The sequence below is a fragment of the Acidovorax sp. GW835-FHT14B10 genome (assembly GCF_058793725.1).
In genome coordinates, this window is sequence record NZ_JBXAGC010000035.1 from 1 (window position 1) to 41611 (window position 41611).

The 41611-nt window shown below is 57.9% G+C and carries 27 protein-coding genes and 3 pseudogenes; 11 read left to right on the forward strand and 19 right to left on the reverse strand.

Going from position 1 to position 41611, the window contains the following annotated elements:
- Window positions 1-398: 398 nt before the first annotated feature.
- From AC1Q5S_RS19695 to AC1Q5S_RS19705, 3 genes are all read right to left on the reverse strand, one after another.
- Window positions 399-2519 (reverse strand): TonB-dependent receptor family protein, encoded by a 2121-nt coding sequence (locus tag AC1Q5S_RS19695; protein WP_082136990.1) that lies wholly within the window; start codon window positions 2517-2519, stop codon window positions 399-401.
- Window positions 2520-2745: 226 nt separating this feature from the next.
- Window positions 2746-4197: an aldehyde dehydrogenase family protein gene (locus tag AC1Q5S_RS19700; RefSeq protein WP_008903176.1), complete on the reverse strand. Its 1452-nt coding sequence runs from the start codon at window positions 4195-4197 to the stop codon at window positions 2746-2748.
- Window positions 4198-4222: 25 nt separating this feature from the next.
- Window positions 4223-6307, reverse strand: a complete 2085-nt coding sequence (locus AC1Q5S_RS19705; RefSeq protein WP_492239289.1) for a PQQ-dependent dehydrogenase, methanol/ethanol family — start codon at window positions 6305-6307, stop codon at window positions 4223-4225.
- A 142-nt stretch (window positions 6308-6449) separates the two neighbouring features.
- On the opposite strand from AC1Q5S_RS19705, the gene AC1Q5S_RS19710 reads away from it, so the two are divergent.
- Entirely contained in the window at window positions 6450-7643 is a 1194-nt protein-coding gene (locus AC1Q5S_RS19710; protein WP_008903174.1) for a helix-turn-helix domain-containing protein, read from the forward strand.
- Between the two features lie 9 nt (window positions 7644-7652).
- Window positions 7653-8003, forward strand: a pseudogene (locus tag AC1Q5S_RS19715) (NADPH-dependent FMN reductase family protein); the annotation flags it as partial.
- On the opposite strand, the gene AC1Q5S_RS19720 reads toward AC1Q5S_RS19715, so the two are convergent.
- Window positions 7988-8161 (reverse strand): hypothetical protein, encoded by a 174-nt coding sequence (locus AC1Q5S_RS19720; protein ID WP_172739585.1) that lies wholly within the window; start codon window positions 8159-8161, stop codon window positions 7988-7990. The pseudogene AC1Q5S_RS19715 and the gene AC1Q5S_RS19720 sit on opposite strands and share 16 nt — an antisense overlap.
- A gap of 33 nt (window positions 8162-8194) precedes the next feature.
- On the opposite strand from AC1Q5S_RS19720, the gene AC1Q5S_RS19725 reads away from it, so the two are divergent.
- The 4 genes from AC1Q5S_RS19725 to AC1Q5S_RS19740 all read left to right on the forward strand — a co-directional run bounded on the left by AC1Q5S_RS19725 (window position 8195) and on the right by AC1Q5S_RS19740 (window position 11190).
- Window positions 8195-8818 carry a tyrosine-type recombinase/integrase gene (locus AC1Q5S_RS19725; protein WP_003052404.1) on the forward strand — a complete coding sequence of 208 codons (624 nt, stop codon included), beginning with the start codon at window positions 8195-8197 and terminating at the stop codon, window positions 8816-8818.
- Between the two features lie 287 nt (window positions 8819-9105).
- The gene (locus AC1Q5S_RS19730) at window positions 9106-9327 is read left to right on the forward strand and encodes an HTH-like domain-containing protein (protein WP_008903172.1); all 222 of its coding nucleotides are present in this window, start codon (window positions 9106-9108) and stop codon (window positions 9325-9327) included.
- 67 nt (window positions 9328-9394) lie between these two features.
- Window positions 9395-10003, forward strand: a complete 609-nt coding sequence (locus AC1Q5S_RS19735) for a DUF4145 domain-containing protein (protein ID WP_034692732.1) — start codon at window positions 9395-9397, stop codon at window positions 10001-10003.
- Window positions 10004-10152: 149 nt separating this feature from the next.
- Complete coding sequence (locus tag AC1Q5S_RS19740; RefSeq protein ID WP_227328282.1) at window positions 10153-11190, forward strand: IS30 family transposase; 1038 nt, start codon at window positions 10153-10155, stop codon at window positions 11188-11190.
- An 874-nt stretch (window positions 11191-12064) separates the two neighbouring features.
- Here AC1Q5S_RS19740 and AC1Q5S_RS19745 read toward each other — a convergent pair.
- From AC1Q5S_RS19745 to msuE, 4 genes are all read right to left on the reverse strand, one after another.
- Window positions 12065-13215, reverse strand: a protein-coding gene (locus AC1Q5S_RS19745) for an IS3 family transposase (RefSeq protein WP_085942474.1) whose coding sequence is annotated in 2 segments (ribosomal slippage) — window positions 12065-12969 and window positions 12969-13215 — 1152 coding nt in all. Because the reading frame shifts where the segments join, the coding sequence is not laid out codon by codon here.
- A 266-nt stretch (window positions 13216-13481) separates the two neighbouring features.
- Complete coding sequence (locus AC1Q5S_RS19750) at window positions 13482-14507, reverse strand: methionine synthase (RefSeq protein ID WP_008903183.1); 1026 nt, start codon at window positions 14505-14507, stop codon at window positions 13482-13484.
- 31 nt (window positions 14508-14538) lie between these two features.
- Window positions 14539-15522 carry a DUF1852 domain-containing protein gene (locus tag AC1Q5S_RS19755; RefSeq protein ID WP_008903184.1) on the reverse strand — a complete coding sequence of 328 codons (984 nt, stop codon included), beginning with the start codon at window positions 15520-15522 and terminating at the stop codon, window positions 14539-14541.
- Window positions 15523-15565: 43 nt separating this feature from the next.
- Complete coding sequence (gene msuE, locus AC1Q5S_RS19760; RefSeq protein ID WP_034692759.1) at window positions 15566-16159, reverse strand: FMN reductase; 594 nt, start codon at window positions 16157-16159, stop codon at window positions 15566-15568.
- A 103-nt stretch (window positions 16160-16262) separates the two neighbouring features.
- Here msuE and AC1Q5S_RS19765 point away from each other — a divergent pair, with 103 nt between their 5' ends.
- Complete coding sequence (locus AC1Q5S_RS19765) at window positions 16263-17150, forward strand: LysR family transcriptional regulator (RefSeq protein ID WP_008903186.1); 888 nt, start codon at window positions 16263-16265, stop codon at window positions 17148-17150.
- Here the strand turns inward: AC1Q5S_RS19765 and AC1Q5S_RS19770 are convergent.
- The 5 genes from AC1Q5S_RS19770 to AC1Q5S_RS19790 form a co-directional block, all read right to left on the reverse strand.
- Entirely contained in the window at window positions 17141-18001 is an 861-nt protein-coding gene (locus AC1Q5S_RS19770) for an isocitrate lyase/PEP mutase family protein (RefSeq protein WP_008903187.1), read from the reverse strand. The two genes, AC1Q5S_RS19765 and AC1Q5S_RS19770, sit on opposite strands and share 10 nt — an antisense overlap.
- 74 nt (window positions 18002-18075) lie before the next feature.
- On the reverse strand, window positions 18076-19272 hold the full coding sequence (gene prpF / locus AC1Q5S_RS19775; protein ID WP_008903188.1) for a 2-methylaconitate cis-trans isomerase PrpF: 1197 nt from the start codon (window positions 19270-19272) through the stop codon (window positions 18076-18078).
- A gap of 33 nt (window positions 19273-19305) precedes the next feature.
- Window positions 19306-21930 (reverse strand): Fe/S-dependent 2-methylisocitrate dehydratase AcnD, encoded by a 2625-nt coding sequence (gene acnD / locus AC1Q5S_RS19780; RefSeq protein WP_008903189.1) that lies wholly within the window; start codon window positions 21928-21930, stop codon window positions 19306-19308.
- Between the two features lie 112 nt (window positions 21931-22042).
- On the reverse strand, window positions 22043-23212 hold the full coding sequence (prpC, locus tag AC1Q5S_RS19785) for a bifunctional 2-methylcitrate synthase/citrate synthase (RefSeq protein ID WP_008903190.1): 1170 nt from the start codon (window positions 23210-23212) through the stop codon (window positions 22043-22045).
- On the reverse strand, window positions 23193-23606 hold the full coding sequence (locus tag AC1Q5S_RS19790) for an acyl-CoA thioesterase (RefSeq protein WP_034692764.1): 414 nt from the start codon (window positions 23604-23606) through the stop codon (window positions 23193-23195). The genes prpC and AC1Q5S_RS19790 overlap by 20 nt, the downstream gene beginning before the upstream one ends.
- Before the next feature lie 128 nt (window positions 23607-23734).
- Here AC1Q5S_RS19790 and AC1Q5S_RS19795 point away from each other — a divergent pair, with 128 nt between their 5' ends.
- Window positions 23735-25159, forward strand: coding sequence for a short-chain fatty acyl-CoA regulator family protein (locus AC1Q5S_RS19795; RefSeq protein WP_034692766.1), 1425 nt, complete (start codon window positions 23735-23737; stop codon window positions 25157-25159).
- Between the two features lie 433 nt (window positions 25160-25592).
- Here AC1Q5S_RS19795 and AC1Q5S_RS19800 read toward each other — a convergent pair whose 3' ends face one another.
- The 4 genes and pseudogenes from AC1Q5S_RS19800 to AC1Q5S_RS19815 form a co-directional block, all read right to left on the reverse strand.
- Window positions 25593-28586: a TerB N-terminal domain-containing protein gene (locus AC1Q5S_RS19800; protein WP_492239290.1), complete on the reverse strand. Its 2994-nt coding sequence runs from the start codon at window positions 28584-28586 to the stop codon at window positions 25593-25595.
- Entirely contained in the window at window positions 28555-30852 is a 2298-nt protein-coding gene (locus AC1Q5S_RS19805) for a DEAD/DEAH box helicase (RefSeq protein WP_008906511.1), read from the reverse strand. The genes AC1Q5S_RS19800 and AC1Q5S_RS19805 overlap by 32 nt, the downstream gene beginning before the upstream one ends.
- Window positions 30853-30862: 10 nt before the next feature.
- Window positions 30863-32161 carry an ATP-binding protein gene (locus AC1Q5S_RS19810; protein WP_008906512.1) on the reverse strand — a complete coding sequence of 433 codons (1299 nt, stop codon included), beginning with the start codon at window positions 32159-32161 and terminating at the stop codon, window positions 30863-30865.
- Between the two features lie 1132 nt (window positions 32162-33293).
- Window positions 33294-33413: pseudogene (locus AC1Q5S_RS19815) on the reverse strand (AAA family ATPase); the annotation flags it as partial.
- Between the two features lie 492 nt (window positions 33414-33905).
- On the opposite strand from AC1Q5S_RS19815, the gene AC1Q5S_RS19820 reads away from it, so the two are divergent.
- On the forward strand, window positions 33906-38894 hold the full coding sequence (locus AC1Q5S_RS19820; RefSeq protein ID WP_492239291.1) for a hypothetical protein: 4989 nt from the start codon (window positions 33906-33908) through the stop codon (window positions 38892-38894).
- Window positions 38887-39798 carry a hypothetical protein gene (locus AC1Q5S_RS19825; RefSeq protein ID WP_492239292.1) on the forward strand — a complete coding sequence of 304 codons (912 nt, stop codon included), beginning with the start codon at window positions 38887-38889 and terminating at the stop codon, window positions 39796-39798. Before AC1Q5S_RS19820 ends, AC1Q5S_RS19825 begins: the two co-directional genes overlap by 8 nt.
- Before the next feature lie 441 nt (window positions 39799-40239).
- Here AC1Q5S_RS19825 and AC1Q5S_RS19830 read toward each other — a convergent pair.
- Window positions 40240-40538 (reverse strand): annotated as a pseudogene (locus AC1Q5S_RS19830) (transposase); the annotation flags it as partial.
- On the opposite strand from AC1Q5S_RS19830, the gene AC1Q5S_RS19835 reads away from it, so the two are divergent.
- The gene (locus AC1Q5S_RS19835) at window positions 40534-40806 is read left to right on the forward strand and encodes a hypothetical protein (protein WP_492239293.1); all 273 of its coding nucleotides are present in this window, start codon (window positions 40534-40536) and stop codon (window positions 40804-40806) included. The pseudogene AC1Q5S_RS19830 and the gene AC1Q5S_RS19835 sit on opposite strands and share 5 nt — an antisense overlap.
- Window positions 40807-40853: 47 nt before the next feature.
- On the opposite strand, the gene AC1Q5S_RS19840 is transcribed toward AC1Q5S_RS19835, so the two are convergent.
- The coding region (locus tag AC1Q5S_RS19840) for a DUF3387 domain-containing protein (RefSeq protein ID WP_492239294.1) at window positions 40854-41611 on the reverse strand (758 nt) is incomplete at its 5' end.

A 41611-nucleotide genomic window follows, 5' to 3' on the forward strand; every position in this document is an offset into this window, starting at 1 on the left:
GTGAGCATCGAGTTCACGCAAAAGGGTGGGTCAGATCGAGATGGAAATAGTGGGTTAGGTTTGCGTGGAAATCAACACTGTGCATAACGCTGCTTATGGAGAGCTCTCCATAAGTGCCGATTGCTGTCTCCCGTTGCCTCCTTGCGAGCATCCGGTCATAACCACATAGCAGTCATCTAGGCAAAGACGATTGCCGCCTGACATGTTTGCAAGTCGGAGTACTGGTTTCAGCCGAATAGAAGTCATGCCCAGTATGTCGTCAGCCAAACCTCAATGACAGGTTTCAGATAAAAGCAAAATGCCCGCGAGGCGCAGGCATTTTGAGGGTCTGACATAGAAGAACTTTAAACTTCTAAAGCACTATTGCACTCGATATCGTTTTGTGCAGAGACTTCTTCTTAGTAGTTATATCGGATGTTCACGCCCGTTGCCCAAGTGCGGCCAGGCGCTGATTCATAGAAACGGCCGTTGCTGTCGCCTACGATCACAGAGCCCACATACTTGCGGTCAAACAAGTTATCAAAGCGTGCAAAGGCATTCAGTGTCCAAGCACCCAAGTCCTTGGTGTAGCCCACGCTGGCACCAGCCACGGTAAACGAAGGTGCTGCTTCTGCGTTGGCATCGTTCACAAACACTTTGCTGGCGTGCTGTGCAGAAATACCAGCGCGCCATTCAGGTGTGATTTGGTAGTTGGCAGCTACAAACAGGTTTTGCTTGGAAATGCCAGGCAACTGGTTGCCCTTGGCCGCGCTGCCTGTTTGCTCACGGAAAGTGGCATCCAGATAGGTGTAAGCCGCTTGCACAGTCCACTTGGGGCTCAGGCGCACATCGGCTTGCAGTTCTGCACCCATGCGGCGTGTTTTGCCCGCGTTGCGATACACGGTGCGGCCATCGCCAGAGTTGGCACTGTCAGAGATCAGCTCGTTGTCAGTTGATGAATGGAACACAGCCGCGCTCCACATGCCCTTGACGGAACCTGTCAGGCGCTGGCGGAAACCCAGTTCCACTTGGTCACTGACGCTAGGCTGCAGTGCCAGGTTTAAACCGCCTTCAGACTTGGAGCGGTACGACAGTTCAGCGAACGTAGGCGTTTCGTAGCCACGACCAATGCTGATATACGCGGTGTCATTGGGCGTGAGTGCGTGTGACAGCGACACCACTGGCAGTGCCTTGTGGTGAGACGCATTGCCGGAGTCATCAGGATTGTCTGCGTTGATGAACTTATCGTTAGCCTCAAACTTCACATGGCTGTAACGCAGGCCGGTATCCAGCGTCCAGGTAGGGGCCAGCTTCCACGAAGCTTGGACATAAGGGTCCACATTGGTGATGGTGTTTTCTTCATTACGGCTGAGAGCACCACGCACACCCAGTTGCTCGCCCTTGAAGTTGTAATAGCCTTGGCGGTCTTCCACCACACGATCCAACGCCAAGCCGGCAGTCACAGTCACGGGCACGGGGGCATCGGTGAACTTACCGGTCCAATGTGCATCCAGACCTGCATAGTCACGCGACATATCGATCATGCCGCCTGCATGGCGCACATTTTTTTGCTGCGTTGCTTTGGGGATCGACTGGTATTGCTCCATGGAGCGGTGGCCGGCATAAGCCGTCAAAGCCACACTGTGCATGCCACTGAGCTTGCGCTCATAAGTAGCGCCCAATTGGGTTTGCTCCAGAGATTTGCGGGTGTTGTATTGCAAAGTACCGCTGGACACGCCACGCGGGTTGTTTTGCCAATCGGTGAAAGACACACCTTGGGGGTCTTGGGCATCTGACTTCATCGTATTGGCCGTGATCGTCAAGCGCGCATCGTTGCCAATAGCGGTGCTCAGCTTCACATTGGCGGTGTTACGATCGGCTGCGCTGTGGTCGCGGTAGCCATCGGTCATAAAACGGCTGGCGCTGACCAAATAGCTCAAGCCTTGTGCAGTTTGACCGCCAGCCTTGGCTGCCAAGCGCTTTTGGCCATCGCTGCCAAAGTTCACGCCGCCTTCGACAAAAGGCTTGCCTTCAGGCGTTTCGGTAAACACGCTGACTACACCACCCGCAGAATTACCGTACAGGACCGAGTAGGGGCCACGTAGGACTTCGATGCGTTCAATACTCGCAATGTCGATGTGGGACAGCGAGCCTTGGCCATCAGGCATGGTGGCGGGAATACTATCTACATACAGACGCACGCCGCGCACGCCAAACGTCGAGCGCGCGCCATATCCGCGCATAGACAGTTGCAAATCCTGCGCATAGTTCTGGCGATTCTTGATTTGTAAGCCAGGTACGCCGCTCAGGCTCTCAGAGAGGTTGACCTGCATTTGGCGGTCATGGATTTGCTCACCATCCACCACAGTTGCAGAGGTTGGCAGAGTCTGCAAGCTAGAAACGCCTGTGGCAGAGCGAATCTCAATGCTTTGCAGAATGGGCAAGTTATCAGTAACGGTTTGGGCAGAAGCAGCCATGTAGAGGCTGCCAAGGAATAAGAAAACGGCGTGACTTAATACCGTACGAGAAAAAGAATGCATGCTAAAACAGGGGTTGTGCTGCTTGGAGTCAAGCAGAAAGTCATCTCTAAGATCTATGATTTCTAAGGCAGTGCAAGATGCACTACCTATAGGTTCGCTAAGAACGCGTGGACGATCTCTGTTCAAGCAAAAGCAGATTGTTTGCACGCGTTCTTAGAGCGATTTACTAGCAACAGCCTTCCCAGGGCTCAACTGCTGTAGAGCTCTAGCTGCGCTATCTAAAACTTCATGTAGATGCTTGCTGCACCGCACCCATGACGGACTTGACTTCCAAATATTCACGGAAGCCGTGTTCCCCCCATTCACGGCCGTTGCCTGACTGCTTGTAGCCGCCAAAAGGCGCAGTAAAGTCCGGCCCTGCACCATTAATGTGAACCATACCGGTGCGTAACCGAGCGGCTACCCTGCGTGCCCGCTCTATGCTCCCTGACTGCACATAGCCCGAGAGGCCATAAGCTGTTTCATTGGCCATGCGTATGGCATCCTCAACTGTGTCATAGGGAATCATCACCAGCACTGGACCAAAGATCTCTTCACGGGCGATAGTCATATTGTTGGTCACGTCAGCGAATACTGTCGGTTTAACAAAGAATCCTTTTTCTCTGCCGCCTGCACGGCCTGTACCGCCTGCTACCAATGTGGCTCCCTCTTCAATACCTCGCTGAATCAGACCCTGAATTTTTTCGAATTGCGTGGCGTTGACTACAGGCCCAATAGGCATGCCCGTTACGTCTGCCAGTGCTTCACTAACTTCAACAGATTCAGCGGCAGCTTTGGCGGCAACCTTGGCACGCTCTTGCATTGTGCGTGGGATAAACATTCGCGTAGGCGCATTACAACTTTGGCCTGAGTTGGTGAAGCAGCCGATCACACCTTGTGTTACTGCTATTTCCAAATCGGCGTCATCAAGGATGATGTTGGCGGACTTGCCTCCCAGCTCCTGCGTTACACGTTTAATGGTGTCAGCCGATGCCTTTGCCACAGCGGCACCAGCCCGGGTGCTACCTGTAAAGGTCATCATGTCAATGCCAGGGTGGCGCGACATAGCCTCGCCTACATTTAGACCATCGCCATTAACCAGATTGAAAACGCCAGGTGGTACGCCTGCTGCATCCATCACCTCTGCCATGATAAGAGCGTCGAGCGGGGATACTTCAGATGGCTTAATCACCATGGTGCAGCCTGCAGCCAATGCGGGTGCCACTTTGCACATGAACTGGTTGATGGGCCAGTTCCATGGTGTGATCATGCCAACTACGCCGACTGGTTCGTGCAAAATGGCTGTGGTGCCCTGAATACGCTCGAACTGGAAGTCTTTGAGCACAGCCATCGCCACCTGCAGATGCGCCACGCCGACAGCAGCCTGTGCAGCACGTGAAAGCCACAGCGGGGCTCCCATTTCGGTAGAAATAGCACGCGCAATGTCTTCGTAGCGACTCTGATAGATCTCTAGTACTTTGCCCAGCAACGCCAAGCGCTCTTCACGGGTTGTTTGTGAATATGTCTCAAAGGCGCGGCGTGCAGCGACTACGGCCTTGTCTACATCGGCTGCGCTGCCCATGCTAATTTGTGCGCAAACCTCTTCATTGGAGGGATTAATGACATCGCGCGTAGCGGGCACTACTGGGTCTACCCACTGGCCATTGATATAGAACTTGAGATGTTTTTGTATGGTCATACTTTGTCTCCTAGAGAAATAGGTTTTATTGCGCGGCTTGCGGGCGAATAGAGTCTGCTACGCCCTGAATGAAGGCTTTGATTGCGTCGACTTGGTCATCTGTTAACTTGCCTGTGAAGTCAGGCATGCCACGCGAAGTCGCTGGACCATTGAAGATGAAAGTAGACAAATTTTCGATGTAGCCTGGATCTAGGTAAGCCAAGTTAGGGAGCGCTCCGCCTTTTTGTACGCCGGGCATGCCATGGCAGGCATAGCAATTGGCCACGTATAAAGCTGTGCCTTCGGGTACTTTGGCAGGGTCATACTTCACGCCCTGTATTAGCTTGCCCATACGGTACTCCACGAACTCTGGCAACTTGGCTGTTCCACCCAGTGCAAAGGTGTAAACAGTGCCAGGCATTTGCTTATCCGAGGCGCGTCCTGACAAGCCGTAGGCACCACCCCAGCCCACAGCGATTGAGACATACTGCTTACCATCCACCATATAAGTACTGGGCGCAGCCACAACACCAGTACCTACGGGACTTTCCCACAGCTTCTTTCCACTAGCTGCGTCATAGGCCACGAAACGCCCGTCGGCTGTGCCCTGAAATACGAGATTGCCAGCAGTGGTCAGCGTACCGCCATTCCATGGGGAGACGTGCTCTACACGCCAAGCTTCCTTTTGTTTGACCGGATCCCACGCCAGCAGACGTCCCATAGGCTGGCTTTTAGGCGGTTCTGCTGGGATGGTTATGGCTGTATTCCAGCCAGTGCCGGAGCCATATCCCATAGGGCGTGGTTCATTGAACTTCCATTTAGGGTCATCCACCATGGCTACGGGAATGTGCTGCGCAGGCAGGTATACCAGTCCAGTGTTTGGGTTGTATGACATGGGATGCCAGTTGTGAGCACCATTGGGCCCAGGTACAGCATCCGGGTCACGACCGTCACGCGCTGCTGCTACGCCGATGGGTCTGCCTTTCTTGTCATAGCCCTTAGCCCAAGTCACGTCCACAAAATTCTTGGCAGAGATGAACTGGCCATTCGTACGATCCACAACGAAAAAGAAGCCGTTCTTAGGAGCGTGCAAAATCACTTTGCGCGTCTTACCTGCCAGCTTGATATCTGCCAAGATCATTGGCTGTGTGGAGGTGTAATCCCAGTTATCTGCTGGCGTTTGTTGGTAATGCCACTTGTACTTACCAGTATCTGGATCTAGCGCCACGATAGAGCCTAAATACAAGTTATCGCCCCCTTTGGGGCTACGCGCTTTGGCTGACCATGGCGAACCGTTGCCGACACCCACATACATAGTGTTTAGCTCAGGGTCAAAAACCATGCTGTCCCACATAGTCCCGCCACCGCCTGCTTCCCAGTATTTGCCACTTGGGTCCCATGTTTTGGCAGCCAAGCGCATTGAATCATCTTCGTAGGGCTTGGCTGGATCTCCAGGAACGCTGTACCAGCGCCACTTTTGCTCTCCCGTCTCAGCATCGTAGGCAGTGATAAAGCCTCGAACACCGTATTCAGCGCCGCCGTTGCCTATGATGACCTTGCCCTTGTAAACACGCGGTGCACCAGTGATGGTGTAGGGACCTGTGTGGCCTTCAATAGTGTTTTTCTCCCACACTACTTTGCCAGTGGCTGCATCTAATGCGATCAGTCGGCCATCGAATGCACCTATGTAGACTTTGCCTTTCCAGAGCGCTACGCCGCGGTTAACCACATCACAGCAGGCATCTTTCGCGCGTTTGGGATCAACTTTGGGATCGTAAGTCCAGATTTTCTGCCCAGTGCGTGCGTCAATGGCATGCACCACACTCCAAGACGCAGTCTGGTACATCACCCCATCAACAACTACAGGCGTAGCTTCTACACCACGCGTAGATTCGAGGTTGTATGACCATACTAAGCCAAGTTGGTTGGCGTTATCAGCATTGATCTGGTTCAGACGGCTATATCGTGTTTCTGCATAGTCCACGCCAATAGTGGGCCAGTCAAGCGTTTTTTGGGCATTAGCGCGAATGAAAGCTTCGTCCACATGCTGTACAGGATTAGTGCCGTTTTGCGCGAACGCGGACAGTGAAACCAAGGCAGCAAGCGTGATGGGAAGGGTACGAAAAAGCATGTTGTGTCATCTCCTTAATTTTTTGCATATCAGTACCGGGCAGTGCACCCGGGCGCTACAAGCATCTCGCAGCACCTGCGTCTGGACATCTCAGGGATTTCACTAACGCATTTGTGTTCCGTAATGGAACACATTGGCGGCTATGTCCATTTCCAGTGCACCTCGCCAGCTTTTTGCAACGACGCCATCTGAGCGCATCGCTATGGCTCGCCGTAAATTTTTCGAGGAAGGACAACGTCCCTCCGGATTAGTGAGCGAAGCGGTGTTTCAGTCTTGGATGCGTTGCTATCGCCAACACCCTGATCGTTTGCGTGATGTGGCCTTTGATCCAGTTACCCCTAGTCGGGTACACAGTACGCTGGCACACAACCGTGGATTGCTACAAGCAGCTCAGCCAGAACTTGAAACGCTGGAACGATCGTTAGCTGGCACAGGTGTCAATCTGCTGTTGACTGATGGCGACGGCGTAATGCTGTATGTCAGTGCCATGCAACACGAAGTAGACATACCTACACGCCACATGGGTCGACCAGGCTCTAACCTGGCCGAGCGTGCATCAGGGACGACAGCGCCCGGTATTGTTGTTGCCACAGGCCAAGCTTGCGCGGTGATGGGCGGCGAGCACTATTTTGATGACTTGCAAGCTCTGCATTGCGCGGCAGCCCCTATTCGTGATGTACAGGGCAATTTGGCTGGTGTATTGGATCTGACAGCGATGACTCAGCCGTTTGGCTTTGATGCCCTGCAACTCGCTATTCAGTACGCAACCAGCATTGAAAATACTTTGTTGCAAGCCCAATCACATGAGTTGCTGATATTGAGCTTCCAGACGACCCCTACTTTAATAAACACACCGTTGCAAGGCCTAGCGGGCGTAGCATCTGATGGCACAGTAGTCTGGATCAATGCTTCTGGGGCGCGTCTGGCAGGTCGAGTGTCTAACGCTGAAACAATGCCCTGCCATGTCGAAGATCTTTTCGGACATGGGGTAGAGACACTACTGCATTTGAGTCGCCATCATGGCCCACACAGCCTACGGTTAGCCAATGGATTACTCGCTTGGCTAGAGGTACGGCTGCAGTCCCACGACGAGCAAGCTCAACGTTTTATTTCACCACCTGCTAGGACACTCTCTGAATTGTGTAGCGATCAAGTCCAAACGGAAGATCCTGCGCAGCAACAAACGCCAGCGACGCTGCGTGAATGTAGTCGTAAACTTATTGAGAGCACATTAGCTGCGCACAATGGCAATATTGCCAAGACAGCCCAAAAATTGGGCATTTCTCGTGGCACCTTATACCGTCGCATACGCAAGTATGGATTATCTTCAGGCTGAATTGAGCCGCCGTTTTCAATAGCTGTTCGACCCACGCAGGGAAAAACGCTGGCTGTGATGCAAGTCTGTGGTGGCTCGCAGTCCTTCAATGCGGTGAACCAAATGCGTATCTTGGGCCGCTGGATGCGTATGCTGACCATTCCCAACCAGTCTTCCGTTGCCAAAGCCTTTATGGAGTTTGGGGATGACAACCGCATGAAGCCTTCCGGCTACTACGACCGTATCGTCGATGTGATGGAAGAACTGGTGAAGTTCACGCTACTCACACGCGATGTGTCACCTTATTTGGTGGACCGCTACAGCGAGCGCAAAGAGACCGCAGCGGAGCTATCGAAACGCGTGAATCAAGCATCTATTTGATAGTTGAGCTGGAAGCAGACGAACAAATATGTTTCATGGATGGCTGCTTCTCGCCGGCTACGGCACTTTAAAGATAAGCCAGTTAGCAGTCGTTCGCCAGCGAATTCATTGAGCTGATGCTCTGCCAGTGCATCGACTTTCTGGCCAATCAAGCGCATTGTGGTACTCCCTCAACTCAATGGGAGACCATCATGGAATCCGTCACCAGCGCTATCCATCGCGAGCCGTGGAACAAGGGGAAAATCGTGGGCCAAAAGTCCCCGTTCAAGGTCAAAGACATCTGGGCACTGCGTGTGCGACTACAGATGGAGCACCGAATCCGGGAGCTTGCACTTTTCAACCTGGGTATCGACAGCAAATTGCGGGGCTGTGACCTCGTGGCGTTGAAGGTCAGAGACGTTTGCCACGGCGATCAGATGGCGACACGCGCCATCGTTATGCAACACAAAACGCAGCGGCCTGTGCAATTTGAAATCACATCAACGACACGAGATGCCCTGCAGGCATGGATCAAGCATGCGGAGCTGAAATCCGATAGCTTTTTGTTCCCAAGCAGGATCCACAGATCCCCTCATCTGGGAACACGTCAGTACGCCCGTATCCTAGCCCACTGGGTGGATGAGCTAGGGCTGGAGCGCGCAAGCTATGGTACCCATTCGATACGAAGAACCAAGCCCACGCTGATCTATCGACGAACCAAAAACCTGCGTGCCGTTCAGTTGCTGCTTGGGCACTCCAAGCTGGAGTCGACCATCCGGTATCTCGGCATAGAGGTTGACGATGCGTTGGAGATTTCCGAGCAAACCGAAATTTGAAGCAAGCTTACGGTCGTGCTGCCCTTGTCATGAACTAGGCTGCACGACTTGAGCGGCTGCTTTACGGCAAAGGCGCGGAATGACACTCCCGGCCAAAAGCAGCCATTTCATCATTGGTCTTTGGAGTAGTTGCAACAAGCTCCAATCTAGAAAATTTTAGGTTTTCCTAAAAAATTTTCTTGTGATTGCTCACTCTCAAAATCGAGGATAGATTAAGTTTTATAAGAACGATGGGCGTATTTTCCTGTCGTCTAAATGTAGTTAGTCATACCAATGAAACCCAAGCCATGATTGAAGAGATAAGAAAAGCAGTTCACGACGCAGCGCAGGGCAATCAGAAAATTGCCATGTTTCATTTTCAGGTACTAAAAAATGCCGCAGCTTTGGAAAGTGTTGACCCCGAGTCTTTCTGCCGAGAGATAGGCGTTCCAGCCACCTATAAAACTGAGTTCAGAAAAATGCTTAGTCTCGCTCGCATCATCCGCCAACAAGGTGCGCGGCTTGTCTAACTGTTCGTCGCATCCGAACGCCTACGGCGGCGGCTGAACTCAGGGCGTTAGCCATCTGAATACACGTATGTCGAACACCACAGTTATAGATTGCACGCAATGCTCGGTTCGAGTGAAGGCCGATATCAAATTCTGGGTAGGAGACGCGCAGGAAGAGGCTTACTTCGTCGTCGAATGCCCAGCGTGTAAAAAACCGCTCTTCGGAAAGTCATTTGTTTACCAAGACGATCACAACAACTACGAGTGGGACAACGCTGAGAGGCTTTGGCCAGTGCCATCCGCAACTGAAGTTTCATCATCAATACCAGAGGCGGCGCGACGCGATATCAAGGATGCTCAAAAATGCCTGTCCCATGGCATTAACTCAGCAGCCACAGTTCTATGCGGGAAGGCCCTAGAGCGTCTCATCAAAGAGAAATCTGGCGCGAACATGATCGCTAAGGGACTCGCTGATTTAAAAGCAAAAGGGGTGATTGATGAGCGTCTGTTCAATTGGGCAGAAGCTCTACGAAGAGAGCGCAATATCGGCGCTCACGCTTCAGACCAAGAAACGACCAAAGAAAATGCTCAAGATGTCATCGACTTCACGATTGCGATTTTTGATTATGTCTACACGCTCAGTGAGAAGTACGAAAAATACGTCGCCCGCAAAGCTTCACCTTCAACAGATGGCTAACCCGTCATTGCAGCCGACTGCCTTCGGCAGCCGCTGAACTGCAACGTCTGTGGATGTCTGTTCTGGGTCGATAACACCAATTCAGCTCATGCAATAGCTGGGCGGATTCAAATGTGAAGTGCAACACCTGCAACCGTTAAGGTCAGCAGATGTCAGCAAGTCGTTCGTCCTATCGCCAACTTCAACCAGAAGACAGAGTCACCATAGCCAGTTTGCTGCTGCAGCGTCATAGCGTACGCAGCATTGCGCGTTTGCTAGGGCGCAGTGCCAGCACCGTCAGCCGTGAGATTGCTCGCAACTCAGTATCCAGCGATGGATATGCCAGCAGGCAAGCGCAACAGCAGTGGCTTTACAGAAGACGCAGCACAAGATCTGATCCCAAGCTTCATTCACAAGGGATCTTGTGGTTCTTGGTATTGCATTTCTTGCGTTTGCGTTGGTCACCAGAGCAAATTGCGCTGACACTTGCACGCCTGTACCCCAAAGGCCATGAGCTACGCGTGTCGCACGAAACCATCTACAACTGCATCTATGCCCAGCCCGTGGGTGAGTTGCGCAAGGAATTGATTGCCACTTTGCGCCATGCTCACAACAAACGGCTGCCCCGTAGCAAAGGACAGGATCGTCGTGGACAGATCCCAGACATGCTCAGCATCCACGTACGTCCGCCTGAAGTTGAGGATCGGCAGTTCCCAGGGCATTGGGAAGGTGACCTCATCAAGGGTGCTGGCAATGCAAGTGCCGTAGGCACCTTGGTCGAGCGCACCAGCCGACTGCTCATGCTGGTCAAGTTGCCTGCGTTCAAACCAGCCAGTGCAGCCAATGTCATGCAAGCCTTTACAGATAAGCTGCTGGGCATTGCGCAGCCCATGCGCCAAAGCATGACGTACGACCAGGGCAAGGAGATGGCGCTACACAAGCAATTGACCGCCAACACGGGCGTGGCGGTGTACTTCTGTGACCCACACAGCCCGTGGCAGCGTGGCTCCAACGAGAACATGAATGGCTTGGTGCGCCAGTACCTGCCCAAAGGCACGGATCTGAGCATCTACAGCCAAGAGCAACTCGATGCGATTGCTGATGAAATCAACAACCGCCCTCGCAAGGGCCTTGGGGTACGATCACCGCTGTCGGTTTATCGAGAGCTACTGATCAACTCTCCCCAGCACTCCACCCTCATCCATTGAATTCAAGGGTGTTGCACTTCACATTTGAATCCGCCCTGTCACTTGGAGTGGGGCAAATTTCTGCGACTACTTTGAGGTGCAGTGCGGACCTACAAGAATGAAGCTGTGGAATGACTGCTTTGGTTGGCAGCAGTCATTCACTCTGTTGAGTTGAACGGCAGCAACCAGCCTAAACCTGTCCGATCGCGACTCGTCCACTGGCACGCACTGTCACTCCTTTGCCACACGAACGAGCAACCCGTAGGAAACGGGTAGGGGCGCCGTTGCTCCCAGTTCTTGGACCGGCAACGAAAGGGGAAATTTCTCACCAATTTCCTCCCAATGACCGAACAGAGAAAGCAAGCACTCACAAGCAATGTGCATTCAACTGGTGGCTAGGCCGCATTGCGGAGCAATCAACGCGCGATTCGCGGCTCTAAGGGGTGGGGCAAAATTTCTGAAAATTGCTTAAAAAGAAGGCTGAGAAGATAGGCGAAACGTCACCAGTAAGAAAATTCCCATTGAAAATCAAATAGTTACGCGATATTTTCGCGCCCCAAAAGTACAAAACTCAATGAGAAAAATACAAAACTCGAGTGGAATCGACAGTTTTCGCTCCTGTCGAGCGAGATGTCGATATGCGCTGAGTGTTGTACTGCCGAATTCGAGAAATCAACGACTTGGAACAACACCAAGGGCCTACCTTTGTACTTTTTATTCCTTCAGTGTTGTACTTTCCCGGGCGTTTCTCACTGAGTCTTGTATTTTTTCCAGTCGGGCCGTTCGGTACGCAGTCAGCTCGGGATCTTTCTACTCGGCGCCGCGCCTAAACGCTTGACGCGAAGGGCAGCGATTTGGCCATGCGGCGGCTTCAGGGTGAATCGACCCGGCTTTCCTAGACACAGTTGAGCCGTTGGAAATGGCGTCTCTCGAACTCTACCGGTGAAGTATCTCCGGCAGTGCCGTGGCGCCGTTTGGGGTTGTAGAACATTTCAATGTAGTTGAATACATCGGCTCTGGCGTCATCGCGGGTGGGGTAGATCTGTCGGCGGATGCGTTCGCGCTTGAGCAACTGAAAGAAGCTCTCGGCCACAGCGTTGTCGTGGCAGTTGCCCCGGCGGCTCATGCTGCAGATCAGGTTGTGATCGCGCAGAAAGTCCTGCCAGTCATGACCGGTGAACTGACTTCCCTGATCGGAATGAACCGTGACCGGCCCCGTGGGCTGGCGACGCCACAAGGCCATCAGCAACGCGCCGAGCACCAAGCCGGTATCGATGCGGCTGTCCATGGACCAGCCAACGACCTGGCGCGAGAACAGATCGACCACCACAGCCAGGTACAGCCAGCCCTCATGGGTGCGGATGTACGTGATGTCGGTCACCCAGGATTCATTGGGCTTGGCCACAGTGAACTGGCGCTGCAGGTGGTTGGGTGCCACGACGGCAGGTTTGCCACCACGCACGCCAGGGCGGCGCCGGTAGCCGGTCTGCGAGCGCAGTCCTTCGAGCTTGAGCAAGCGGGCTACACGGTGCTTGCCGCAGCTCTCGCCCAGATCGCGCATGTCCAGCGTGAGCTTGCGGTAGCCGTACACGCCGCCGCTCTCCAGCCAGGCTTGCTTGAGCAGACCCAGCAATCGCTGATCGTCCTTGGCGCGAGGGCTGGCAGGCTCGGTCTTCCAGGCGTAATAACCGCTGGGGTGCACCTGCAGACACACGCACATGCGCCGCACGCTGTGCTCACGTTCGTGCCGCTCGATAAATGCGTACTTCACCCGGACTGCCTGGCAAAGTACGCTGCGGCCTTTTTTAAGATGTCGCGCTCCTCGGTCACGCGCTTGAGTTCGACCTTCAATTTGCGCAACTCGTCGGCTTGCGACATCTGCATCTGCCGATCACTGGCCGGCGATGTATAGGTCTTGATCCACTGGTACAGGCTGTGCTGGCTCACGCCAAGCCTGACGGACACGTCGGCCACCTTGTGACCTCGCTCAGTGATCTGCTTGACCGCTTCGGTCTTGAATTCTTCAGGGTATCTCTGTTTACTCATGGCACCTCCTATTGGGCATCAGGTTTGAGGCTCAGAGGTGTCTAGCAAACCCGGGGCGACTCAGGCTGGTTGCGGTCGTTTAACTCTGAGCTATCAATGACTGCTCATGGAGACGGCAGACATTGGCTTCTGAGCAGCGATGAGAAATCCAACAATTGACAGTTACCAGAGATACCTGAAGACGGTTGGTCGATTCACTTGGCTCGGAACATGTCGCGCCACCGACGGCGCGGCCGGGATGAGCAGGCGCCATGGCTGAGCGATTGTCATGTCGTGGTGAGTCGCTCCTTTGCGAGTCTCGTGCCCGCTGCAAGTGCTTCCAATTTACGCCAAGCCACGTGCCGTGCCATCGGAGCCATGCCGCAATTCGTACAGGGGAACAAGCGCTCTTTGGGCACAAACTCCAGCGCCCGACCGATGGTGTCTGCCACCTCCTCGGGTGTCTCGACCACATCGCTGGCCACATCGATCACACCGACCAAAACGTCCTTGCCGACCAGCAGTTTCATCAGCTCTGGCGGAACATGGGAGTGGATGCACTCCAGGCTCACCTGGTCGATGCTGCTCTTGGCGAGGGCCGGAAACACGGCCTCGTACTGGCGCCATTCGTCACCCAGGGTGCTCTTCCAATCGGTATTGGCCTTGATGCCATAGCCGTAGCAGATGTGCACGGCGGTCGTGCAGGTCAGTCCCTGCGCTGCGCGCTCAAGCGCCTTCACGCCCCAGTCAGCGGCGTCCTTCATGTAGACATTGAAGGCGGGTTCATCAAACTGGATGATGTCCACGCCGTCGGCCTGAAGTGCCAGGGCCTCTTGGTTCAGCAACTCGGCAAACGCGAAGGCCATCTTGACGCGGTCGCCGTAGAAGCGGTCTGCGACGGTATCGATGATGGTCATCGGACCGGGAAGCGTGAACTTCAGCTTCTTCTTCGTGTGCGCACGCGCCAGCTGGGCTTCAAAGGCATGTACCCGGCCCTTCAGGCGCAGGCTCGAAACGACCTGCGGGACCATCGCGTCGTACCGGTTGTCGCGAATGCCCATCTTCACCTTGTTTTCGAAGTCGATGCCATCGACTTGTTCGAGGAATCCATGCACGAAGTGCTGCCGGGATTGTTCGCCGTCGCACACGATGTCCAGACCTGCGTCCTCCTGGGCCTTGATCCAGAGCAGGGTCGCGTCCGCCTTGGCCTGACGCAATGCATCGCCTTCCGCCTTCCACTGGGGCCAGAGCTTGTGGGTTTCAGCAAGCCAGGCGGGTTTGGGCAGGCTGCCGGCGATGGAGGTTTCAAACATCAGGGGGTCCTTTCAAGAAAGAGGGAGAGGGTCACAGCGCGCAATGGCGGGTCCATTGTTCGAGCACGTTTTTGTAGGGTTTGATGAAGTGTTCTTCGGTGTACTTGCCTTGCTGGACAGCCAACTGGCTGCGCTCCTCCCGGTCGTAGACGATTTGCGTCGACGAATAGTCCTGGTTCTTCAAGCTCGGTTGGTAGAGCTTTCCCGCTGCGCAGTTGGCGTTGTATATCTCGGGGCGATAGATCTTCTGAAAGGTTTCCATGGTGCTGATGCTGGCGATGAGCTCCAGGTTGGTGTAGTCGGCCAAGAGATCGCCCTGGAAATAGAAGGCCAAGGGCGCAACACCGGCGGGTGGCATGAAGAAGCGAACCTGCATCCCCATCTTTGCGAAATAGTGGTCTGTGGAAGACAGTTCGCTTTGTTCGTATTCGACACCCAGTACGGGGTGCTGGTTGTCGGTCCGCAGGTAGGTCTTGCTGGTGGACACGCTGATGCAGATTACAGGCGGCTTGCCAAAGCGGGCCTTGTACTCGCTGGAGTTGGCAAACTGTTTGAAAAGCTTGCCATGCAGATCGCCAAAGTTGACCGGCAGCCCGAACTCCGCGCGATCCGCGTTGTACTCCGGGAGCAACACGCTGAAGTCGTAATCGCGCACGTACGAGGAGAAGTTGTTCCCCGCAATGCCATCGATTCGCTTGTTCTCTTTCCCGTCCCAAATGCAGGGTTTGAGCATCTCGATCAAGGGGAAGCCGCTGGCACTTGCCTGCGCGTCCAAGCACATTTCGACGGAGATGATCTCCAACTCGACGGTGTAGCGGTCTCCTGCCGGATTGTCCCAATGCGCCAGTTCGTTGCACCGGTTGTCAATCATCCTGAGCGTGTCGCGCAGGTTCTGTTGCCGGCTGGTACCCCTGGCGAGGTTGGCAAAGTTCGTGGTCAGGCGCGTGCTGCTTGAGGGTTGGTAGTTTTCATCAAAGCGGGTGCTGTTGATGTGAAAGGCAAATTCTTCGTGCATGGCGATGGGGCGATTCAAATGTTCAAGTGGAGTGGGGCTTGTGTCAGGCGAGCAGCAGTTCGTCGGCCAGAACCGGACTGGCGTGACGTGCCTCTGTGATCAGCGGCAGTGCCCGCCGCACTGCCAGCCGGGCTCGGTCCAGCAGCGCCTCATCCCGCAATCGCTGGTCCACAAAATCCTTGTCGGTCGCGTAGACACCCAGCGGTAAGGTGCGCGCCTGGAAAAAGCTGAACAGGGGTCTCAACTGGTGATCGATTACCAGCGCATGCCGTTCGCTGCCGCCGGTTGCCGCCAGCAACACGGGCGTGTCGATCAATGCGTCCTGGTGGATGAGGTCGAAGAAGTGCTTGAACAGACCTGTGTAGGAGCCGCGATACACCGGCGTGGCCACCACCAGCACGTCGGCCTGTTCGACCGCCATCAGTTCTCGCTCCACCGCCGGTGGTAATTCGGACCTTCGGACCGCGCCCGAAAGCTGCGATGCCAGCTCTCCGACTTCCGTCAGATGTGGGCGGCATGGGACTTCAGCCGAAATCAGTGCCAGGAGATGTTCGGCCAGCGCTGCCGATTTGGACGGGCGCTGCAGCCCGCCGGAGACTGCGACGACACGCAGTGGGCATTGCGTTGTTTGTTTCATGGATGGCGACAGAGACAAGCGAATCAAGGAGCGGATGCTAGGGCGATCAATCCATGAAGTAAAATGGTCTTATCTCATGGTTCAATGAACTGATTTCATAAGAATGCTAGAACGCATCCATCTCAGCATCGTCCAGCAGGTAGAGAATCAGGGGTCGCTGACCGCGGCTGCCGGGGTGTTGAACCTCACGCAGTCAGCCCTGAGCCACAGCATGAAAAAGCTGGAGCAGCAACTGGGCACCGATGTCTGGCTGCGCGAGGGTCGAAGCCTGCGGCTCACACAGGCGGGGCAGTACCTGCTGGCGGTTGCCAACCGCGTGCTCCCGCAGCTGGATCAGGCAGAGAGCACACTTCGGCAGTTCGCCCAGGGCGAGCGCGGTACCCTGCGCATCGGCATGGAATGCCACCCCTGCTACCAGTGGCTGCTCAAGATCGTGTCGCCTTATCTGAGTGCTTGGCCGGATGTGGATGTGGACGTGAAGCAGAAATTCCAGTTCGGGGGCATCGGTGCGCTGTTCGGCTACGAGATCGACCTGCTGGTGACCCCCGACCCGTTGCACAAGCCCGGCCTGCATTTCGAGCCGGTGTTCGACTACGAGCAGGTGCTGGTGGTTGCTGGAAACCATGCCTTTGCGCAACAGGCCCATGTGAAGCCTGCCCAGCTTGTGAGCGAAACGCTCATTACCTACCCGGTCAGCCCCGAGCGGCTGGACGTGTACACGCAGTTCCTTGCCCCGGCGGGCATTGCACCACGCCGCCACAAGACCATCGAAACCACGGACATCATGCTGCAGATGGTGGCCAGTGGCCGCGGAGTGGCAGCGTTGCCGCGCTGGCTTGCACTGGAGTATGCCGAGAAGATGGATGTGGTGCCCGTCCAGCTGGGCCGACACGGCATCGCCAAGCAGATTCACCTGGGAACGCGTGAGCAGGACAGGGACACGGACTATCTGCAGGCCTTCATCCAGTTTGCGCGGAACGCTCAGGTGTAGCGCTGCTCCAGCGCGTCCCATGCGGGCTTGTTCACCAGCCGCTGCCGTTCTGCGAAGGGCGTCACCAGGCCGCTGTCCTCGCGCACTTCCTTGGCATCGCGCAGCGTGGTCAGGGTTTTTTGCATGCCCATCACGGCGCCTTGCAGCGCGGCATTGGCGTACAGCACGATGCCAAAGCCCAGCTCGCCCAACTGGTCGGCATTGAAGATGGGGGTCTTGCCGCCGATCACCATGTTCATGAGCTGGGGCTTGGCCAGGCGCTGCGGCAGCGCGCGCACTTCCTCGGCCTTGGTGACGGCCTCCACGAACAGGATGTCCGCGCCCGCCTCGGCGAACTTCTGCGCACGCTCCACGGCGGCCTCGAAGCCGTGCGTAGCAGCGGCGTCGGTGCGCGCCATGATGAGGAAATCGGGGTCGCGCCGTGCATCGACGGCGGCCTTGATCTTGCTCACCGCTTCCTCGGTGGAAATCACCTCTTTGCCGCTGAAATGCCCGCAGCGCTTGGGCGCCACCTGGTCTTCGAGCTGGATGCAGTCGGCGCCGGCGCGCTCCAGCGTGCGCACGGTGTGAACCACGTTGAGCGCGTTGCCAAAGCCCGTGTCGGCATCGACGATGAGCGGCACATCGACCGCGTCGCGGATGCGTGCCGTGTGGTCGGCAATTTCATGCAGGCCCATAAAGCCTTGGTCCGGCATGCCGAACCACATATTGGTGACGCCCGCGCCGGTGACGTAGATGGCCTGGAAGCCTAGGTCGGCGATCACCTTGGCAGAGAGCGCGTTGAACGCGCCCGGGACGATCAGGCCGCTGCGGGCCTCGACGAGTTGCTTGAGTCGCTGCTTTGTGTTCATGGATTGCCGATCTAGATGCTATTGGTTTGATAGCTGCTAGCGCTTGTTGGATAAGCGCTAGATGCCAATTTTCCTTAAAAACAGCCCGCCGGAACGCGCACGAAGCCCTCCATGAGGATGCGGGCGCTGCGGCTCATCACGGCTTTGGTCACCGTCCACTGGCCGTTGTCCTGTTTTGCCTCGGCGCCCACGCGCAGCGTGCCCGAGGGGTGGCCGACGCGCACCGCGTTGCGTGCGCCGCCACCGGCGGCCAGGTTCACCAGCGTGCCGGGTATGGCTGCCGCTGTGCCGATGGCCACGGCGCAGGTGCCCATCATGGCGTGGTGCAGCTTGCCCATGGACAGGGCGCGCACCAGCAGGTCCACATCCGCCGCCGCGATGGTTTTACCGCTGGAGGCGGTGTAGTCCTTGGGCGGGCTGACGAACGCGATCTTGGGCGTGTGCTGGCGTATGGCGGCTTCCTCGGGGGTCTGGATCAGGCCCATGCGCAGCGCCCCGGCCACGCGGATCTGCTCGAAACGCGCCAGTTGCGCCGGGTCGCCGTTGATGTCCTCGCGCAGCTCCGTGCCCTGGTAGCCGATGTCGGCGGCGTTGACGAACACGGTGGGAATGCCCGCGTTGATCATGGTGGCCTGGAAGGTGCCGACGCCCGGCACATCCAGCGTATCGACCAGGTTGCCCGTGGGGAACATGGCCCCGCCCTCATCGCCATCGTCCGAAGGGTCGATGAACTCCAGCACGATTTCCGCCGCCGGAAAGGTCACGCCGTCCAGCTCGAAGTCGCCGGTTTCCTGCACCTGTCCGCCCGCCACGGGCACGTGGGCGATGATGGTTTTGCCAATGTTGGCCTGCCAGATACGCACCACACACACACCGTCTTGCGGCACCCGCGCCGCATCGACGAAGCCCGCGTGAAGGGCAAAGGTGCCAGCGGCGGTGGACAGGTTGCCGCAGTTGCCCGACCAGTCCACAAAGTCCTTGTCGATGGACACCTGGCCGTAGAGGTAGTCCACGTCGTGATCGGGCCGTGTGCTCTTTGACAGGATCACGCACTTGCTGGTGCTGGAGGTGGCGCCGCCCATGCCGTCGATCTGCGCGCCGTAGGGGTCGGGGCTACCGATGACGCGCTGCAGCAGCTTGTCGCGCGCCGGGCCGGGCTGCTGCGCGGCTTCGGGCAGGTCTTGCAGACGGAAAAACACGCCCTTGCTGGTGCCGCCACGCATGTAGGTGGCGGGAATGCGTATTTGGGGAAGGTGCTGGGTCATATCCATTTTGATAGCTGCTTGCGCTTGCCTGGTAAGGGCTCAGGCCTGATTCGATGCCAAAAAGTCTTGCGCAAAACGCTGCAGCACGCCGCCCGCTTCGTACACCGAGACTTCCTCGGCGGTGTCCAGGCGGCAGGTGGTGGCCACGCGGTCGGTCTGGCCGTTTTGGCGGTGGATGACCAGCGTGAGGTCGGCGCGCGGCGTGAGCTGGCCTTCCACGTCGTAGGTCTCGGTGCCGTCCAGCTGCAGCGTCAGGCGGTTCACGCCGGGTTTGAACTCCAGCGGCAGCACGCCCATGCCGATGAGGTTGGTGCGGTGGATGCGCTCGAAGCCCTCGGCCACCACCGTCTCTACCCCCGCCAGCCGCACGCCCTTGGCGGCCCAGTCGCGACTCGACCCCTGGCCGTAGTCGGCCCCGGCGATGATGATGAGCGGCTGGCGGCGGTTCAGGTACGCCTCGATGGCCTCCCACATGCGCACCACCTTGCCCTCGGGCTCGATGCGCGCCAGCGACCCCTTCTTCACCTGGCCATCGACCACGGCCATCTCGTTGACGAGCTGCGGGTTGGCAAAGGTGGCGCGCATGGCGGTGAGGTGGTCGCCGCGGTGCGTGGCGTAGGAGTTGAAGTCCTCCTCCGGCAGGCCCATTTTGGCCAGGTACTCGCCGGCCGCGCTGTCGGCCAGGATGGCGTTGGACGGCGACAGGTGGTCGGTGGTGATGTTGTCGGGCAGGATGGCCAGGGGGCGCATGCTTTTCAGCGTGCGCGGGTAGGCCGCCAGCGCGCCCACACCTTGCTCGTCCCAGTAAGGCGGGCGGCGGATGTAGGTGGACTGGGGGCGCCAGTCGTACTGCGGGCTTACGCGCGTGCCATCGTCCACGCGAAGCGCGAACATCGGCTCGTACACGGCGCGGAACTGTTCGGGTTTGACGGCCTGGGCCACGATGGCATCGATTTCTTCGTCACTGGGCCACAGATCCTTCAGGCGCACGGGCTGGCCATCGACCACGGCAAAAGCGTCGTTTTCAATATCAAAGCGCACCGTGCCCGCCAGCGCGTAGGCCACCACCAGCGGCGGGCTGGCCAAAAACGCCTGCTTGGCATAGGGGTGGATGCGCCCGTCAAAGTTGCGGTTGCCCGAGAGCACGGCGGTGGCGTACAGGTCGCGCTCGATGATTTCCTGCTGAATTTTCGGCTCCAGCGCGCCGCTCATGCCGTTGCAGGTGGTGCAGGCAAAGGCGACGATGCCAAAGCCCAGCGCCTCCAGGTCGGCCAGCAAGCCGGCTTCCTTCAAATACAGCTCCACGGCTTTAGAGCCGGGCGCGAGCGAGGTTTTCACCCACGGCTTGCGCGCCAGCCCCAGGCGGCGCGCATTGCGCGCCAGCAGCGCGGCGGCGATGACGTTGCGCGGGTTGCTGGTGTTGGTGCAGCTGGTGATGGCGGCGATGATCACGGCGCCATCGGGCGTCAGCCCCTCGGCCTCCTCGGCGCGGGCCATTTCGAGCTTGATGGCGCCGGCGATGCCGCGGTCCACCAGCGCCGAGGTGGGCAGCCGGCGGTGCGGGTTGCTCGGGCCGGCCATGTTGCGCACCACGCTGGAGAGGTCGAACGCGAGCACGCGCTCGTACTCGGCAGTCTTGAGGTCGTCGGCCCAGAAACCAGCGGCCTTGGCGTAGGTTTCCACCAACTGCACCTGTTCGGGGCTGCGGTCGGTCAGGCGCAGGTAGGCCGTGGTTTGCGCATCGATGAAGAACAGCGCGGCGGTGGCGCCGTATTCGGGGCACATGTTCGAGATGGTGGCGCGGTCGCCGATCGACAGGCTGTCCGCGCCCTCGCCGAAGAACTCCACGTAGGCGCCGACCACCTTTTCCTTGCGCAAAAACTCGGTCAGCGCGAGAGCAATGTCAGTGGCGGTGATGCCAGGCTGGCGCTTGCCGGTGAGCCTGACGCCCACGATGTCGGGCAGGCGCATCCACGAGGCGCGGCCCAGCATCACGTTCTCGGCTTCCAGCCCGCCCACGCCCACGGCGATCACGCCCAGCGCATCGACGTGCGGCGTGTGGCTGTCGGTGCCCACGCAGGTGTCGGGGAAGGCCACGCCATCCTGAACGTACACGACGGGCGACATCTTCTCCAGATTGATCTGGTGCATGATCCCGTTGCCCGCCGGGATCACGTCCACATTGGCAAAGGCCTTCTTCGTCCACTCGATGAAGTGGAAGCGGTCCTCGTTGCGGCGGTCCTCGATGGCGCGGTTCTTGGCAAAGGCGTCGGGATCGTAGCCACCGCACTCCACGGCCAGCGAGTGGTCCACGATGAGCTGCACCGGCACCACCGGGTTCACGGCAGCCGGGTCGCCGCCTTCTTTCGCAATCGCATCGCGCAGCCCGGCCAGGTCAACCAGTGCCGTCTGGCCCAGGATATCGTGGCACACCACGCGCACCGGAAACCAGGGGAAGTCGATCTCGCGCTTGCGTCCGATCAGCTGGCCCAGAAAGTCATTGAGCTGTGCCGGGTTGGCGCGGCGCACCAGGTTCTCGGCGTGCACGCGGGCGGTGTAGGGCAGCCGGGCCCAGGCACCGGGTTCTATGGCATCGACGGCAGCCTGTGCATCAAAGTAATCCAGGGCTGTGCCGGGCAGCGGCTTGCGGTGGGCGGTGTTCATCATTTCGCGGGATTCACTCTTTTTTTGATAGCTGCTGGCGCTTGTTACATCAAGATTTCAAGGCAATATGGTCTGAAATGGTTGATTGGTAAGCGCGAGCTGCTATGGTTTTTTAGCTGCGGGCCTCGATGGGCACGAATGTCTGGTCTTCCGGCCCGGTGTAGTTGGCGCTGGGGCGAATGATTTTGTTGTCCACCCGCTGCTCGATCACGTGTGCCGCCCAGCCACTGGTGCGCGCAATGACGAACAGCGGGGTGAACATGGCGGTGGGCACCTGCATCATGTGGTAGCTCACGGCGCTGAACCAGTCGAGGTTGGGGAACATCTTTTTGACTTCCCACATCACCGCCTCGAGCCGCTCGGCAATGTCGTACATCTTGGTGGAGCCAGCCGCGTCCGACAGTCGCTTGGCCACACCCTTGATGACTACGTTGCGCGGATCGCTCACGGTGTAGACCGGGTGACCAAAACCGATCACCACTTCCTTGGCCTCTACTCGGCGACGGATGTCGGCCTCTGCCTCGTCCGGGCTGTCGTAGCGCTTCTGGATCTCGAAAGCCACCTCGTTCGCGCCGCCGTGCTTGGGGCCACGCAGCGCACCAATAGCACCCGCGATGCTCGAATACATATCACTGCCTGTGCCCGCAATCACGCGTGCGGTGAAGGTACTGGCGTTGAACTCGTGCTCGGCATACAGGTTCAGCGAGGTGTGCATGGCACGCACCCAGTCTGCCGGCGGTTTTTCGCCATGCAGCAGGTGCAGGAAGTGGGCCCCGATGGAGTCGTCGTCCGTCTCTACGTCGATGCGGCGGCCCGAGTTGCTGAAGTGGTACCAGTACAGCAACATGCTGCCCAGACTGGCCATTAGACGGTCGGCAATGTCGCGGCTACCGGGCAGGTTGTGGTCGTCTTTTTCGGGCAGTGCACAGCCCAGGGCCGACACGCCGGTGCGCATCACGTCCATGGGATGGCTTGCCGCCGGCAGTTGTTCAAGCGCTGCTTTTACGCTACCCGGGAGGCCGCGCAGGGCCCTGAGCTTGGCCTTGTATGCCTTGAGCTCAGCGCGTGTCGGCAGCTTTCCGTGCACCAGCAGATGGGCAATCTCTTCGAATTCGCAAGTCTCCGCCATGTCCAGGATGTCATAGCCTCGGTAGTGCAGGTCGTTGCCGGTTCGCCCAACCGTACACAGCGCGGTATTGCCCGCAGTGACGCCCGACAGGGCGACCGACTTTTTCGGCTTGAACGGGGTGGTGGCCGTGGGCTCAGTGGTTGTGGTGTTCATGCGAGGTCTCCGGGTTCAGGTAGGAAGAATCAATGGCGACAGGACGGCCGGTGGAGTCCACCGCGACCATCTCGAACACACCCGTGAGGACGTGCTCTGCGGGCACATCCGGGCGATCTGCCAATCCGCGCACACAGACCGTCATCGAACTGCGACCGACACGGCTGACCCAGCCTTGCAGCGTGAGCTGGTAGCCCACAGGCACAGGCGCAAGGCATTGCACGCCAGTCACGCCGGCCATCACGACCTCACGGCGAGCGAGTCCGCGGGCCGCGAGGAAAGCCGCCTTGGCCATCAGCTGCAGACCCTGGCCCGCGAACAGCGTGCCGTGGTGGTTGGCGTATACGGGCAGAACCAGCTCGCGCAACTCAACAGTTCCAGGGGGTGTTGTCATGATTCGCAATTTACGCAAAATACATCCAGAGCAACAGGGCTAAAAGGGCGAATTGTTGCGAACGGCAGTGGCTGGTTTTGCGAAATTTGCGAATGTTTTGTGAAAAATTCGCGTGTGAAAGGCAAGTGATGGCAAAGACGTTTATGGGAGTGAAGTTGCGCAGGCTGCGATCAGAGCGCGGCATGTCGCAGATCGCACTGGCACACGCGCTGGGTATTTCGCCGAGTTACCTGAATCAGGTGGAACAAAACCAGCGTCCGCTCACGGTCAGCTTGCTGCTCAAGCTGAACCGGGCACTAGGCGTGGACATTCAGCAGTTTTCAGAAGACGAGGAGGCGCGCCTGATCGCTGCATTGCGCGAGGCGCTGGCGGATGCTCCAGAGCCGGTCAGCCTGCCCGAGCTGAAGGAAGTTGCGACCCAGATGCCGGTGCTGGGTCGCGCCATCGTCACGCTGTACCGACGCAACTTGGATGCAGCTGCTCAGCTTGAAGCCATGGCATTGCGCATGGGCGACGACCGTACCGATGCGGCTCCTGCCGCTCGGGCTATGGCGTTCGAGGCGGTGCGTGATTTCTTCTTCGCACACCAAAACCACTTTGACGTACTGGACCGGGCTGCTGAGGCCTTGGCAGAACAGGCGGGGCATGAGGGCGCAGCGCTGGCGCCCTGGTTGGCGCAGCGCTTGCTGGAACAGCACCACGTCCGCCTTGTGGCCTGTGATGGCGCTGGGGACGGCAAGCGTCAGTACGACCCGAGCAACCGAACACTGCGCTTGTCCCGCGCGCTGGATGTGGGGCAGCAAGCCTTTCAGATGGCGACCCAGCTTGCGCTGTTGGAGGCAGACATGTTGATTGAGGGGCTGACCCGGACAGCACCTTTTGCGGGGGACATGCCCACGGTGCGTTTAGCGCGCATCGGTCTGGCCAACTACTTTGCGGGTGCTCTGCTATTGCCCTATGGTCCATTTTTGAGCGCGGCGGAAGCGCTGCGCTATGACATCGACTTGCTTGGTCAGCGCTTTGCCGTGGGCTTTGAGACGGTGTGCCACCGGCTAAGCACGCTGCAGCGCCCCAGCGAACCTGGGGTGCCTTTTTTCTTCGTCCGTGTGGACCGTGCGGGGAACATCTCCAAACGCCAATCGGCTACCCACTTCCACTTCAGCCGTGCGGGCGGCACCTGCCCACTCTGGAATGTCTACGAAGCCTTTGCGCAGCCCGGGCGTGTGCTCCCACAGCTGGCGCGCATGCCCGATGGCCGCACTTACTTGTGGATCGCTCGCACGGTGACGAGTGCTCCATCGCGCGGCTATGGCTCCCCCGGCAAGATGTTCTCCATCGGCCTGGGTTGCGATGTGCGCCATGCGTCCCGGCTCGTCTACGCCAAGGGACTGGACCTCGCAGACCCCGATGCAGCGACTCCCATCGGCATGGGCTGCAAGGTTTGCGAGCGCACGGAATGCCCGCAGCGCGCCTTTCCGTACGTAGGCAGGACATTGGACGTGAATGAGAATGTCAGCGGGTTTGCGCCTTATGGAGCCAGTATGCACTCGTAGCGCCTGGACATTGGTACCTGATGGTTTTGAAAGTTACTCGCTATGGAGCTTGCTGAACCCTCTGCGAGATTCATTCGTACGGTCAGGTTGCTCTTCCCGATGCCAACGAGAAGCACAAGTGGAGGCTGAGCGTGCACAGGCTTGCTGATCAACGCATAACGCACATCGCTGTTTTTGTTCGGTAGACAGGCGTATGGATGCTTCAGTTCAGCCAAGGAAGCTCAAATCGCCTTCAAGCGCGATTGACGGCTTTAGCAAAACAAGCGGCCACTTAGAGTATTCGTGCGACAGGTAGCTCCCAGCCTAAAGCGGACTTAGCAACTCGGCGCGGCCTCAAGGGGACGGTACCAACGATGAAAAGCTTTTCTTCGGCTCCCATCAAGGGAGGCAATCGAATTGCCTGCACACATCCCAGCGCGTCAACTGAAAGACTTCACGACAAGAGCTTCTCCAGTACCTCCTGATTGACCACGACTGGGTCTTCACCTTCCGTCAGGGCCTCATCAAACGCATCAAGTGCCGCCTCGTTGGTACGCTCCAATGCACCGTCGAGCATCACGTTGCAGTCAAGGGCGACGGTGAAAAGTTCGGCGCGGGTCCAGGCTGGTCGCGACAGCAGCATGCGGGTGAAGGCGGAGTGGCTCGGGTCGAGTCCCAGGACTCCCTCCACTGGGGCCTCCTCCGCAGGGGTGGCTTGGTCGAGAGCGGGTGGAGGGGTCTCCTCAACAAAGATGTTGGCCAAGAGGGCCGTCACTCGGGCAGTTTCCATCTGGAGAGCAGTTACCCGGGACATGTCAAGCACCACCGTCGATGAAGGTGCAAGGGGCGGCCCCTTAACAGCCAGGGCAGGCTTAACCGACTGGAGACCTGGTTTCAGCTGCGCAGTGACTGGTGCAGGCACAGGCTCAGAGGTTGTATCAGCAAAGATATCTCCCAAGCGCGCCGTCACCTGCGCTGTGTCCTTCTGGAGGGCGGCCACCTTGCCCATATCAAGCACGACCTTTCGCGCGGGTGCCGCTACCGGCTGGGGAGCAGCCGTCTGCGCGGGTTCAGGCGTGGTTGCGACAACCGGCGGCGGTGGTGCGCGGTGAGGTGCGTGCGTTTCGCAGGTCCACAAGTCGCTGGTCAGCTTGTGGACTGCTTTCAGCTCGCTCAAAGAATCCAGGCTTTCTTCTCGGTAGCGGAGGTAGGTTTCCAGTTCGTTCGAGACGTCGTCTGCGATGGCTTGCAGTTCCGCGAGCGGCTCAATAAGGTCCCCGGCGTCAGGTGCACCACCAAAGCCGCGGTCAATGTCCTCGAGCATGCCAGCGGAAGCTGCTCGGTAAGTGAGCTCCAGGCCCGTCTTGCTGCGCGGAAGCACCATGCCAACGTCAAAGCGCTCAACGTATTTCTGCACGAACAACCTTGCGAACACCTTTGGGGCGCGCTTCATCGGTTTGCGCACCGCAATCTGCGGCGCCAGCCTCACCCATTCCAGCACGAATTCCGCAGGCAGGGGCGTCTGGTCCCGCGCGGCCTGCCCAAGCGCCAGGCGCAGATGGAAAGGCAGCACCGGTTCGTGGGTCATGGGCGTCACCGGCCGCTCATATCGCTTATCCCCGTTTTTTTGGGCGTAGACGCTCTGGTCAGGCATTGGGGCGGCCGAGGCGCGGGGCTGTACTGACACCGGCAGGCCGATAGCTGAAACACCTGTGGGTTCCGCTTCGTCGTGCCCGGGCGCTGGAGCCGTGGTGTTTATTGACGATGGACCAAGCTCCGGCACCGGCTGGGGAGGTGCCGCCTGCGCGGGGTCGGGTGCGGGTTCAGGCGTGGCTGCAACAACCGGCGGCTTGCGCACCAACACCGGAGTCTCAACTGGGATTTCGAGGAGCACCTTCGCTGGGGTCGGGGGCGCGCGGTGAGGTACGAGTGTTTCGTAGGGCCGCAATTCGTAGGGAAGCTTGAGGGCTGCATCGAGCTCGCTCACCGGAATATCGAACACATCTACAGGTGCCGATATGTCGAGCCCGAGCGCTGGGGCCGTGGTGTTTATTGAGGACGCATCAAGCTCCGGCACCGGCTGGGGAGGTGCCGCCTGCGCGGGATCGGGTGCGGGTTCAGGCGTCGCTGCAACAACCGGCAGCTTGCCCACCAACAACGGACTCTCGAATGGTGTCTCGGGGAGCACCGCCGGCACGGTCGGTGATGCGCTGTGAGGTGCGTGCGTTTCGTAGGACGACGAGTCTCGGGTCAGCTTCTGGACTGCCTCCTGCTCGCTTGAGGAGCGCAGACTTTCTTCTCTGGAGCGGAGGTAGGATTCCAGCTCGTTCGAAACCTCGTCTACGATGGCTTGCAGTTCCGCGAGCGGCTCGATAAGGCCCCCGCTGTCAGGTGCACCACCAAAGCCGAGGTGGATATCTTCCCCGAGCATGCCGGGTGAAGCTGCTCGGTAGGTGAGCTTCAGGACCGCATTGCTGTGTGGAAGCACCATGCCGGCGCCAAAGCGCTCGACGTATTTCTGCATGAACAGCCTTGCGAACATCTTCGGGACACGCTTCATCGGTTTGCTCACCGCAATCTGCGGCGCCAGCCTCACCCATTCCAGCGCGAACTCCGCAGGCAGGGGCGCTTGGTCCCGGGAGGCCTGCCCGAGCGCCAGGCGCAGATGGAAGGGCAACTCGGGCTCGCGCGTCATGGGTGGCGCAGGTTGCTCATACAGCTTATCGCCGCATTGCTGGGCATAGATGCTCCGGTCAACCCATTTCAGTAGTCCATAGGCGTGGCTTTTGAAGGAGCGGTCGTCTCCGTAGATGACCAACAGCCGACGCAGCTCATTACCAATCGCAGGCCAGTCCGCCTTGGCAACCGCGTGGCGCTGGGCGTCGACGATGGCCCGGCGCTCCAGGCCGTAGAAGAACAGGTACACGTAGCCGTTGTCTGCAAGCGGGTCGCAGCGGCCGCTGGCGAGCCACTGCAGGTACGCACGACGCGCGACCGGTGTTGCCGTGGAGTAGCTGGGCCAGTGGTCGACCAGCCGAAACTGGAAGTCACCCGTCTTCGCAATTGGCAGCTTCGGGTTGATGAGAGCCGGGTCGATGCCGCCGTTCGGTGCATTCAGGGTGGTCCCGACGTAAACCATGCCGCCCGGGATGGTCAGGCCGTCGATGGCGATGGGATGTCCCTCGGGAACCCAGGTTGCATTGTCCGAAGGCCACGGAGAGACTGGAGCGGCCGAGGAGCTGGGATGTACTGGCACCGGCAGGCCGACAACTGCAACACCTTTGACGCTGCGATAGATGCTGTGGCCGAAGTAGGCTACGGCGGCGAATGCGACGAGGTACCAGACTTCCGCGGGAACTTCACTGACGAACCAGATGACGCCGCCGATGGCGACGACGACCGCAAAGAGCAGGCTCTTAACTGCTGCTGCCTTCTTCTTGCGTCCCATCTGGTCCCTCATTCGCGTTCAGTGGAGTGTTCTCGTTCTCGACAGTCATTTTCTGAGCCCAAGTGCGCGCTTCGTCAAGGTTCAGGTTCAGGCTCGCATAGGCTTTGCGTAGCAGGTTGTCCGGCAGCGCCCAGTCCCAGCGTTCCTTCATCAGGTTCTTGGCTTTCCCCAGCAGCAGCTCCAGCGGCGGTGCGTCCGTTGAAGCGATGGCGGCCAGCGCGCGCATGATTTCGTCGTTGGAGGTCCCTTCCTTTTGTACCTCTACGCCCGGGCCGCCGGCTGTGGCGGAGAACCCTAATGCGCCAAACCGCGCCGCCAGTGCAACGTTGCCGGAGTCGCCCAGCCAAGTCATTAGCACCAGCTCACGGCCTTGGTCAATGGCGAACTCGCTTTCCAGGTTCAGGCGCTTGTAGGCGTCGCGGCCCTGGGCCAGCAACCGCTTGGCGCCGTCATCAAGGAACACCGGCACCTTGTCGGACGCGAGCAGTTCCCGCATCCGCTGGCGCACCTTGGTGTGGGTACTACCGGTGCCACCTGAGAACGCAGGCGGGACGCCGCCCCGGGTGCGGCTCACGTGGATGGCGCGCTGTTTTTCGTCTACCGCGTCCACCCGCCAAGTTTTTCCTGCAAAGAGGATACGTTGGTCCACCAGGAGCATCTGCTCGATCGGAAGTGTCCCGAGTGTCTTGCCGCCGGCCAGCACTCGGTATTCCTCCTTGGTCGCAAAGGCCGAATAGAAGCTGAAGTGGCCGATTAATTTCTCGCCTTTGACCCCTGGCAGCAGGACACCCGAGGACTCCTGCATGATGACGTCCTTCTCGCCCAAGTGCCGCAGCAGTACGGCGAATTCAGCCGACGTGACCCCGGCGAATGGGGCACCCGGTGCGCACAGCAGATTGAAGAGCGCCCCAGCGGAGGCGCCTCCGCTCTGGGCAATTGACGACAACAGCTGCTGCACCAGCGTCGAGAGGTGTACGCCCTGGACGCGCGGCGGCTCGAACCAGTTCTCCAACAGCAGTGTGACCATTGCCACCATCTGAATGGTGTCCAGCCGCAGCACGTTACGCAGCGAAGCGGTAGGTCCGATCTCGTCTTCGGTGCTGTAGGCCCGAAGGATGGCAGGCTCGCCGGCGCGCCGCCCTGAGCGGCCCAAACGCTGGCGCAGGCTAGCCACGGACGGAGGCGGGCCTATCTGGGCGACGCTCTTCACAGCGCCGATATCGATGCCCAACTCCAGCGTGCTCGTGCAAATGGCGGTGGCAGGGGCCTCCTTCTGCTTGAGGGCCGCTTCGGTCTCCGCTCGGATTTCTTTTGACAGGCTGCCGTGGTGAGGCCAGAACTCGTTGGGCACCCGATGCGTCTCGCACAGCTTGTTGAGCAGATGCGTAAACTGCTCCACCTGGCGCCGCGAATTCGGGAACACGAGGTTGTTGGACCCTCGTAGCGTCTGGAAAAGGTGAGAGGCGATGTACGCGGGAGTCTCCGGCTCATCATCGTCAGTATCGTCTGCCTCTGCTTGCGAGGCGGCAGTCTTCGGAGCAGGGCGGCTGTTGCGAACCGTGATGGGCTCCTCGTAGCCTTTGACCATTACCTTGAACTCAGCCCCTTCGGAGCGGGAGTTCACCTGCGCAGGGGTCGAACCCGGCCTGAGAAAGCTTCCGGCGAGCGACATGTCGCCTAGGGTGGCGGACAGCCCGATGCGCGGCACGCGTCTGCCGAGCACCGTCTCGACGCGGTGCATGAGAGCCTGCAGTTGCTTGCCGCGCTCCGAGCCAATGAACGCGTGCAGCTCGTCAACCACGAAGAAGGTCAGGCTCTGGAAGATGCCGCCCACCGAGGTGCCGCGGTTGCATAAGGTGGCCTCCAGCGCCTCCGGCGTAATGAGCAGCACACCCTCCCGCTTGGCCATGAACTTGCTTTTCTTGCTGGCGGAGATGTCGCCGTGCCAGGGCCACACGGAGATGTCTAGGTGCTCGCAAAGGCGCTCCAGGCGGCCGAACTGGTCGTTGATGAGCGCCTTCAGGGGGCTGATGTAGACGATAAGCCCTTTGCCACCGGCGGCCAACAGGTGCGTCAGTGCAGGCAGGAAGGCCGCCTCAGTCTTGCCAGCAGCCGTGGCGGCCGAGATGACGACGTCGCGGTCGGCCTTGACCACAACCGGGATGGCCTGCTCCTGGACGTCGCGCAGTTCCTCCCACCCTTCTGACCAGATGTAGCGCTGGATGCGCTCATCCAGCAGAAAGAAAGACGAACTGTCGCTGGCCATCGATGGCTGTTCAGAGCTTGAAGGAGGCTAATTCGTCGCCGTCTTCCACCTTCAGGTCGGCGGCGGCGCCCATGTCCGCCGTCATCTCCAGTCCGCCCAGTAGCTGCTCCCACTTGGCGTCCTTGTTCTGCTCGAGGACCGCCAGCAGGTTCACGAACGACGTGATGGTCGTGCGCGGTGTGCGAAAGTAGGTGTTCCCCAGCTTGTTGGCACAGTGCTCCATGAAGCTGACGAGGCCTTGGTCCGGCAACAGGTGTTTGGCCGAGTCACCGAACGCGTACACGTCGCGAATATTCTGCAGCAGGACAAAGAATTCCTCGGGCGTCAGGACGGCCAGGTGCACTACTGGTCCGCTGAAGTCGACCAGCCCGCCGGTGGCGAATGAGTTCTGCGACAACCGTCCCTGCAGGGCAGGGTAACTGTAGAGACCGCGCCGGGCGTCTAGCAGGAACTCAGGGGTACCGCCCATGATGAACCCAAGACCTATGGCATTGCCCTGCAGGGAGTCATTCAAGATGCGCAGAATCTGTTCGAAGTTCGAAGTGCGCGCCTGTGAATTAGCCAGTTTGTACAGGTTGACCATCTCGTCTAGGCAGATGATGAGACCGCCGAAGCCAGCCAAGCGCACGAAGCGGGCCATCAGCTTCAGCTGGTCGTACATATTGGCATCGTCGACGATGGTGCGCACGCCCAGCGCAGCGCGTGCGTCAGTCTTGGTTGCAAACTCACCGCGCAGCCATCGCACCGCATCGCTCTTAAGCTTGTCGTTGCCTTGCTCGTGGCCGCGGCAGTAGGCGGCAATCACCTCAGCGAAGTCGTAGCCGTTGACCAACTCCTTCAGGTGCTCCAGCTTCTGCTGGATGATGGTTTCATTGTCGACGCCGGCGGCGTTGGCCTCGCTCATCGCTGTGGAGACGAACTTCTCGACGATGCCCGATAGCGCGCCGCCGTCCGGCTTGGCGCGGGTGGCGATGTTGCGCATCAACTCAGCATAGAGTGAGCGCGCTTGGCCGCCGCTGGCATGCAGCCGGCGGTCCGGGTTCAGGTCGGCCGTCGCTACCACAAGCTTCTTTTCCAGCGCGATAGAGCGCACCAGGTTTAGAAAGAAGGTTTTGCCCGAACCGTACTCGCCGATGACCAAGCGGAAGGTAGAGCCGCCGTCGGCAACCCGCTCGATGTCGCCGAGCATCGTCTCTATTTCGCGGGTGCGGCCGACCTGAATCAGACGCTGGCCTGCACGAGGCACAACGCCAGCACGGAGGGATTGGATGACCGCGTCGCGGTCCTTGGGGCGAATCACAGCTTTCATCCGAGGAGTTTCCAATGTAGTTCTTTGTTCACCATGATAGGAAAATCCACTTCGGTCAAGGCACGCGTCGTGCACGTCGAACGATTTGTCCGTCGCACGTTCCAGCGTGCCATCGAGCATCAAGTCGAGGAAGGCTGCAAGATCTTGTAATTCTGCCCGACGATCCTGGGCGACCGTCGGAGGTAGGCGCCAAGGTGAAGCAGTCGGTCGACGCAAGCGGGGGTCAATGACCGCAGTTTGAGATCGCCGTCCGTCAAGCTGATGGCCGCGTATGACTCAGTTCAGCCTGAAGCGGAAGCAGCGCCATTCAGGTTAACAACCGTTTCTCGCAGAAACCGCTCGCAGTCAATATCCTTCAAGCCCCAAGCCTGGCAAGCACTCAACAGTGCACGCCTCAAACAATGAAATCTTGATCTGGTACCCCAGGAGCAACAGGAAACGCACCGTGAGCGGTTGATCGGGTGCTCGATGAAGTCAACTAGCGGTACGGACGTGACACGGTGAAGCTGGCTAGCGCCGAAGTGCAGGAGCAGGGAGAGCGTGCCAGTTGAGCGATGCGGCAGGAGCGCAGGTCGCCAGCGTACACAACTCGCTGAGAGGACATGTTGGAGGTGGGGATGTCTTTGTCTCATCGCCTCCAATGACGTCAACTGCTGACCGGGGTCGGCGACGATGGGTAATCCATGGAGGCCAATACCCAATGGTCTGAAACGAAATCCGTAAAAATACATGGGCCAAGAGCGGGCCACGTATGGGCCAAATTTGGGCCAAAACAAAAAGGCCCACCGAAGTGGGCCTTGAAGACAAGCTAAGTGCTTGATTTTATTGGTTGCGCGAGAAGGATTTGAACTTTGGGTTATGAGGCGACAAACCAAACATGGTTTCAATCGACTCCAAACGCCCAAACCAGACCTTATTCTGTCACATCCACTCTTAACTGGGGCTCATGGTGGCATGACATCCAGTGCTTGCACACCAAACAAACCCGACCCAGTTGTCATTGTATACGTGACTCCCAGGGGGCAGCACAATAAGCATGCGACCATTGGGCACCCTCGCTGGCTTGCAATGCACCACGGCTTTGGGCGCCGACTTCGGATGGAGCATGCTCACAAGATCACGGCAATGCGTCCCGCCCCTGACTCTTCTCCTGCTCCAGCGCATTGACAAGGTCCACCGTGGAGTAGCAGCGCACCGGCTTGCTGTGCCGAGTACGTCCGGCTATCCGCAACGCCGTGGCCAGCCGGCGCCTGCAGTCCCAGCGCGCTGGTGAACAGCGCTTCAATGCGAACACCCATCCTCAAGCCTCCTCAGCAAGCCAGACCCACGGGGTTTCACCATGCTGAATTTTCGCAGTCAAGCTCCACACGGAATGCCGAGGAGCCTTGCAATCAAGCACGGCCCTCGCCTAGAATCAATTCCACGGGTTTCCTCCAGAAATCCGCCTGAAGTTGATCTTCACCCTGATATCCGCATAGATCGACCACATTGTTCTTGCACGCTCAGGCGTCCACGACTCTGTAGTCAAGGCTAATACGCCAAAAATTTTGAAATCGTCCCCCGATTTCAAGCGAAGGCACCTTCGCATCACTTGAGACCTGCATAGGTCTCCCGCTCTGCCGTGGGTCTGACGACTTCAGGGCTGCGCGGCAAAGGCTATTGCGCCTGAATCAAATCAGCTGTTAGCTGACAAATCCTCTTTCCTTTTTTACGTGATGCGCGCACTTGCGCGTTGGGACGATCTATGCACGTCACATCTTTGTCGCCTTTCTGGCCGCACATTCGTGCAGCCCTTCACATTCCCGACTCACTGGTCGGGGCTGCCGCATTGCTGCAGTCAGCGATTGAGCACGTCTCGTGTGCTGAAAATCGCTGGCCGGAAAGCGCACTTACTGGATGGAAACAGGTGCTGCAAGCAGCGCAGCGCGAGCTGATGGCGACAGTCGAGGTTGACGACCGGGTCGCCTCGCGGGTAATGGGCATACCGACGTCTGCAGTCGCACGGATGGTCCACATCCAAGCCCGTCGCGTTGACGTGCAGGAGACCATGTGTTCAGCCGTCTTGGGCCGGGCCATTGTCCTCGCCTGCATTAAAAAATCTGGGCTCAGCCAGAGTTTCCTGCATGGCGCCTACATGTTGCACAAAGGTCTCGGTAATTGGCGTGCCCTGACCAAGTCAGACATCACGGACATTGAGGTTGTCCATCAAATCCGAAAAGGGCAAAGCGGTGTTGTCCATGGATTTCTTGGTGAAGTCCAACAAGTTCTGGAGACGTCCATCCAAGCCTATGAAGAGGTGCAGAAAACACTGACCGCACACCAAAATTTCGCGACGCCAACCATAACCGAGCAACCTGCACTTGACGAAACGGCCCACGCCGTTTTGGAACTCGAGAATAGTGAGCTTGATGCCTTGCCGGAAACGGCGCAACAGCAAGAGGATGTCACTGCGTCGCCTGATATCTTGGCGCGCCTGCGTTCAGCGGACTACTCCAATGTGCCAACCAAATTCGGAATCGCTGGCAATGATCATCTGTCTCCAGCCGATCTCAGGCTCGTCACATCAAAACTTCATGGCTTCCTAATTGGTGTCGATCCGAGAAAGTCGGCTCTGGCGTCTTGGTATCTCGTCAGCTTGTCTGTCGGATTCCAAGACCGACAGGTTCTAGGTTTACCCATAGGCTTTAGGGCCGGCCACTCGATATGGCTGGAGCTGGACCATGGTGCTTGGTGCTGGGATCGACGTGCATATCGGCTTGAAGAACAGCGTGCAGATGCACCAACCGACATTGACATTGTTCACTGCCCCATGTCCAGGTTGGTGATAGATCGACTACTGGAAATGCGTGAAAAGAATCCGCACGCAGCATCACTTCTGGACCTCATGAAAACAGAGATCCCAGATCTGGAATCACTCGAGGGTATCAAGTATGCAAGGGCTTTCTTGCGTGCCTGTGGCGATAGCGCACACGAGGCTACTCACGGCCGCTTCTCCCGATCCTTGGGTGTTGCTGCCTTGCACATCACCCGCAGTGACATGTTCACAGCTTTATGGACGGGTCATTTTGTTCTCACGGGAGCCGCGGCCCTCTTCTATTACCACCCTACCACGACAGACATCTGGAAGCGCGCAGACGCGGTACTGAAGTGGCTGGGTCTGGAGGGCGCTGGCGCCAATATGGAGAAAGATCGGCGGATCGGTATTGACGGTTATCCAACCAGTGAATCAATTAAAGCTGGGTGGGAGCTTTTGTGCAATGACGTGACCGCAAAACTACCGCTGCTCGAACATAGATCAGAGGCCACGGCACACCTCGCCGCAGCTGATCTGATGGTGCTTTGCTGCACTGGTTTGGTGACCATGACTGCGCATCGAGCCACTCGGCTTGAAGAATTGACGCTGGGTGCATGCTTCACCTGCGAGAAGGTCATGCTTGTTCTGGACAAAGAGGTCGACAGCCGCAGTCCTGCCCGCCTACTGCCCATTTCGCGCGAGGTTCGGCAGTTCCTCGACATTGCTCTCTTGTGCCGACGATACCTGATCCGCTCTTCTGCCAAGGCCTCATGGAATGACCCTGTATTTTTGATCCCCGCTGCAGACGGAGCGGTCCAACCGGTGACCTCTGAGCAGATCACCGGGTGTCTACGCAAGCACTTTGGCAGCCATGTGCCGGCCAACTTATTTAGACATCTATGGATCACAGCACTGGACGAAAGCGACGCGAACCGCTGGCTGATTCGCGCTCTGTCCGGTCACTGGCGTGACGTGACGCGCACGGCCGGGCCTTACCTTGACATACCAGTCATTGAGACCTGTCAACGGCTCAATGAGCAAATGGAAAAAATCAAATGCGATGTCTGGCAATTGGCAGATAAGCGATTTCTCTTTGCACGCGTTGCACCACCCACGTTCAAACCTGCAAGTGACATGAATGCGGTCGCGACCTGGGCGACAGAATCCCGTGTTCCTGACCCACGCATCATTCTCTCGCCCATCGACGTGGTCGTTCTTGCGCAATACCAAGCTGTCGAGCGCGTGCGAAACTCATTCTCCCAAGGCCTTGCAGGCCTGAGCGCTCCCGCGGCAGCGTTTCTCAGCATCTGCATGCTTGATCTGGTCCACAAGACGGAGCTCGCGCTGCGAGTAGCCAAGGGGTTGCATCCACTGCAGCGCCACGGCTCGTTGCAGGGCATCGAATTCACGCGTGAGTATTCAACAGTCCCGACTTGGCTGCCAATTTCCACGGTCAGTTCGGCCCTTCTCACAGGAACGTCCCAGAAGATTGGTTCTGGATCCATTGAAGCTGAAATCTCTGAGTACCTGCGACGCGTCGATGGCGATTTCTGGCATCGGGATCCCGATGAGCTGTTGATTCAAGTCGCCCAATGCGTTCTATCTTTTGTACGCCTGCGATATCCGCCCTCGCTCGCGGCAATGGCACATCCCACAACACCTGCACCAAGCCTGTCTGCACGTTCCTTGCAGCGTCTCGCCAATCCAGCTTGCGTGAACCTTCCGCAGCAACTTGAGGCAAGGCAGTACCGGCAGCCCAAATCACGCAAGGCAACACCCATCCTGGAAGACGTTTTGCGTGTGCTCAACTACTTCGCAGACACGACCATCCGACTGGGGGAATTACAGAAGCGAGCAAACCGATGCCTGAAAGAAGTCGAGTCGATTCGGAATGGTCAATCAGCAGACACCTACTTGTCTAGTTTCATTTTGGACTGGGTCATCGACGAGTTAAAACGCTCTTCCGCCGTGGAAAAAGACTGTCTTCGCATGAGCTCTCTGTCCACCTACCTTGGCATTTTGCGAAGTGGTTACTCCAGGCTTCTTGTGGCCCAAGATAACGCAGCAAGATCCCTACTTCAGTCTGATCCAGCTGATTGGGAAAATCCTCAATGGCTGTCTTGGATCGACACTGTTGCTGCATCTGTCGCTCACCAGCACGATAGGCAAAACACCGACGATATCGATCAAGCGGCGCTCGGTCGCGCTCGAGAGCCGCTGCTGCGCTTAGTGCGAAATCTCATCAAGCGCGACCACCCCGTTAGTCGTTCTGTCTTCAAGAAATTACTCGTCGACCAGGAACTGCAAAGGACGGGAAGTTCTTCATCGGTCTTCATTCAAGCCGAGGACATTGAACAGGCTCGAGAACTCGCCAAGGTATGGTACGCAGACTCCCCTCTCGATCTTTGGATGTTCAAGGCCCGCCTACTCATCCAGTCGAGCATTCCTACGAGAAGTTCTGAGATTTCCAGTCTACCCTTTGACTGCGTCAGTACTAATGCCATGCTGCTGGTCAACCGCATCGGCTACAGCGTGCACAAAACAGATAACGCGATTCGCACCATTCAATTAAATAGACAAACATACGACAGTCTGAACGAAATACGCGAGGGCATCAGGGCGCATCAGCCGCCTGCCGCGCCATTACTGCTTCGCGGGCGGGGCGAGCAGTCGGATGGACGTCGTGATCAAGGCCTTGTCGATGACCTAAGCGCCGCGCTCAAGCAGGTGACCAGAGACCCCAAGGCCCGCCCGCACAGCTTACGAGCACGGGCGGTCCAGGAAATCACCTGGCCCGGCTGGGAGAGCCATGTCAAGCAACTCCTGCGTGCCGGTCTGCGCGTACAAGAAGCAAAAAAATGGATTACCTCACTGCAAACTGAATGGTATCGGGCCACCTATGCAGCCTCTCAAGCGGGGCATGGCGACTTGCGGGCAGGTTTGGGGAATTACTTCTCCAGCTGGTCACTCATCTACTACGTACATGCCCAGGCTTTACTCAGCGAGGTGGACTTGGGGGCTGACCTCCTCGCCCTGGTTGGCCTAAAGAGAAACAGCTTCATAGCCGCGCGCAGGCGCGCTGACGGCGAACTTGAATTTTGGGATTGGCTGCAGAATTCCCTACGGCGGCGCAACCAAATAGCGGATCCTTGCGGCCCTCAGAAATCATCCATCGCCCCAGAAGATCCGGCTCACCCTTCACCCCCATATCGAGTCTATTCATACGATGAACCCGACCCACAATACGATTCCGATTCACAGGATATCAATCTTCGCGACCCTGCCCTAATTCAGTCTTCAGGCGCGGACAATGCTCCTCTAGCCTCTAGCCAGATCAATTTCACAACTGCGGTAATTTTGGGCATAAAGGAGGGACTCGCACAAGACTTGACCGGCGTCTCACCGTCATTTGCGCGCCATGTAGCTGCAAATCTAGACGCTGACTTTTGCCAGAAAATCACCGCGCGCGCACGCACTGCGGCTGGCATGCGGGCAATCGCCGCACATAAACGCGAATTCGAACATGCCCTTCGATCCACAACAGGTGATGTGAACGACCTCCTCAGGTTTCTAGAAGCACTTGCACCCCACTCGAAAACGGCCTTGTTCGCCTCCATCAAAGGCACACGCAATATGTGCATCGAAATAGACTGGGCTGAAATATGGAAGGACTGTGCTTCGCATTTGCCGAGCCACCTCAGCCTTGTCGTTCAACGTGGAAATCGGCACCCCCGCCCGGCAGAACGCATGGTCTTTGCGTCGGCTGGTGCAGCACTCGTACTTCAGACACGGCGAGACATCGGAGCACGGCCTGTCGTGTCCATTCGCTTGCGGAACACCCCAGCCAACCGCGTCGTTCAGTCACGTCTGTCGAGCTACCTCAAGGCGGCCCTTTACGCCAATCACTTTTTGACTTTCGAAAGAAATTTCCATGTCTGAAACCTGTCCTTCGTATGGCCCTCTCGCCATCCTCGCCTCAGCCAAGATCAAACCATCCTTCAATCCACTGACAGGAGAATCCGTCATGAACCAACCTTTGGATTTCAATATGAATTCCACCTACATTTCGCTCAATCACTTGACTTCGCAGTTGAAGCAAGTCGGCGAGACGCTTGAGAACGCCGTACAAGGTGACCGCAGTGCCCATCGGCTCGTCGTGAGACAAGAAGATATCGGGTTTCTGAATGTTTTCATGATTCGCGCGCAGTCCAAGCAGCGCACCATCCACGAAGATGACGACAACCCCGAGACACATGCGGAACCGGATCGACGGGAGACGCAAGCAATGTTCAACCGCATGGCACCTGTTGCAAAGTCTTTGATGGCCAACACTGCCAATGCAGAAGACATCCTCACCGCAATCTTGAGCATGCCCGACAGAAAGCACGCGGCGGGACTACTCCACGACATGACAACCAAGGAATCCCCGATCGTTTTGGATGGGCGCGAGCTTCGAGTGGATGGGCAAAGACTGGATCAAGTGGTTGTGAGCAGCACAGCACCTTACGTTGTGCGCCTGCGCATCATTGAAGTCGAAGCCTCAAAACCTCACACGCCCTGCATCATCCAGGACATTGAAGTTGCACCCAACCAGCCGCTGGCTGGACACCTCAAGGGTATGAAAATTACCTTGTTTACGCCCAATGAGTGGAAGACTGTTGCCTTCGCCTGTCATCGGGAAGGCGTCGACTTGAAAGTCCGCGCAGTGCTTCAAGTCACGCTCAAGGGCCGGGAGCTACAAGTGGCTTGCAGCCCCATGGCTGTGCAAGATGAGGGAACCCTAGCACAAGCACTTGAAGCAATGATCGCATCCGTCAAGCAAAAATTATTGCTAAAGAATTAAGACTTGCTACATAATTTTCGAAAGACCTATCACAAGGTTGGCACTGATGCCAAATTGCGGCAGCGATCACTGTTGCGCAAATCTCAGTAAGCCCGGCATATGACACCGAATGTTTTTCCATTCCGGTTGACTTTCAATCAGAGGGTGATTCGCGCAATCGTCTATGCACTGGCTCGATTCGTTGTCAGCACCAAGATTCAGGTCGCAAGCCCTCTTTCAAGCATTTCGCCGCATAACCCCTTGCGCTAACGCAAAACAAGCGTCCAATGGACCCAAGATCGAAACTTCGAGCCAACTCCTGAACTACTTAAGCCTCGCAGTCCTCGTGGGCCTTGCGGTGTTGTGCTTCCTACACTACAGGCTCGATCGGCGTCTTGAAAAAAACGCGAAAGACTCTGAAAACGGCGAGTAACGATAAGCCCGACGTCTACCTGGGTGTGTTCAAACGTGAAGTACAGCAACCTTGATTTCAGTGAATGAGATTTGAGTGCTGTTTACGAGCAGTTCTCGGTAGACCGCCAGTGTTGATCGTACCCCCAGCCCCTTCTGGGGCGGTTGTTGATTTCATCTGCAATGGCATCGTGCTGCTTCTGGCTGTAGATGCTCAGATGCGTCCCCTTGGGCAAGTATTGGCGCACTAGACCATTCATGTTCTCATCGGAGCCTCTATGCCAAGCGCTGTGCAGACCACAGGCGAACACGGCAATGCCGGTCTGCTCGCTGAGCTTTTTGTTCATGGCTGCCAAGATCATGTCCACGGCACATGGGCACAACTTGTCGGATGTGTTTGCGTCTCTTGAACTGCCCACTCAGGCTGCTATTGAGTCTGAATTTCTGGCGGCGTCAGGAGAACAGCTGGCGCCGCTCCTTGCCGAGTGCTCGGACTACTTCATTCAAGCCCGCTATGCCTATGAACAGATCGGTGGCAGCTACAACTTGAGCGGCATCCGCACACTCGCAAAGGGCTTGCTTGATGTCGTGAAAGCCTTCGGTACCAAGAATCCCTGAGCGAAGTGCTCACAAATACTGGCGATTCGGTCTGCCCCGGAGTCAGGCTAGCTGCCGCCCCAGTTCTCCCCAAACACCTGCGCCTGCCGCAACACCAAGTCCACAGCCTCTTCCTGCAAGTCGGGTGGGTACTTGTACTTGCGCAAGACCCGCTTGACCATCAGTCGCAGTTTCGCCCGCACGCTCTCGCGCTCGGACCAGTCCACCGTCAGGTTCTGGCGCAGGTTCTCGGTCAGCTCGTGGGCGATTTTTTTCAGGGTTTCGTCGGTGAGTTCTTTGACCGCCGATTCATTGGTGGCCAGGGCGTCGTAAAAGCGCACCTCGTCCTCGGTAAGGCCCAGCATCTCGCCCCTGCTGGCCGCCTCCCGGAACTTCTTGGCCATCTCGACCAGTTCTTCCATCACCTGGGCGGTTTCAATGGAGCGGTTCTGGTAGCGCTTGATCACGTTGCCCAGCAGGTCGGAGAACTTCTTTTCCTGCACCACGTTGCTGCCGAAGCGGCTCTTGATTTCGCCTTCGAGCAGCCGTTCGAGCAGTTCCACGGCCAGGTTCTTCTCGGGTAGGTTCTTCACCTGCGCCAGGAATTCGTCGTCCAGCAGGCCAATGTTGGGTTTGTCCAAACCCACGGCGTCGAAGATGTCCACCACCTGGTCGGACACCACGGCGTTGCTGATGATCTGCCGGATGGCTTCGTCGCGCTGCTCGTCGGAGCGCTTCTTAGCGGTGATTGTTGATTTCCACGTAAATCTGACCCCTCTGGACTGAGTTTTTTCACCCAACTTTGACCCCTTGAGTAACGTCTCCT

What these genes read in the sequence shown, in the direction of transcription:
- AC1Q5S_RS19695 (WP_082136990.1), bottom strand. Translation starts at nt 2,519, where the DNA reads ATGCATTCTTTTTCTCGTACGGTATTAAGTCACGCCGTTTTCTTATTC.
- AC1Q5S_RS19700 (WP_008903176.1), bottom strand. Translation starts at nt 4,197, where the DNA reads ATGACCATACAAAAACATCTCAAGTTCTATATCAATGGCCAGTGGGTA.
- AC1Q5S_RS19705 (WP_492239289.1), bottom strand. Translation starts at nt 6,307, where the DNA reads ATGCTTTTTCGTACCCTTCCCATCACGCTTGCTGCCTTGGTTTCACTG.
- AC1Q5S_RS19710 (WP_008903174.1), top strand. Translation starts at nt 6,450, where the DNA reads ATGTCCATTTCCAGTGCACCTCGCCAGCTTTTTGCAACGACGCCATCT.
- AC1Q5S_RS19720 (WP_172739585.1), bottom strand. Translation starts at nt 8,161, where the DNA reads ATGCGCTTGATTGGCCAGAAAGTCGATGCACTGGCAGAGCATCAGCTC.
- AC1Q5S_RS19725 (WP_003052404.1), top strand. Translation starts at nt 8,195, where the DNA reads ATGGAATCCGTCACCAGCGCTATCCATCGCGAGCCGTGGAACAAGGGG.
- AC1Q5S_RS19730 (WP_008903172.1), top strand. Translation starts at nt 9,106, where the DNA reads ATGATTGAAGAGATAAGAAAAGCAGTTCACGACGCAGCGCAGGGCAAT.
- AC1Q5S_RS19735 (WP_034692732.1), top strand. Translation starts at nt 9,395, where the DNA reads ATGTCGAACACCACAGTTATAGATTGCACGCAATGCTCGGTTCGAGTG.
- AC1Q5S_RS19740 (WP_227328282.1), top strand. Translation starts at nt 10,153, where the DNA reads ATGTCAGCAAGTCGTTCGTCCTATCGCCAACTTCAACCAGAAGACAGA.
- AC1Q5S_RS19750 (WP_008903183.1), bottom strand. Translation starts at nt 14,507, where the DNA reads ATGTTTGAAACCTCCATCGCCGGCAGCCTGCCCAAACCCGCCTGGCTT.
- AC1Q5S_RS19755 (WP_008903184.1), bottom strand. Translation starts at nt 15,522, where the DNA reads ATGCACGAAGAATTTGCCTTTCACATCAACAGCACCCGCTTTGATGAA.
- msuE (WP_034692759.1), bottom strand. Translation starts at nt 16,159, where the DNA reads ATGAAACAAACAACGCAATGCCCACTGCGTGTCGTCGCAGTCTCCGGC.
- AC1Q5S_RS19765 (WP_008903186.1), top strand. Translation starts at nt 16,263, where the DNA reads ATGCTAGAACGCATCCATCTCAGCATCGTCCAGCAGGTAGAGAATCAG.
- AC1Q5S_RS19770 (WP_008903187.1), bottom strand. Translation starts at nt 18,001, where the DNA reads ATGAACACAAAGCAGCGACTCAAGCAACTCGTCGAGGCCCGCAGCGGC.
- prpF (WP_008903188.1), bottom strand. Translation starts at nt 19,272, where the DNA reads ATGGATATGACCCAGCACCTTCCCCAAATACGCATTCCCGCCACCTAC.
- acnD (WP_008903189.1), bottom strand. Translation starts at nt 21,930, where the DNA reads ATGAACACCGCCCACCGCAAGCCGCTGCCCGGCACAGCCCTGGATTAC.
- prpC (WP_008903190.1), bottom strand. Translation starts at nt 23,212, where the DNA reads ATGAACACCACAACCACTGAGCCCACGGCCACCACCCCGTTCAAGCCG.
- AC1Q5S_RS19790 (WP_034692764.1), bottom strand. Translation starts at nt 23,606, where the DNA reads ATGACAACACCCCCTGGAACTGTTGAGTTGCGCGAGCTGGTTCTGCCC.
- AC1Q5S_RS19795 (WP_034692766.1), top strand. Translation starts at nt 23,735, where the DNA reads ATGGCAAAGACGTTTATGGGAGTGAAGTTGCGCAGGCTGCGATCAGAG.
- AC1Q5S_RS19800 (WP_492239290.1), bottom strand. Translation starts at nt 28,586, where the DNA reads ATGGGACGCAAGAAGAAGGCAGCAGCAGTTAAGAGCCTGCTCTTTGCG.
- AC1Q5S_RS19805 (WP_008906511.1), bottom strand. Translation starts at nt 30,852, where the DNA reads ATGGCCAGCGACAGTTCGTCTTTCTTTCTGCTGGATGAGCGCATCCAG.
- AC1Q5S_RS19810 (WP_008906512.1), bottom strand. Translation starts at nt 32,161, where the DNA reads ATGAAAGCTGTGATTCGCCCCAAGGACCGCGACGCGGTCATCCAATCC.
- AC1Q5S_RS19820 (WP_492239291.1), top strand. Translation starts at nt 33,906, where the DNA reads ATGCACGTCACATCTTTGTCGCCTTTCTGGCCGCACATTCGTGCAGCC.
- AC1Q5S_RS19825 (WP_492239292.1), top strand. Translation starts at nt 38,887, where the DNA reads ATGTCTGAAACCTGTCCTTCGTATGGCCCTCTCGCCATCCTCGCCTCA.
- AC1Q5S_RS19835 (WP_492239293.1), top strand. Translation starts at nt 40,534, where the DNA reads ATGGCTGCCAAGATCATGTCCACGGCACATGGGCACAACTTGTCGGAT.